The organism is Clostridioides sp. ES-S-0049-02, from assembly GCF_020658465.1.
GTDB lineage: Bacteria > Bacillota > Clostridia > Peptostreptococcales > Peptostreptococcaceae > Clostridioides.
In genome coordinates this window covers 115,343-173,013 of sequence record NZ_JACVWG010000002.1, presented here as the reverse complement: position 1 = coordinate 173,013, position 57,671 = coordinate 115,343, and the positions used below count along the sequence as shown (strand labels likewise).

General features: G+C 28.1%; 54 protein-coding genes, 4 pseudogenes and 2 riboswitches (2 of these 60 running past the window's edge). Of the genes and pseudogenes, 3 read left to right on the top strand and 55 right to left on the bottom strand.

Annotation, left to right across the window (positions count from 1 at the left end):
• Nucleotides 1–356: the 5' portion of a MurR/RpiR family transcriptional regulator gene (locus IC213_RS07065; protein WP_227851227.1), read on the bottom strand. 397 nt of this gene lie to the left of the window's left edge; 356 of the gene's 753 nt are visible here — the first part of the coding sequence; it begins with the start codon at nucleotides 354–356; its stop codon lies off the left edge, out of view.
• Between the two features lie 335 nt (nucleotides 357–691).
• Nucleotides 692–1,840, bottom strand: a complete 1,149-nt coding sequence (locus IC213_RS07060; RefSeq protein ID WP_227862912.1) for a glycerate kinase — start codon at nucleotides 1,838–1,840, stop codon at nucleotides 692–694.
• A 179-nt stretch (nucleotides 1,841–2,019) separates the two neighbouring features.
• Here IC213_RS07060 and IC213_RS07055 point away from each other — a divergent pair, with 179 nt between their 5' ends.
• Nucleotides 2,020–2,655, top strand: coding sequence for a class I SAM-dependent methyltransferase (locus IC213_RS07055; RefSeq protein WP_227862911.1), 636 nt, complete (start codon nucleotides 2,020–2,022; stop codon nucleotides 2,653–2,655).
• A gap of 337 nt (nucleotides 2,656–2,992) precedes the next feature.
• Here the strand turns inward: IC213_RS07055 and IC213_RS07050 are convergent, their stop codons facing one another.
• The 22 genes from IC213_RS07050 to IC213_RS06950 form a co-directional block, all read right to left on the bottom strand.
• On the bottom strand, nucleotides 2,993–4,312 hold the full coding sequence (locus tag IC213_RS07050) for an APC family permease (RefSeq protein WP_227835160.1): 1,320 nt from the start codon (nucleotides 4,310–4,312) through the stop codon (nucleotides 2,993–2,995).
• A 38-nt stretch (nucleotides 4,313–4,350) separates the two neighbouring features.
• On the bottom strand, nucleotides 4,351–5,103 hold the full coding sequence (locus IC213_RS07045) for a gamma-glutamyl-gamma-aminobutyrate hydrolase family protein (RefSeq protein WP_255606356.1): 753 nt from the start codon (nucleotides 5,101–5,103) through the stop codon (nucleotides 4,351–4,353).
• A 245-nt stretch (nucleotides 5,104–5,348) separates the two neighbouring features.
• Complete coding sequence (locus IC213_RS07040; protein ID WP_227862910.1) at nucleotides 5,349–7,358, bottom strand: sigma 54-interacting transcriptional regulator; 2,010 nt, start codon at nucleotides 7,356–7,358, stop codon at nucleotides 5,349–5,351.
• A gap of 276 nt (nucleotides 7,359–7,634) precedes the next feature.
• Nucleotides 7,635–8,822: a M20 family metallopeptidase gene (locus IC213_RS07035; RefSeq protein WP_227481955.1), complete on the bottom strand. Its 1,188-nt coding sequence runs from the start codon at nucleotides 8,820–8,822 to the stop codon at nucleotides 7,635–7,637.
• A gap of 13 nt (nucleotides 8,823–8,835) precedes the next feature.
• The gene (locus tag IC213_RS07030) at nucleotides 8,836–10,227 is read right to left on the bottom strand and encodes a YfcC family protein (protein WP_227433860.1); all 1,392 of its coding nucleotides are present in this window, start codon (nucleotides 10,225–10,227) and stop codon (nucleotides 8,836–8,838) included.
• A gap of 148 nt (nucleotides 10,228–10,375) precedes the next feature.
• A riboswitch (Lysine riboswitch) is annotated at nucleotides 10,376–10,555 on the bottom strand.
• A 119-nt stretch (nucleotides 10,556–10,674) separates the two neighbouring features.
• Nucleotides 10,675–11,496, bottom strand: coding sequence for a class I SAM-dependent methyltransferase (locus tag IC213_RS07025; protein WP_227862909.1), 822 nt, complete (start codon nucleotides 11,494–11,496; stop codon nucleotides 10,675–10,677).
• A 107-nt stretch (nucleotides 11,497–11,603) separates the two neighbouring features.
• A complete protein-coding gene (locus IC213_RS07020; protein ID WP_227433858.1) occupies nucleotides 11,604–12,368 on the bottom strand; it encodes an ATP-binding cassette domain-containing protein in 765 nt (254 codons plus the stop codon).
• Complete coding sequence (locus IC213_RS07015; protein ID WP_227862908.1) at nucleotides 12,352–13,302, bottom strand: ABC transporter ATP-binding protein; 951 nt, start codon at nucleotides 13,300–13,302, stop codon at nucleotides 12,352–12,354. The genes IC213_RS07020 and IC213_RS07015 overlap by 17 nt, the downstream gene beginning before the upstream one ends.
• A gap of 14 nt (nucleotides 13,303–13,316) precedes the next feature.
• Entirely contained in the window at nucleotides 13,317–14,153 is an 837-nt protein-coding gene (locus tag IC213_RS07010; RefSeq protein WP_227862907.1) for an ABC transporter permease, read from the bottom strand.
• A gap of 1 nt (nucleotide 14,154) precedes the next feature.
• On the bottom strand, nucleotides 14,155–15,102 hold the full coding sequence (locus IC213_RS21280; RefSeq protein ID WP_227824403.1) for an ABC transporter permease: 948 nt from the start codon (nucleotides 15,100–15,102) through the stop codon (nucleotides 14,155–14,157).
• On the bottom strand, nucleotides 15,102–16,682 hold the full coding sequence (locus IC213_RS07000) for an ABC transporter substrate-binding protein (protein ID WP_227862906.1): 1,581 nt from the start codon (nucleotides 16,680–16,682) through the stop codon (nucleotides 15,102–15,104). The genes IC213_RS21280 and IC213_RS07000 overlap by 1 nt, the downstream gene beginning before the upstream one ends.
• A 161-nt stretch (nucleotides 16,683–16,843) precedes the next feature.
• Nucleotides 16,844–16,981: riboswitch (cobalamin riboswitch) on the bottom strand.
• Between the two features lie 88 nt (nucleotides 16,982–17,069).
• A complete protein-coding gene (locus IC213_RS06995) occupies nucleotides 17,070–17,768 on the bottom strand; it encodes a methyltransferase (protein ID WP_227433853.1) in 699 nt (232 codons plus the stop codon).
• A 2-nt stretch (nucleotides 17,769–17,770) separates the two neighbouring features.
• Nucleotides 17,771–18,544 (bottom strand): Rossmann-like domain-containing protein, encoded by a 774-nt coding sequence (locus tag IC213_RS06990; protein ID WP_227481948.1) that lies wholly within the window; start codon nucleotides 18,542–18,544, stop codon nucleotides 17,771–17,773.
• The gene (locus tag IC213_RS06985) at nucleotides 18,522–19,577 is read right to left on the bottom strand and encodes an ATP-binding cassette domain-containing protein (protein WP_227481947.1); all 1,056 of its coding nucleotides are present in this window, start codon (nucleotides 19,575–19,577) and stop codon (nucleotides 18,522–18,524) included. The genes IC213_RS06990 and IC213_RS06985 overlap by 23 nt, the downstream gene beginning before the upstream one ends.
• Nucleotides 19,567–20,262: a GTP-binding protein gene (locus IC213_RS06980; RefSeq protein ID WP_227433850.1), complete on the bottom strand. Its 696-nt coding sequence runs from the start codon at nucleotides 20,260–20,262 to the stop codon at nucleotides 19,567–19,569. The genes IC213_RS06985 and IC213_RS06980 overlap by 11 nt, the downstream gene beginning before the upstream one ends.
• A gap of 118 nt (nucleotides 20,263–20,380) precedes the next feature.
• Nucleotides 20,381–21,469, bottom strand: coding sequence for an ABC transporter substrate-binding protein (locus IC213_RS06975; RefSeq protein ID WP_227481946.1), 1,089 nt, complete (start codon nucleotides 21,467–21,469; stop codon nucleotides 20,381–20,383).
• 19 nt (nucleotides 21,470–21,488) lie between these two features.
• On the bottom strand, nucleotides 21,489–22,268 hold the full coding sequence (locus IC213_RS06970; protein WP_227433848.1) for an ABC transporter ATP-binding protein: 780 nt from the start codon (nucleotides 22,266–22,268) through the stop codon (nucleotides 21,489–21,491).
• Nucleotide 22,269: 1 nt separating this feature from the next.
• The gene (locus IC213_RS06965) at nucleotides 22,270–23,280 is read right to left on the bottom strand and encodes a FecCD family ABC transporter permease (RefSeq protein WP_413926936.1); all 1,011 of its coding nucleotides are present in this window, start codon (nucleotides 23,278–23,280) and stop codon (nucleotides 22,270–22,272) included.
• Nucleotides 23,281–23,284: 4 nt separating this feature from the next.
• Nucleotides 23,285–24,019 carry an enolase N-terminal-like fold-containing protein gene (locus tag IC213_RS06960; RefSeq protein WP_227481945.1) on the bottom strand — a complete coding sequence of 245 codons (735 nt, stop codon included), beginning with the start codon at nucleotides 24,017–24,019 and terminating at the stop codon, nucleotides 23,285–23,287.
• Between the two features lie 280 nt (nucleotides 24,020–24,299).
• Nucleotides 24,300–24,524, bottom strand: coding sequence for a PTS transporter subunit EIIB (locus IC213_RS06955; RefSeq protein WP_227863005.1), 225 nt, complete (start codon nucleotides 24,522–24,524; stop codon nucleotides 24,300–24,302).
• 90 nt (nucleotides 24,525–24,614) lie between these two features.
• Nucleotides 24,615–24,746, bottom strand: coding sequence for a hypothetical protein (locus tag IC213_RS20945; protein ID WP_255613126.1), 132 nt, complete (start codon nucleotides 24,744–24,746; stop codon nucleotides 24,615–24,617).
• A 62-nt stretch (nucleotides 24,747–24,808) separates the two neighbouring features.
• On the bottom strand, nucleotides 24,809–24,946 hold the full coding sequence (locus tag IC213_RS06950; RefSeq protein WP_227481944.1) for a hypothetical protein: 138 nt from the start codon (nucleotides 24,944–24,946) through the stop codon (nucleotides 24,809–24,811).
• Between the two features lie 144 nt (nucleotides 24,947–25,090).
• On the opposite strand from IC213_RS06950, the gene IC213_RS06945 reads away from it, so the two are divergent.
• Complete coding sequence (locus IC213_RS06945) at nucleotides 25,091–26,416, top strand: hypothetical protein (protein ID WP_227862905.1); 1,326 nt, start codon at nucleotides 25,091–25,093, stop codon at nucleotides 26,414–26,416.
• A gap of 261 nt (nucleotides 26,417–26,677) precedes the next feature.
• Here the strand turns inward: IC213_RS06945 and IC213_RS06940 are convergent, their stop codons facing one another.
• From IC213_RS06940 to IC213_RS06810, 31 genes and pseudogenes are all read right to left on the bottom strand, one after another.
• Nucleotides 26,678–28,057 (bottom strand): M20 family metallopeptidase, encoded by a 1,380-nt coding sequence (locus IC213_RS06940; RefSeq protein ID WP_227862904.1) that lies wholly within the window; start codon nucleotides 28,055–28,057, stop codon nucleotides 26,678–26,680.
• Between the two features lie 30 nt (nucleotides 28,058–28,087).
• Nucleotides 28,088–29,296: a hypothetical protein gene (locus IC213_RS06935; RefSeq protein WP_227862903.1), complete on the bottom strand. Its 1,209-nt coding sequence runs from the start codon at nucleotides 29,294–29,296 to the stop codon at nucleotides 28,088–28,090.
• A gap of 684 nt (nucleotides 29,297–29,980) precedes the next feature.
• Nucleotides 29,981–30,385 (bottom strand): DUF3139 domain-containing protein, encoded by a 405-nt coding sequence (locus IC213_RS06930; protein WP_227433831.1) that lies wholly within the window; start codon nucleotides 30,383–30,385, stop codon nucleotides 29,981–29,983.
• Between the two features lie 210 nt (nucleotides 30,386–30,595).
• Nucleotides 30,596–31,783, bottom strand: coding sequence for a macrolide family glycosyltransferase (locus tag IC213_RS06925; RefSeq protein ID WP_227862902.1), 1,188 nt, complete (start codon nucleotides 31,781–31,783; stop codon nucleotides 30,596–30,598).
• Between the two features lie 31 nt (nucleotides 31,784–31,814).
• Nucleotides 31,815–32,030: an AbrB/MazE/SpoVT family DNA-binding domain-containing protein gene (locus IC213_RS21275; RefSeq protein ID WP_413926638.1), complete on the bottom strand. Its 216-nt coding sequence runs from the start codon at nucleotides 32,028–32,030 to the stop codon at nucleotides 31,815–31,817.
• Between the two features lie 27 nt (nucleotides 32,031–32,057).
• Nucleotides 32,058–32,240 (bottom strand): annotated as a pseudogene (locus tag IC213_RS21270) (helix-turn-helix transcriptional regulator); the annotation flags it as partial.
• Between the two features lie 160 nt (nucleotides 32,241–32,400).
• Entirely contained in the window at nucleotides 32,401–32,766 is a 366-nt protein-coding gene (locus IC213_RS06915; RefSeq protein ID WP_227433828.1) for an ArsR/SmtB family transcription factor, read from the bottom strand.
• Nucleotides 32,767–32,781: 15 nt separating this feature from the next.
• On the bottom strand, nucleotides 32,782–33,558 hold the full coding sequence (locus IC213_RS06910; RefSeq protein ID WP_227433827.1) for a nitroreductase family protein: 777 nt from the start codon (nucleotides 33,556–33,558) through the stop codon (nucleotides 32,782–32,784).
• 393 nt (nucleotides 33,559–33,951) lie between these two features.
• Nucleotides 33,952–34,401: a PTS sugar transporter subunit IIA gene (locus IC213_RS06905; RefSeq protein WP_227862901.1), complete on the bottom strand. Its 450-nt coding sequence runs from the start codon at nucleotides 34,399–34,401 to the stop codon at nucleotides 33,952–33,954.
• On the bottom strand, nucleotides 34,391–36,298 hold the full coding sequence (locus tag IC213_RS06900; RefSeq protein WP_227835141.1) for a BglG family transcription antiterminator: 1,908 nt from the start codon (nucleotides 36,296–36,298) through the stop codon (nucleotides 34,391–34,393). Before IC213_RS06900 ends, IC213_RS06905 begins: the two co-directional genes overlap by 11 nt.
• Nucleotides 36,299–36,518: 220 nt before the next feature.
• Nucleotides 36,519–38,414: a fructose-specific PTS transporter subunit EIIC gene (locus IC213_RS06895; protein ID WP_227862900.1), complete on the bottom strand. Its 1,896-nt coding sequence runs from the start codon at nucleotides 38,412–38,414 to the stop codon at nucleotides 36,519–36,521.
• 24 nt (nucleotides 38,415–38,438) lie between these two features.
• Nucleotides 38,439–39,329 carry a ketose-bisphosphate aldolase gene (locus IC213_RS06890; RefSeq protein ID WP_227862899.1) on the bottom strand — a complete coding sequence of 297 codons (891 nt, stop codon included), beginning with the start codon at nucleotides 39,327–39,329 and terminating at the stop codon, nucleotides 38,439–38,441.
• Nucleotides 39,330–39,987: 658 nt separating this feature from the next.
• Complete coding sequence (locus tag IC213_RS06885) at nucleotides 39,988–41,682, bottom strand: ABC transporter permease (protein ID WP_227862898.1); 1,695 nt, start codon at nucleotides 41,680–41,682, stop codon at nucleotides 39,988–39,990.
• Nucleotide 41,683: 1 nt separating this feature from the next.
• Nucleotides 41,684–42,676, bottom strand: a complete 993-nt coding sequence (locus tag IC213_RS06880; protein ID WP_227862897.1) for an ABC transporter ATP-binding protein — start codon at nucleotides 42,674–42,676, stop codon at nucleotides 41,684–41,686.
• A gap of 239 nt (nucleotides 42,677–42,915) precedes the next feature.
• Complete coding sequence (locus IC213_RS06875) at nucleotides 42,916–43,959, bottom strand: extracellular solute-binding protein (protein ID WP_227862896.1); 1,044 nt, start codon at nucleotides 43,957–43,959, stop codon at nucleotides 42,916–42,918.
• 462 nt (nucleotides 43,960–44,421) lie between these two features.
• Nucleotides 44,422–44,634 (bottom strand): helix-turn-helix transcriptional regulator, encoded by a 213-nt coding sequence (locus tag IC213_RS06870; protein WP_227862895.1) that lies wholly within the window; start codon nucleotides 44,632–44,634, stop codon nucleotides 44,422–44,424.
• Entirely contained in the window at nucleotides 44,635–45,051 is a 417-nt protein-coding gene (locus IC213_RS06865) for a hypothetical protein (protein ID WP_227862894.1), read from the bottom strand.
• A gap of 60 nt (nucleotides 45,052–45,111) precedes the next feature.
• Nucleotides 45,112–45,525, bottom strand: a complete 414-nt coding sequence (locus tag IC213_RS06860; protein ID WP_227862893.1) for a hypothetical protein — start codon at nucleotides 45,523–45,525, stop codon at nucleotides 45,112–45,114.
• Nucleotides 45,526–46,024: 499 nt separating this feature from the next.
• Nucleotides 46,025–46,654 carry a type 1 glutamine amidotransferase family protein gene (locus IC213_RS06855; protein WP_227862892.1) on the bottom strand — a complete coding sequence of 210 codons (630 nt, stop codon included), beginning with the start codon at nucleotides 46,652–46,654 and terminating at the stop codon, nucleotides 46,025–46,027.
• Nucleotides 46,655–46,731: 77 nt separating this feature from the next.
• Nucleotides 46,732–47,694, bottom strand: a complete 963-nt coding sequence (locus tag IC213_RS06850) for a helix-turn-helix transcriptional regulator (protein WP_227862891.1) — start codon at nucleotides 47,692–47,694, stop codon at nucleotides 46,732–46,734.
• A gap of 278 nt (nucleotides 47,695–47,972) precedes the next feature.
• Nucleotides 47,973–49,436, bottom strand: coding sequence for an Eco57I restriction-modification methylase domain-containing protein (locus IC213_RS06845; RefSeq protein ID WP_227862890.1), 1,464 nt, complete (start codon nucleotides 49,434–49,436; stop codon nucleotides 47,973–47,975).
• Between the two features lie 56 nt (nucleotides 49,437–49,492).
• A complete protein-coding gene (locus IC213_RS06840) occupies nucleotides 49,493–50,056 on the bottom strand; it encodes a hypothetical protein (RefSeq protein WP_227862889.1) in 564 nt (187 codons plus the stop codon).
• Nucleotides 50,031–51,164 carry a DUF262 domain-containing protein gene (locus tag IC213_RS06835; RefSeq protein ID WP_227862888.1) on the bottom strand — a complete coding sequence of 378 codons (1,134 nt, stop codon included), beginning with the start codon at nucleotides 51,162–51,164 and terminating at the stop codon, nucleotides 50,031–50,033. Before IC213_RS06835 ends, IC213_RS06840 begins: the two co-directional genes overlap by 26 nt.
• A gap of 539 nt (nucleotides 51,165–51,703) precedes the next feature.
• Nucleotides 51,704–51,946, bottom strand: a pseudogene (locus IC213_RS20940) (tyrosine-type recombinase/integrase); the annotation flags it as partial.
• Between the two features lie 17 nt (nucleotides 51,947–51,963).
• The gene (locus tag IC213_RS20935) at nucleotides 51,964–52,146 is read right to left on the bottom strand and encodes a hypothetical protein (RefSeq protein WP_413927299.1); all 183 of its coding nucleotides are present in this window, start codon (nucleotides 52,144–52,146) and stop codon (nucleotides 51,964–51,966) included.
• A 97-nt stretch (nucleotides 52,147–52,243) separates the two neighbouring features.
• Nucleotides 52,244–52,573: a hypothetical protein gene (locus tag IC213_RS06825; RefSeq protein WP_227862887.1), complete on the bottom strand. Its 330-nt coding sequence runs from the start codon at nucleotides 52,571–52,573 to the stop codon at nucleotides 52,244–52,246.
• Between the two features lie 56 nt (nucleotides 52,574–52,629).
• Entirely contained in the window at nucleotides 52,630–52,755 is a 126-nt protein-coding gene (locus IC213_RS20930; protein ID WP_255619061.1) for a hypothetical protein, read from the bottom strand.
• Nucleotides 52,756–53,058: 303 nt separating this feature from the next.
• A complete protein-coding gene (locus IC213_RS20925) occupies nucleotides 53,059–53,193 on the bottom strand; it encodes a hypothetical protein (RefSeq protein ID WP_255619060.1) in 135 nt (44 codons plus the stop codon).
• Between the two features lie 209 nt (nucleotides 53,194–53,402).
• Nucleotides 53,403–53,651: pseudogene (locus IC213_RS06820) on the bottom strand (JAB domain-containing protein).
• Nucleotides 53,652–53,701: 50 nt separating this feature from the next.
• Complete coding sequence (locus IC213_RS06815; RefSeq protein WP_227862886.1) at nucleotides 53,702–53,839, bottom strand: hypothetical protein; 138 nt, start codon at nucleotides 53,837–53,839, stop codon at nucleotides 53,702–53,704.
• 323 nt (nucleotides 53,840–54,162) lie between these two features.
• Nucleotides 54,163–55,701 (bottom strand): annotated as a pseudogene (locus IC213_RS06810) (IS1182 family transposase).
• Between the two features lie 1,077 nt (nucleotides 55,702–56,778).
• Here IC213_RS06810 and dndC point away from each other — a divergent pair.
• Nucleotides 56,779–57,671: the 5' portion of a DNA phosphorothioation system sulfurtransferase DndC gene (dndC, locus tag IC213_RS06805; RefSeq protein WP_227835596.1), read on the top strand. The gene runs 574 nt beyond the window's last position; 893 of the gene's 1,467 nt are visible here — the first part of the coding sequence; its start codon is at nucleotides 56,779–56,781; the stop codon falls past the right edge of the window.

Below are 57,671 nucleotides of genomic sequence, written 5' to 3'. Positions count from 1 at the left end.
ACGTATATCTTACTAGATTCATTTATAGTTTTTATTATATTAATTAGTGTAGTTAAGGATATTTGTTCTATAACTCGTTGTGCTTCTATAAAAGACTTGTTTATTATATCCCCCATATTGTGTATATCATTATTTTCATCTTTTACTGTCAACCTGTATCTAAGTTCATTAAATCCATTTAGGCCACATTTTCTAATTGCTCTTGAAACAGTTGCTGGAGACGAATATGTTTCATGAGCAATCTCTACTATGGACAATTCTGATAATATTGACTCATTTTGATTTATAAATTTAATTATTTCCATTTCCGTTTTCGTTAGATTTTCAGAATTTCTTTTGTTTAACTCAATTATCATATTTTCGCTCTCCTTGTATATACTTTTATTTGTCTAAATTTATCACATATTATAATATATTACCTCTTAACTACTTATTTTTATACACAATTATGATTTAGTCAATGTCTATAAATATAAATTTAGAATATTATAGTTCTGTACTTTAATTTATTCTGTTATTACTAGGTTATTTTGCAATAAAAAAGTAATTAATCAATCACTAAGATTGAGTGATTACAAATTTTTTAGCCTGCAAGTAGCTTATTATGAATATTTAAAATTATTTTCAATATGGATTAATATATCCTCTAAAGGACTTATTTCAATATCAAACCCTAGCTATGTCAGTCTTTTTATTTAGTACTTTTTAATACCTTTATAAGATTAAATATTTGTACTGTTGTGGCAGTCATATTATTACTTGCCGTTTCCTTATCCATTGCTTCTTCTATGGTCATAGCCCTATTTACTATAGAAAAATAAGCATCTATCCCTTCTTCATTACACTTAACTGCATCTTCTGTCGTTGCTCCAGCCAAACCTATTACTTTTGCCCCATATTTTTTAGCCATCTTTGCAACTCCTATTGGTGCTTTGCCCATAGCTGTTTGATTATCCAATTTACCTTCTCCAGTTATTACAAAGTCTGCACATTTTAACTCGTTCTCTATTTTAATTTCTTCTAATATTATTTTTACTCCAGATTCTAATTTTGAATTTAAAAACGCTAAAAATGCAAAACCTAATCCACCTGCTGCTCCAGTACCTTCTATATTGGCTATGTCTTTATCTAAATCACTTTTAACTATCTTAGCAAAATTTCTAAGGCCATTATCTAACTCTTCAATTATTTTTGGTGTTGCACCTTTTTGAGGTCCATATATGTACGCTGCTCCATTTTTACCAAACAGTGGATTATTCACATCACAAGCTATTTTAAAGCTACATTTATCTAATTCTTTTAACCTATTATCTATTTTTATATGTCTTATTTCATTTAAAACTTTTCCACCTAACCCTACTAAGTTGTTGTTTTCATCATAAAACTCAAATCCTAAAGCTTGAAGCATACCTACCCCAGCATCATTAGTAGCACTTCCACCTATTCCAACTATAAAGTTTCTATAGCCTTTATTTATTGCTTCTTTTATTATTTCTCCAACACCGTAAGTTGTGGTGCTTAAAGGATTTCTAAGTTCAGTTGGAACTAATGTTAATCCTGATGCTTGAGCCATTTCTATTATTGCTGTATTTGTACTTTTTAATAATCCATATGTCGCATTTACTTTCGTAATTATTGGTCCAGTGACTTCTATAGTTTCTTTTTCACCATTCATACCTTGTACTAAAGCGTCTACTGTTCCTTCCCCACCATCTGCAAGTGGCAATATCTTTACTTTTGCATCTTTTTCAACTTTTAATATCCCCTTTTTTATTGCATTTGCTGCCTCAATTGAAGATAAACTGCCTTTCAAAGAATCTATAGAAATTAATATTTTCATATTTATCTACTCCTTATTTTAAAAATAAAAATTTATAAGTTTTAATTTACATTCTATTTTATACTCTACTCCTTTCTTTGTACATACAGTTTCTTGTTTACATCCAGCTCTTACTAGAAATATGCTATACTTTATCATAATTAGCAAGTTGTCAAATCGTAATTTAGGAGGATAAAACTATGGAATCTAAATATACAGAAATAAACTCAAAGACCTTTGATAAATGGAATAAAGAAGGCTGGGAATGGGGACAACCTATCAGTCATGAAGTTTTTGAACGAGCCAAAGCTGGAGATTGGTCCGTTGTACTGACACCCACTAAACCCGTTCCGAAAAATTGGTTTTGTGATATGAAAAATACAAAAATACTAGGATTAGCGTCTGGAGGCGGACAACAAATGCCAATTTTCACTGCATTGGGAGCTCAATGTACAGTTTTAGATTATTCAACTTCACAATTATTAAGTGAAAAAAAGGTTGCAGAAAGGGAAAAGTATTCTATTGAACTTGTACAAGCTGACATGGCAAAGCCACTACCTTTTAAAGATGAAAGTTTTGACTTAATATTTCATCCAGTTTCTAATTGTTATGTAGAAGATGTATTACCAATTTGGAAAGAGTGTTATCGTATACTAAAAAAGGTGGTATACTTTTATCTGGACTTGATAATGGCATCAATTTTGTATTTAATGAAGAAGGAACAGAATTCCAATATAGGCTTCCATTTAATCCTTAAAAAAATAAAAATATATATGATGAATCAATCCAAAATGATTGGAGAATTCAATTTTCTCATACAATTGAAGAACAAATAGGTGGACAACTACAAGCAGGATTTATTTTAACAGATATTTATCAAGATACAAATGGTTCTGGTAATCTTCATGAATTTAATATTCCATCATTTTACGCAACTAGAGCAGTAAAAAAATAAAACTATTTATACAAAAAGCAGTATAACACCAAAATGCTATACCGCTTATCATAAATTCAAAAGAATCCTTATAAAATATCTATAAATATAGCCCTTTGTGAATTTCAATACTAGAGATAAAATTCCAAAAACTACACACGATTATATTTATACATCCAATTTATAGATAGAAAATTTATTACAATCTTTATAATTTTATTCTCTAATAATTATAAGAATTACTTGACTTCAATATCATTATATTTTTTTGAATATACATTAGTCATATAGAAATATATAGGAACTACAATTACCATACCACCTAGTCCCCAAACTATCTTCATTGGTTCATCAATACCTGCTTTTATCAATAATACTATACTTATAGCTACTGCAAATATTGGTATAATCACTCCTCCAGGTATCCTAAAGTTTATGTCTTTACCAGCATACTTCTTCCTTAATATTAATACAGCTAGACAGGTAGGAATATATTGAATAAATCTAGATACAACACTTATTTGAGATAGTGTTGTAAATGACCCTGACCATGCTATTAATAAAGTTCCTATAACAGAAACTATAATTGCTATATATGGAGCTCCATTTTTATTAGTTTTTCTTATAGACTTAGGCATTAATCCTTGCTCGACCAAAGCAGCCGCAGACCTTGGTGTAAATATAGATGATGCAATATTTATTCCTCCAACAGATACTATAGTCCCTATTGTAATTATATATCCACCTATAGGACCTAACATTTTAATAGCAGCATCTGCAACAGGAGTCGCTGACCCTCTTAATCCATCTCCCAATACACCTATACTTATCCCCAATATAAGCATATATATTACTGATACTACAAACATTACCATTACTAATGCCTTAGGTACATTTTTCTTAGGATTTTCCATATCTTTTGCTGCAACAGCTAAAGATTCAAACCCCGTAAAAGCATAAAATAAAGTTATTGATACTGCTACAAAAGCTGATGATGTACTTTGACCTTTTTGTATTATTATAAATGGCGTAAAATTAGAGCCTTTTATAAAAAATAAACCTACAGCTATAAATAAAACTATTGGTAATAATTTTCCTATAGTCATTATATTGTTTAAATGCTTAGATTGCTTCATTCCCATAAAATTTATAAGCCCAAGCCCTCCAACTAATATACCAATTATTATATTTTTAATAAGTGGCTCTGCTGCTTGAGGCCATATAGATGATAGTGTGACTGCAAAAAAGTTTGCCATAGTTGCCCAAGCAATCATACTAACTATCCACTTCATAAATCCAACTTCAAACCCAATAAAATCTCCAAAGGCCTCTTTTGCATAAAGATACGGCCCTCCATCAGTATCAAACCAACTCCCTGCTTCAGCAAAACATAAAGCAATAGAGACAGCTAAAAACATACAAAAAACTAATACTAAGATACTCGCTGGACCTATACTTGTATATGCATCTCCAGGTAAGCCAAATATACCTGACCCTATTATTGCATTAATCCCTAATAATACAATACTCCAGAAACCTAACTTAACACTTTTTTTCATTGTTATTCCTCCAAACTCAACTTAAAATATAGTTATAATTATTTTTCTTTAGATGCTTCTTTAACTATCGCCATAAATATTTTTTTCATATTATCACAATCCTTAGTCATCATTTCTGGATGCCATTGTATGCCTATTACAAACTCATTCCCATCCTTTTCTATAGCTTCAATTAAACCATCTTTAGCAGTAGCTGAAACAATATATCCTGGAGCTACCTTATTGACAACTAAATGATGGAAACTATTAACTAGGATTTCTTGTTCTCCTAATATTTCATACAACTTTGTACCCTCTTTTATCTGTGCTGTATGTGTAGGTATATTAGATAAATGTTGCTGATTATGTTTTATGTAAGCTCCTTCAATTAAAGATAAATCTTGATATAAACTCCCTCCCTCAGCTACATTTATAATTTGTTCACCTCTACATATACCTAACACTGGTTTTTTCATATCTAAAGCATACTTTAATAACTTCATATCAAAAACATCTCTTTTAGGTGATATTGCACCTAGCTTATTATGAGGTTCCTCCTTCCATATAAGAGGATTTACATCTTGTCCTCCTGATAGTATAAGTCCATCTATATTTGATACTTGTTCCTTTATAATCTCATCATCATATACAATTGGTACAATATATGGTATAGCTTTACACATAGCTACTGACTGTATATAGTCATTATTTACATAAGCCCTTTCATAACCAGGAAACATCCCCCCTTCATCAATTAATAAGTTTCCTGATATTCCTATTACTGGATATTTCTTTTTAATCACTTTCTTCACCCCTTAAATTATTTATGAACAATAAAAAATGCTACTTCTCTCTTAAAGAGCAAGTAGCATACCAATATTTTAATTGTTTAAAAATTCTAATTTATTTTTAAAATACTTTTTCTAAGGAATCAGTTATATAAATCACTCTATTGATTTATATTTTATTTTAATCCTATTTAATTCGACTTTTTGAATAGTGTTAATTCTAATTAATAGGCAAAATAGGCATTCATACTTTCCTTTTTATTAACCTATTAAATACTATTTAATATATTTTTTCCTCTTCTATTTAACTCACTTCCCTTTCTACCTGATTCACATATTATCAAATCTAGTTCTTTAAGTATATTAAGTATTCCCCTTACCTCACCTTCTGTTATACTATAACCTAATTCATTTATTGAATTAACAATACCATTTCTACCTATGTTTTTATTAAGGTTATTGGCATTTTTTAAGCATTCCATTACTAATCTTACTTTTTCTATAGATGTTCTATCTTTTAATGTACTTATTTCTTTACTATAGTCTTCAGTTATATTTAGTAAATTATGAGGTAAGTCATTAATTAAAATAACATGTTCAGAACTCATAATGTTAATATACATAGCTGTATTTTTTAATTCTCTTATATTCCCTGGCCATTCATATGAATTAATAATGTCTTTAACATCTTGACTAATTTCCCTCTTACTTTTCATAAAATGCTTTAGCATAACTTCTATATCTTCTTTTCTCTCTCTTAAAGGTGGTATGTTTATAGGCAATACATTTATCCTATAATATAAATCAGCTCTGAACCTATCTTTTTTTATCATTTCTAATAAATTTTTATTTGTAGCTGCAATTACTCTTACATCAGTGTCTATTACATTTTCCCCCCCAACTCTCATGACTTGATTTTCTTGTAATACTCTAAGTAATTTGCTTTGTAAATATATGGGCATGTCTCCTATTTCATCTAAAAATATAGTTCCATTATTAGCTTGCTCAAATAAACCTTTTTTCCCTCCTCTTAAAGCACCTGTAAAAGCACCTTCTTCATATCCAAAAAGTTCACTTTCAAGTAGGTTTTCTGGCATAGCTGCACAGTTTATCGCTATAAATGGCTGACTATGCCTTGGTGATGCATTATGAATAGACTGAGCCATAAGTTCTTTTCCTGTTCCACTTTCTCCAGTTATAAGAACTGTATAATCAGATTCCGCTATTTTCATACCTAGCTCTTTAGTTCTTTCCATTTTTACTGATACTGTTTTTATGTCATCAAAGGTATACCTAGCAACTTGTCCCTTTTCTCTAAGCTTCTTTGATAGGTTTTGTTCCAATTTCCTTATGTAAGTTATTTCTTGAATACAAAAATAATATCCAGTCACCCTTCCAAAACTTTCTATATTATACTTATTTACATTTAAATATTTATTATTAAACTTTATAACTTCATCATGTGCCTTACTTAATCTAAAAATCTTTTTAATATTTTCATTCTCTAATTCATCTATATTTTTTCCTATAATATCATTTTTAATATCTAGTATATCACTCAAGCTATTATTACAAATAATTACATTTTCCTTCTCTGATATCATTGCCATACCTAGGTTTGATAAGTTTATTATAGAATTCAATTCATCTGCTTTTATAGTAAGTTCTTTATATTTAGTATTTATTCCTGAATATAAACTAATCACTTCATCTATATACTTAATTAGCCTCTCAGTAATTTCCTTATCATCCAGTTTGAGTTTTGCTATTATTTGAATAAATGTTGAACTATCAATATACCTATGCCCTAAATCAATAACTTCTTCAATATATTTTGGAACTAAATCTGCTTCTCCTGGTGTTACAGCTATCTTAATATTTCTATATTCTTCATTAGGATTATATGGTATGAAATTTAAGTGATTTATTCCTATATTGTATAAATTAGATATTGTTTCTAATACAGTGTGCTTATTATCATTTACTACTAATACATCTATTCCTTCTGGTAATGAAAATAACTTGTATATATCCTTTTGCTTTATAGTTCTATTTATAATTATTATCTTTGAGACATCTTTTACATATTTTTTTATTTTCAATACTCTATCATCTATCATTACTAATATTATGTCATCTTTTATCGATTCTTCTTCTGTTATTCTATTTAAATAATAGTTTTTTATTATTACTTTATCTTTAAATATCAGCTTTAGGTTTTTATTTAAAAAACACTCTAATTTAGATAATCCATCAGTTACTACTGCTATTGTTTTCATTATAAATCTATCCTTTCTTTTGTTTATATTATATAAAATTTTAATAGTTCTAATATAGTTCAAAATCTTTTAACTTATATAAAGCAAAAGTTATGCCAAATTGATAGATTTCTTATTTTTTATTTAACCTTAAGCTAGAAATATTATTATATGATTAAGATTAGATAAATAATATAACTTTAGCTATAGAATCTACAAAAACATGACTCCTATCAAAAAATAAAAAGGTATTACCAACTTTCTGGTAATACCTTTTTATCTTATTTTTAATTTAAATTAATTCAAATGATTTTTCTTAATCTCATCAAGTAGCCCATCTTCTAGGTAAATTTCTAATGCACATCCTACCATTGCCTTTACTGCTTTGTGAAGTTTATCATAAGCTTCCTCAGAATTTGCATAATTTAGAAACTCTTTTTCATGAACATATACCATTGGATTTATGTCTAGAGCTATTTCCGTATACATAGTAGGACAAACTTGGCTTACGTTTCCTATGTCTGTAGAACCTACTGGACCTTCTTTTCCTTCTAATATATCTGTTATACCTGCCTCAATTAGATTATTCTTTGTTATATTCTGAAGCACCTTATTATTTATTATATTGTCAAAAGAATTTTCAAAGTATCTATAAGAAAGTTTAGCACCTGTCATTAACTCTGCACCTTTTGCACAGTTTATAACCTTTTTAGTTACTTCATCTAAATAACTTCTTTCAGCAGCTCTTACAAAAAATTCACAGGCAGCTTTTTCTGGAACTATGTTTGGAGCTTCTCCTCCATTTGAAACTATCCCATGTATTCTAACATCTGATTTTACATGCTGTCTTAGTGCATTTATTCCTGCAAAAGTAAGTTGTACTGCATCTAATGCATTAACACCCATATGAGGATGGCTAGCTGCATGTGCTGATACCCCTTCAAAACTAAACTCTATTGAATCTATTGCCAAAGCCTTGCAGTTTATGTTATTAAAAGCTTCTATATGCATCTGATAACTTACATCAATATCATCAAAAGCTCCTGCCTTAACTAAATCACACTTTCCTCCTGTTGTTTCTTCAGCTGGTGTTCCTATTAGTACAATTTTTCCTTTAAAATTTTCTTTTAACTTACTTAGCACTATACAAGCTCCTAATGTAGATGCAGCAATCCAGTTATGTCCACAAGCATGACCTGGTTCTTTATTTTCTCCATATCCAGGCAATGCGTCATACTCAGCTAAAAATGCTATAGTTGGACCATCATTATCCCCTAGTTCTGCTCTAAAAGCAGTATCCATATTACAATATGGATAAGTTGTATCAAATCCATATTCCTTCATTTTATCTACCAAGTACTTTGATGATATATATTCTTCTTCTCCTAGTTCTGGATTGTTAAATATAAAATCACATACTTCTTCAATTTCTTTTCCCAGTTCATTCTCTATCTCATAAGCTCTTTTCTTTATACTTTCAATCATAATATACCTCCTATTAGAATCCAACAAATAATCCTATTGTTAAAAACACCATTACAGTAATTGTTAATACTACCATTAAAGGCATTACAAATCTAACCCACTTTGACCAAGGAATATTAGCTACTGCTAGTGCTCCCATTAAAACACCTGATGTAGGTGTTATTAAGTTAGTTACACCTATACCAAATTGATAAGCTGTAACTATCATTTGTCTAGATACATCTACTAAATCTCCAAGTGGAGCAAGTACAGGTATTGTAAGTGATGCAAGTCCTGATGCAGATGGTATAAAAAATGCTATTAAACCTTCTATTAAGAAAGTTAAATTTATAAATATAGTCTTTGGAAGTCCATTTAATAAATTTGCGGCAGAATTTAAAATTGTATCTATTATAAATCCATTTTCTGCTATTATTACTATTCCACGTGCAAATGCTATACATAGCCCTGCTGTCATTAAATCTCCTGCTCCACTTATAAATGAATTAACTATGTCATCTTGTTTAAGCCCTGATGCTATTCCTGATATTATACCTATAGCTGTAAATATCATTGCAATTTCAGTTATGTACCATCCTAGCTTTAAAACTCCATATATCATAATTGCCATACCTATTGTGAAAATTGCTATTACCATAGCTTCTCTTTTTGTAAATTCTTTTATGTTTGTATCAGTATTAGCCATTGATTCTTGATTCAATGATATACCATGTACTAAAGACTTCTTAGGGTCTTTTTTAACTTTATTGGCATACATCATAACAAATCCTATAGATATAGCCATATATATTATAAACATAACAACTCTCAACTCTATCCCAGAACCTGGTGTTATTTGTGACAATGCTTGTGCTATTCCTACAGAGAAAGGATTAGTAGTAGCTGCTCCAAATCCAGCTGTTGCTCCTATAAATACTGTAGCCACTGCTGTTAATGAATCATATCCCATACTGGTCATGAGTGGAATAAATATCATATAAAAAGGTAGTGTTTCTTCACTCATTCCAAATGTTGTTCCACCTAATCCAAATAGAATCATTGATATAGGTATTATTAAGAATTGGAATCTTTTCATTTTATTTACAGTATGAGCTATAACAGCTTCTATAGCTCCTGTTTTGTTAACTATTCCAAAAGCTCCTCCAACTATCAAAACAAATCCAACTACTTCAGCTGCATCTATAAATCCATTTATAGGTGCTGTAAATACATCAGTAATTCCTTGTGGATTTGATGCTGCTTTTTCATAAGTTCCAGCTACAACAACCGACCTTCCATCTATATCTACCCTTTCAAAATTTCCACTTGGTACTATCCAAGTAAGAACTGCCATTACTACTATTAGTAAAAATATTATAGTAAGTGTCTGTGGCATAGTAAACTTTTTCTTTTTTAAACTGCTCATTTTTAATCTCCCCCACTTTTAAAATTAAAATATTTTATTATTGCTTTCCTTTTCTATCCTATTTTATATAGATGTAAAAAAGCTCAACATGGATACATGTTGAGCTGAATGCGCTAAATACAATATACCTACATCTTCCCTTTATCTTAGTTAAGATAGCTCTCCATCAAAATTCGGGATAATTTTGATGACAGTACTGTACTTATTAAATACAGCCCCAGCACTAGATTTGGACACTAGCACTTCGGCACTTACTCCTTTTATATTGCTTCATTGGCTTCCGACCTCTTCAATATTAATCTTAGTAAATGCGACCTCTACCTCAATCTTTTTATTAGATGAGGTAATTCTTATTAAATTTTATTTATTCTAAATAATTGTAGCATAATATGTCGAGATTGTAAATATTTTCAGAAGAGTTTATATGCTTCCATAATATTAACAAATCTAGCTTATACTATTCCAGTATATAATTACAACTTTAGTTTTATGTTTAAAAATATATTTGTTTTCTCTTTTTTCTATTATCTTATCTATATACTTATCCAACATATCGCTAAAGTTAATCTTTTTATTTAATTCTGTTTCCATTTTAAAAAGTATATCCTCTACACTATCGAATTCAATTTCATTTTCTACATCAATAAACTTTATATCTGCACATATATTTAAAGAATGTAGTATATTTGGAATGTATATATAATCTGGACAAGTTCTATCTTTATCACCTAAATCCATATACAAATCATTAAATAATGGTTTTTGAATAGTTCTCACTATAATCACTTTTTCTTTAGCTAGCTTATCCATCTTACTCAAAGCATCTTTAATATCCCAAATTCGATAAAGAGAATTCACAGATAAAATATAATCACTATGCCCAACATTAATCTCTTCCCATTTTCCTTGTATTGTATCTATATTAGTTATATTATGTTCCCTAGCCTTTCCTTCAAGCACATTAAGCATATCTATTGAAAAATCATTAGCAATTATACCTTTACATTTCTTAGAAAGTGGAATAGTAAATTTTCCGGTACCTGCACCAATTTCTATAAGATTTTTTCCTTCATCTATTAACTTATCTACAAAATTAAATACTTCTTTTGAATAATCATAAAGCGTTGGCTTATCATCATATTTATGAGATAATTTTTTAAAAAACTTTCTTTCCGCTTCATCATCAAAAGCTCTTTCTCTTGCATATCCTTCTTTACTTTCAATATACTCATGCCATTTTTTCTCAAAATCTATATCTTTATAGTACATAATTACTCTTCCTTTCTAAAAATATTAGGGCGAGATTTGTAATTTTCTATACTCAAAAAACTACTCTTACTAATGTAATGATTGATTAAACAATTGATTACTATATTTTAAAAATTAGTGAAATTCTCAACAAGCTCTTTGGTATAAGCATGCTTTGCACTTTTATACAATTCCTTAGCATCTATAATTTCAACTATCTTGCCATTTAACATGACTGCAACCTCATCACTAACTTCTTTTACTAAGTCTATATCATGAGATATAAATAAATAGGTTATATTAAACTGTTTTTGAGCTTTCTTCAAAACCTGTATAACTTGAGCTTGCACAGATACATCTAGCATTGATGTAGGTTCATCCAATATCATAAATTTAGGATTTAATAAAAGCACTCTAGCTAAAGCAACTCTTTGTATTTGTCCTCCACTTACTTGATGTGGATATCTATTTAAAATTTCCTCACTAAGCCCAACAAAACTTAAATATTCCATTATGTATTCTCTTGCTTTATTCTTTTCGTAGAGTTTATGAATTTTTAATGGTTCCACAAGGCTGCCATATATAGTTTTTTTAGGGCTTAGGGCAGAATCTGGATGTTGAAATATTATCTGCATCTCTTTTCTTAAATCCCTCATTTGAGAAAAATCATAATTACTGATATCTCTACCATTAAAATAAATTTTACCTCTGTCACATTTAATAAGTCTTAAAATAAGCCTTGATAAAGTTGATTTTCCGCATCCACTTTCTCCTACAAGACCTAAGGTTTTTCCCTCTTTGATTTCAAAAGATACATCATCTACCGCCTTAACTATCTTTTTATTGATTATTCCGCTTTTAAACTCCTTATAAAGGTTATAAACTCTTATCATAAAGAAAACACCTCACTTTTGAACCATTAACATCAAATAGTCTTGGTTCATAATCAATACATGTTTTTTTTGCAACCTTGCATCTCGGAGAAAATCTACATCCTTTTGGTAAGTTTGTTAGACTTGGCGCTATCCCTTCAATGGGTATTAATTTTTTATTTGGCTGTGAATCAATTAAACCTCTCGTATAAGGATGTAGTGGATTATTAAAGATACTATTTTTTGTACCCTCTTCTATGATTTTACCTGCATACATAACTACAACTTCATCACAAAGCTTTTTAGCTAGCATTAAATCATGAGTTATAAGTATCATGCTAACACCCATATTACTTCTTAAATCATAAAATACTTCATATACTTGCTTTCTTATTATTGCATCCAACCCTTTAGTTGGTTCATCTGCAATTACCCAGTTAGGTTTTAGTGCTGTCCCTATAGCTGCTAATGCTCTCTGACTCATACCTCCACTTAACTGAAATCCATACGAATTATAAACCAACTCACTATTTGAGAAAAAAAATTTTTTTAATATCTCCAAACTTTTACTCTTACAAGAATTCTTTTTTTCTTTTCCATGATAATAAAAAAGTTCATTCATATGACTTCCTATTTTCAATATTGGATTAAAAGAACTTGATGGATTTTGGGGTATTAACGATATTTTTTTCCCTCTGATTTCTCTAATTTCATTTTCTTTAATTTTTAGCAAATCTTTTTCTTCATATAAGACACTGCCTGAAACAGTTGAGTTATTAGATACAAGGTTCAAAATCCCTAGTCCTAGTACCGATTTTCCACTTCCAGTTTCTCCAATAATTCCTGTAATTTTACTACTTTGAAAGGTTCTAGATACTCCATCTACAGCTCTTACTTTTCCTTCCTTAGTATTAAAATGAATTTTTAAATCTTTTATACTTATATCTCTATTCATAGTTTTTATTCCTTCTAAAGATATTGGCTTAAAGTGTTGCTTTTTTCATCAAACATATCCCTTAGTGCATCTCCAATTAAATTTATACTGCAACACAATAATAATATACTAAACCCAGGTGCTAATAATAGATTTGGATAGCTTCTAAAATGAGTCTTAGCATCATTTATCATAACACCCCAATCTGCTTGTGGTGGTTGTATTCCTAGACCTAAAAAACTTAACGATGCCATAGAAAGTACACTTTTTCCTACCCTTATTGCAAATAGTACTATAAAAGGAGCAAATATATTTGGAATTATATAGTGCAAAATTATATAAATATGACTAGCCCCTAGTGCTCTTGCACCTTCAACATATTTTTCTTCTTTTACCTTTAATACCTCTCCTCTAACTATTCTTGAAAAACCAGCCCAAGAAGTGAATACTATTGCAATTAATAAACTTTTTATACCTGGCCCAAGAACTCCAGCAAGAGCAATCATAAAGCTAAGACTTGGAAGACCTTGAAATATATTTACAATTGACTGTATTATCGTATCTACTATCCCACCACAATATCCTGCTATTATACCCACAAAACTACCAAATAGCATTGTTAATAATGTTGCTAAAAAAGCTAAAGATATTGATACTCTGGCTCCATATAATATCCTACTTAAAATATCTCTGCCTAGAGTATCTGTACCAAGTATATGTTCTCTAGAAATTCCCATTAATCTATCATCCATTTGTACTTTATTAGAGTCATATGGAGCCAACTCTGGTGCAAATATTGCAACAAGTATCATAATTATTAGCACTAAAAAAGCTAGTTTATGTATAAATAACATTTCTTTAAATTTATCCATCTCATTTACCTCCCACCCTCATTTTAGGATTAAGAAATAGGTAACATATGTCTACAATTAAATTAAACACTATAAATATAATCCCTGTAAATAGCACATATCCTTGTACCACTGGATAATCTCTACTCATTATTCCTTGTATTACATAACTTCCCATACCTGGAATACTAAAAATAACCTCAACCACTGTGGAGCCTCCTAAAATAGCACCAAAATAGTTTCCCAGAACTGTTACAATGGGCATTAATGAATTTAAAAAAGCATACTTAAAAATAACTATTTTATTTGACAGACCCTTAGCTTTTGCCACTGTTATATAGTTTTGTCCTATACTTTCTATTAAAGTTGCTCTATTTAACCTTGCTACAGTTCCTATAGTCCCAGCTGCTAAAACAAATCCAGGCATTATTAAATGTTTAATCGTACCATACCCACTCGTAGGTAGCCATCTAAGATTCTCACAAAATATACTTAACATAATAATAGCTAACCAAAACCCTGGAATAGATATCATAAGTAAAGATACAAAAGTGCCAATCTTATCTATCGCTGAATCCTTTTTTAAAGCCATGATTATAGCTAATGGTATAGATAACACTATAACAAAAAACATAGCCATTAAAGATAAAGAGAAGGTTATTGGTAACCTTCTTAATATCTCTTCTGTAATAGATGTCTTTTTGATATAGGAAAGTCCTAAATCTCCAGTCATAGCTTTTTTAGTCCAATTAATATACTGAACTATAATATTATCATTTAACCCTAACTCTTCTCTAACTCTTTCTATTTCTTCATCTGTAGGAGCAGAAATACCATCCATGCTTAAATATTCAACTGCTGGGTCACCAGGTGCTATAACTCCTAATATAAATCCTAGAAAAGTTATTCCTATCAAAATAGGGATAGTCATCAATATCCTTCTAATTAAATATTTAAATGGTGTTTTCACTACTTACTCCACTCCATATTTGCTAATGTAGTCCCATATAATGTAGGTTTGTATCCAGTTATTTTTTTATTATAGGCAATTAAGTTAACATCTTCAAATAATGGTATAGCTGATGGGTGTTCTGCTGATATATATTGAAGCTCATCATATATTTTACTTCTTTTATCTAAATCCATTGTTTTTTCTAATTGACCTATTAATTCATCTGCTCTTTCATTTTTATAGCCCAATGAATAAGCTATATTACTTGACCCTGTGCTTCTCATATAACTATCAAATATAGAAAATGGTTCTGCATTTGGAAGCCCTTGAGTGTGAAGTGCTATGTCATAATTTCCTGTTTTTTGTGCTTCCTTAAAAGCAGCACCATCAAGTATAGTTATTTTAGAGTTTAATCCAACTTCACTTAATACAGATTGTATATACTCTGCTACAGTTTTGTATGGATAACGGTCTACACCATAAGATGGTATTATAAACTCTAACTCTTTTGTTTCCCCTTTTAACTCATTCTTTATAATTTTTTTTGCTTTTTCTGCATCATAAACAGGTTTAATTTCCTTAGCAAAAGGTGAACCTTGGTTCAATATATTCATAGTCGGAGTTCCATATCCTCCATAAAATTTATTTACTATAGTTTCTCTATCCACCAACAAGCTTAGTGCTTCTTTTATCTTAACATTATTAAATGGTGCCCTAGTACCGTTTGTAGATACAAATTGAGTTATTGTTGATGGAGATGTTTTAATCTCAAAGTTTTCATCCTTTATTAGCTCACTAGCTAACTCTGGAGTAATAGCCCCTAAATCCATAACACCCATAATTTCCTCTGATTTAAGTGCTGTGTAACGAGTTTGTGCATCTTTAATTACATTTACTCTTACATTTTTAACTTTACTTTTATCTCCATAATAGTCTTGATTTCTCTCTAACAAAACAAATTGTTCTTTTTCTCGTTCTTTTATCTTAAATGGACCAGTTCCTTGTGCATACTTAGTAAAGTCTCCCGTTTTTACATCAAAACACTCTGGACTATACATAGCACTTCCAAATCTAGCCATGTTGTATATTAAAGTTGATATTGGTTTACTGAAAGTAAGTTTAACTTCATAGTCAGAAACTTTATCCACACTTTGTAAATTAGGATATGTCTTTTCTATATCAAACGAATAAAAAGGTGAAGATTTCGTTTTCATATTCATATAACGTTCAAAATTTTTTACTACTGAATCTGCATTCAAATCTACACCATCATGGAATTTTACACCCTTCTTTATTGTAAATGTCCATTCTTTATAATCACCTGAATTTGACCATTTTTCTGCAAGTTCTGCCTTTGGTTTTCCATCATCACCCAACCCTATTAACGGTTCCCAAACATAGAGTATAGAACTTGTGTAATAAGCATCTTGTTCACCTGGTGCCAAATCTCTAGCTGCTGCTAAAACTACTTCCTTTTCATTATTCATCTTACTAACATCATTATTTTCCTCTGGTTTACTACACCCTGTTATCAATGATAACATCAGCATAATTGCTAAAATTATACTACTCAGCTTCCCTTTTGAAATCTTCCTCATAATACATTTCCCCCTTATTTAGAAATATGAGCATAAAAAAAGTTATAGCAAATAATGCTATAACATCCCATTTTAATATGTATACTTTAAATTCTAAATTCCATATACAAGACAATAAATCTAGTTGCTCCCCCCTAAATTTATTTACTAATATTTAATGTAGGTATCTGACTTACATTTCATTTTCTCAGCCTTTCTAAATAACATCTGTTGGCTATGCAGAATTTATCCATGCTTACAGTGATGGGTTCGTGTTGGATTTTCACCAACTTCCCTACTCTTTAAATACGTTTATTCAATTCTTAGTTTAATTGTATGCAATCTTATATAAATTGTCAACTTAAATCAAAATATAGCACTATATGCAAAATTAAAATTTACAATTATCTATCTATTAAAGTCTATTATAAAAACAGATATATTTTTTTCATATGGAAGGTAATAAGCTACTTTATCTCCCTTAACTATATTTTTCATAATATGATTGTATATAGTTTCATACTCTCCGCCTTCATCATAAGACTTAGCATACCTAACTATGTCATCTTCACAAGTAAATGTCTGTCCAAATTCAAGACTTAATGGTATTAATTCATATCTAAGTTTCTTTTCATCTAATAATACTTTTAAATTTTTTGAACTATGTCTTTCCACCACATCCATTCTTTTCTTAGATACTGGAATATGAGTTTTGGACTTATCATTAACAATTGCAATTAATCTATCACAATGCCCAGTAAAAAATTCTATATTCTCATATGAAAAAAAAGAAATTAGTATAGTATCAAATTTTGTATTTATATCTTTAAAATCTTTTACCATACACCTAATATTGCTTATATTATTGTCTTTTATTGATTTTTCTAAATAATTTATAGCATTTTGGTTTATATCAATACAAGTTATATCTTTCAGTTCTTTGCTTAAATACATATCTATTAAACCTAATCCACAACCTACATCACAAAAAGTTTGGCTATCTTTGATGTACGGAATTATTTCTTTAGCTAATATCTTGTGAAAACCAGTATATTCACTTGCATCAACAAAAGATTTTATTGTAGTATCATTCCAATTCATTCTCATATTTAAATTTCCCCACTGTCTTTTAAATTTACTTTCTGACCTGTACTGTAAAACATACTATTTCTCTCATTTCCACTTATTATGCTCATTACTTTATCATGTTCTTTAATTACAAATCCTGATAAATCATTTACTCCATACTTAAATAATATAGGTGCCATTGGAGTTGCTGGACCCACCAATACCACATAAGCATTTTTGCTTAATTCTAAATACCAAGGAAAAGTTTTTGTACTTAATGTGTAACAAGATATAACTACAAAGTCCTGTTCAGGTAAGATATATGGTGCTGAAGTCTCTGGATAATCACCATATATATCTTCACTTTCTATTATGGATAAATCACAAACAGGTGCAAATAGTTGTTCTAAATAGTGAAAATGACCTATAACCGCTACCTTTTTTCCCCTTATCATATTCTGGTATGAAATAAAAGGGTCATTAGTTCTATCTTCTATAAAATTGTTTTCATTTAACTTTATATTATTTTCTTTTGAAACTTTTACAGAATTATAATAAGAATTTATTGCAGCCAAGCCAATTCCTGATTCTGTGATATTCCAAGACTTAATACATCCAGCTATTTCATATAAAGATTTTCCTTTAAAAGATTTTACAAACTCTGGAGGACGTCCATCTTCACTATATACAAAACCTATACCACTACCTACACTACTTCTTACTAAAATATTATGTTGCCCAACAGCTATATCTTCAACTATTATCTCTTTAGGAATTCCTTCTATTAAATCATCATAAAGTTCCCACAAAGTCATTTACCTCCTCCTGTACAATACTTTCTATTTCTTTTCTATTTAAGACTTCACCTTTTCTAACCTTGTGCCTAATATCTAGTAAAATATTATCTAAGCTTTCTATGTATTTAATACTTTCTATTTCTTCATCTGTTGTAGATATTACCTTTGAAATTCCACCATTTTTAATAACTATTCTTTTATTAGCGTTTAAAGCTAATATAGGGTCATGTGTTGAAATCAAAATTATTTTTTCCTTTTTAGATAATAGTCTTAGAGCTTCCTTTCTATCTATACCTGCATTTTCAATTTCATCAATTAAAACTATTGGTGAAGAACTCATATATGCAGTATCCGATATCATAAGAGCTCTTGATTGACCTCCTGATAATTGGGTTATCTTTGTGGTTAATTCAAATTTTTCTCCAGCTAGTTTATTAGCACAATAAAAGCATTTTTTTACTATGTCATCTTGATTTTTACAAAAACGACTTTTAGAGTGCATTTGTAAAAATTCTTCTACTGTTAAATCCATTACAAAATTCATATTTTGTGAAAGTTGAGCTACTAGCTTTCCATCCATAACAAAACGAGTTTCATCACTTGGAATACTTTCATTTATTAATATTTGTCTGTTAGTAGGAGTGTCTCTCTGGGCTAAACATTCAATATCCTCTAACAGTCTACTTTTTCCTGAACCTGTAGGTCCAACAATACTTATAATTTCTCCAGCCTTTATTTTCAATGAGATAGCTTCTTTTTCTTTTAGCTTATTGTACCCACCATTAATAGTAATGCTTTCTATATTTAAACTCTTTTCATCTTGGCCAAATTCTTTTAAAAACTCCACCAATTTAATGTATAATTCTTCTTTTTCTATCCCAAAAGTTATATAAAATTCCTCATCTAAAGATTCTATTAGATTATTAAAAGTAATTGAATCATCTACATTACTTAGATTGTAATTTAAGAAAAAATCAAAGGCCATAGAGTAGTTTTCTTTTATCTCTTTTATAGACATGTTTAGTAAATTTTCATAATTATCATATTTCATAGTCAAACTCCATTTTCTTTATCATTCCCATTTGATAAGATTCTCCAATTCTAGTCTCTCCAGTACAGTAAGAACACACTGATGCTGGTGTTGTAAAACGTAATTGTTTTTCCCTAAGCGTGGTTATTTCTTTTATATCACTTAAATATTTCTTAAGTAAAAATACTCCTTGTCCTGTGATTCCATTTATAAATATTATCTTAGCTTTTGAGTTTACTTGACGTACATTAAAGGAAAATACCTCCCTTTCTGCTTGTGATACTATGTCTCCTTTTGTAATTACAACAATATCAGCATATTTTAGCATTGGTCCTATTTTTCTAGGTGTATTTATCCCTGATAAATTATCTATTACACAAACTGCTGGTATAGTTTTTATATAGGGTGAGCAACGATTACAAAGCCCTGCACTTTCAGTAATTAAAATATCTAAGTTTAATTTTTTAGACCAATAAAGTGCATCTTCAATATTACTTATAAAAAAATGGTCTGGACAAATTTTACCAGATAGTCCAATTTGAACAGGTATATTATTCTCTTCATATCTAATCTGGTCAAAAGATGTAAGGCAGTCAAACTTTACTACTCCAACCTTATTTTCTTCTGCCTCCATAGCTTTAATTAGATGAAGAATAACAGATGTTTTTCCAGATGATGGTGGCCCTGCTACTGTAATTAGTTTCATATCAATTCCCCTTTTTACGAAAGAAAGTAGGTAAAATCCTACTTTCTTTTAATTTATGTCTATATATTATTTAATAACTTTATGTCTAAACATTATTTAGTAACTTTATATCTATATACTATTTAATAGCGTTTTTAGTTAATTTGCTATATTGTTCATCACTTAAATCAACATGATAAAATAACTTATAAAATTCTTTTGTTTTTTCTTTTAAATCATAATTAAAATTCTCTGGATAAAGTATTTCAGATAGCCAAATCATACCCATATATCTATTTACAGATGGAGGGAATCCCATCCAATTATATGGCGTACTTGGTGCTTCATAGTATTTACCACTAGATATAGCACTTATTTTTTGCCATTCAGTTTGACTTCCTACTTTACTATATATACTCTGTGGTGCAAACACTATTACATCTGGATTCCATAAATATAATTGTTCTAACGATACTTCATTTCCATTGCCTTTACTTGATGGGTCATTGAGCTTTGCAACATTATTTGCAAGTATATTAATAATCTCAGAGTGGAAAGACCCTTCTGCGATTACATTTGTTCCTGTGTCTCCTACGCAATAAGCAAGGTTTACTTTATTCTTATCACCTATTTTCTTCATCGTTTCTACAGTTGTATCATAAGTAGTTTTACAGTAATCAGCTAATACTTTTGCATTATCTTCTACATTTAAGATTTCTCCTAGCTTAGTGTAACATTCTGACATATTAGCAGTTGTAGCTTCTATAAATATAGTTGGTATACCTGTTTGTTCTTGTATAGAATCTAAATCTTCTTTCATGCTACCTTTCTTCTCACCTATATCGATAATTACTTGTGGTTCTGCTGCTGCAAGGGCTTCCATATTTAAATCTCCCTTACCATAAAATTGACCAAAAACAGGAAGACTAGTATACTTTTTATCCACATAGTCTTTTGAATCATCTGTCCAATCTCCTGATAGTCCAACTAGCTTATCTGGTGCTACTGAAAATAGTACGATTTGTGCTAAACTTCCTGAAGGTGCTATTTTTTCAATATTTGCTGGAATCTCAACTTTTCTACCTACTGAATCAGTAAACATTATTGTTTTAGATGCATTTTTATCCTCTTTTTTTTCTTTAGCATCACCATTTGACGATGTACATCCAACTAAAGATGTTATTGCTAAAGTTAATACCAATAACAATGATAATAATTTCTTTTTCATTTTATCCCCCTTAAGTAAATTATATAGTTACACTTTTTGGTATGCAGACTCTAATTTTATCATCATATAAGCTGTTTAATTCTACATCTATGTTATATAATTTTTTAATTAGACCAGAATTAATTATGTACTTAGGCACACCAAAAGCTAATATTTCATGATTGTATAAAGCTAAAACCTTGTCTGCATACAAAAAGGCTTGGTCTGGATTATGTGTTGACTGAATTATTATATATCCATCCCTTGTTAATTCTTTTACTGTATTTAATACTCTAATTTGATTACCATAATCTAAATCAGAGGTTGGCTCGTCCATAATAAGTATCTTTGCATTTTGAGCTAAAGCTCTTGCAATAAGTACTAATTGTCTTTCTCCTCCACTTAAATTTATAAAATTCCTATCTTTTAAATAAGAAATTCCTATTTTGTCTAAAGATTCTTCAACTATTTCCATTTGTTTTTTAGTAGGTTTAGACATAGGTGAAATTTGTGATGTTGTTCCCATCAATACCATTTCAACAACAGAATAACTAAATACGGGATTATGAGACTGAGGGATATAAGCTATTTTTCTTGCTAGATTCTTAATTTTGTAATCCTTCAAGTTTTTTCCATCCAATAATATTTCACCTTTATATCCTTTTAATAACTGAAGTATACACTTAAACATAGTACTTTTCCCTGCACCATTAGGTCCTAATATACATAGTAACTGACTACCTTCAACATTAAAGGATATTTGATTAAGTACATTTTGATTTTTATAAAAATAACTGAGATCTTTAACTTCTAAAATCATATTAATCCCCTCTTTTCGTAATCAGATATATGAAAAATGGTACACCAATAAACGATGTTAATATACCTATAGGTATCTCACTAGTCCATAAATTTCTAGATACATTATCAACTAACAACAAAAACGATGCTCCAAACATAGCTGATGTTGGCAATAAATAAACAAAATTATTTCCAACTAATCTTCTAGATAAATGTGGTATTACAAGACCAACCCAACCTATCATTCCACTTACAGCAACACTTGCAGAAGTTAAAAGTGTAGCACATATAATAGTAATAAATCTTATACGCTTTGTATTTATCCCCATCGTTCTTGCCTCATCTTCTCCTACAGTCAATATGTTTATTTGCCAGCTAATAAGTATTAGAGGTACTATACCTATTAACATAGGAATAATTGCAAATTTTATGTCAGATATTTTAGCTCCTGATAAACTTCCCATTAACCAATATGTAATTGCAGGTAACTGGTCATTAGGGTCTGCTACAAGTTTTATAAAAGATGTACCTGAAGAAAATAATGAACTTACCATAATACCAGATAAAATTAAGCCTAACACTTTACTTCCCTTTGTTCTTTCACTTATCAAATAGACTAAAATTACAGTAATTAAACTAAAGATGAATGCACTAACTGTAACCTCTCTACCACTTTTATAAAGAAATAATGCTAAAGCAGCTCCAAATGCTGCTCCTGATGATGCCCCTAGTATATCTGGTGATGCCATAGGATTTAAAAAAATATATTGATATGATGCTCCTGCAGCTGCCAATGCCCCACCTACTAAACATGCAAGTACTATTCTTGGTAATCTAACATTTAAAAATATAGTTTCCATGCTATCTGTCCAAAACTTATCTATATTACATATTTTCGAAACTAAAATTCCAAATACTTGATGTGGTTCTACTGGATATTTTCCAAGTGCTAATGATACTAATATCAATGTAATCAATATTATAACTAAACAAAACATAATTAACTTATTACTTTTTGCACTCTTATTCACTTATTTAATCCCCTTTTGTCTCCACTATTTTCATTATGTTACCTGTCTTTTCGATATCCTCATAAGGTGCACTTATTTTTACTAAATTAAAACATTTATCTATATCATCTACAACAAATCCACCTATATTTTTTATACCTAATTTTTTGAAATCTGAAGATATAGGTGTCGATATATCACAAATTATGCTTTCTTTATTAAGTGAATCATTTGCTATTTTTATTAAATGTTTATTAATAATTAAGTCTCCTCCTAAATATGTACTATCATAGTTTTCTACTAAATATCCATATGCTGATATGTTGTAATCCTCTTCTACTATTTTTCTATTGAAAAAATCCACATCATATCTAAATTTAATTTTATTTTTATTTTGAAGATTTCCCTCTACTACTGCTATTTTTTTTGATGAATCATCAATCATGGAAATGAAATGATGATTAATTTTCTCTAGGCTTAATGTTTTATTGCAAATATTCTGATTATAATAAGAATTTATTGCTGCTAATCCTAAACTAGCTTCTATAAAATTCCAAGATTTAATTGACTTGCATAAATCTTTTAAAGACATATTTATTTTTATATCGTTTTCAAAAGGAAATCTTTTATCAGATAATAAATGACTAATACCTGCTCCATAATCTGTTATTACCATAGCAAACTCTGAGCCTATAATAAAATCTTTTACTCTTATGTTTTCTGGTATTTTATCTATTAAATTATTATAAAACTCCCACATTTTGTCACCCCCTTCAAAGTAATTATATTATGTTTTATTATATTTAGCTATATTTTTTTATATTTTTCTGTATTTTTAGTTATGTTTCATTATGTTTTACTATGTTTAATTATATTACACTTCATTATTTTTTAATTTAACCGTTCTATTTTGAAATCATAAGTTTATTTAGTAGATGTGGCTATTATGCACAAGTTTTCCATAGATTCAAAATAACTATAATACTCTTGCAACTAAAAAAGCCATGCAAACTAATCTAATTTACATGGCTTTATACTCATCAATCTACACCTAACACAACTTTAATTTTAGATTCTATTGTAATAACTCTTGGCCCAAATATAACTTGAACTGAATTTTTCTTCCTAACAACTCCACTTGCACCTAGCTCATTTACCCAAAAACCATCCTCATAGAATCCATCTATTGGGTTTAGCTCTACTCTAGACCTAGTTGCACAGTTCGTAATACTTTTTATATTGTCACTTCCTGCTAAACCTTCTATTATAGAATGTACAAGTTCTGTATCTTTGTCTTCTACTGTATCTTCTACTGCACAATTATTTACTGCTTTAAAATTATCTACATCTTGTCTTTATCTATACTCTTTCTTACTGTAAAGCTTAACTTCTTCTGAGCTTCTTCCTGGTGTCTTTATATCAAACTTCTTAATTGCACATGTGAATATTACATAAGTAACTATAAAGAATATTGGTAAGTATCTCATTACAATAAATCCTAAATCATTTATTACTTTAATGAATATATTTATAAATAAGTCTTCATGTATTAATCCACAAGCCTTAAATCAGAAACATTTTCCATATTTGCAAAAGCTAACCCTAATTCTATAAATATCCCTGCTAGAACAAGTAATATAATAGGAATCATCATTGATTCAGAAAGTACTTGTAATTTATCCTTCATCTTGTATAGATTATAATTAGTTAGACAATAAATATTTGAGCATGATATTATTATATATAATAGTACAAAGAAATATAGTTTTGCCATGAATAGAAAAAGTAAAAGTTATATAAATAACTATAATAATTGAAAAGGAAGTAATCTATGAAAATAGCAATCATAACAACTGAATTTTTAAAAGAATTTGTAGCGAATTCTATAAAAAAATTAAATATTAATGCAGAAATTGAAATATATATTTATAAAGATTTTTCTCATGTTGGAGATTTATATCTAGAAATTGAAGATAAGTTTGATGGATTCGCAGTCAGTGGACCTATACCTAAGGAAGCTATTACAAAAAAAGTTGGTACTATAAAAAAACCTTTAGTTGATTTTGGTACTGATTTACAAAGTTATTATGATATGTTTCTAAAACTTATTTTTAAATACAATACATTAGATTTTTCTAGAGCATACTTTGACCTAATGGACTGGGCAGATAATCCAAAAGACATATCATATTATTTATCAAATGGTACTTTTGGAGATTTAATGTATAGTATTAATGAAAATACATCCAAAATGAGTTTATCTGATATAGCAGAGCTTGAAAAAAATATTGAAAAAAAACATATTAAGTTATGGAATGAAGGGAAAATTGATTTTTCTACTACTCGTTTTAGTAGTATTGTCCCTATGTTACAAGATGCAGGAGTAAATTTTCACTTCATATATCCTGACATAAATTTATTGAAAAGTACTTTTAATGAATTAATAAAGGACATTCATCTGCATAGAATGAAGGTAAACCAACCTGGTGTAATATATATAACAGTTAAAGATATGAACCATTATGATTATACTATAGACCAAATTTATAAAATATTAAACAATCTAAAAAAAGATAAATTAACTGATTTTATAATTGAAAAGGATACTAGCTCTTTTAAGATTTTTACTAAATGTGAGACCATTAAATCATTAACTAAAAATTTCACTACATGTTATATAAAAGAATCTATTGAAAATAGTATAAACCTTAAAGTATGTGTTGGGTATGGAATTGGTAATAATATAAAACAAGCCATGTCTAATGCTATAAATGCTAATAAGGAATCTAAAATAAATCCTTTAAACTACAGTTTCTTAGTTAATGAAAGTTATGAGACAATAGGCCCTTTACTATGTGATAAATTACTTACTGTTTCAAATAAAGTAACTCCACACATAAATACAATTGCTAAAAATTCCAAATTGTCTACTCTTACTATTCAAAAGATTATATCCGTTATTGAAATTCTACAAAGAGATGAAGTTACTCCTAAGGAATTATCTTCTTGTTTAAATGTAACAGTAAGAACTGCCAATAGATTTTTAAGTAGTCTACTAAAGTCTGGAAATGCTACTATATTATACGAAAAACAAAACTCAACAAAAGGTAGACCTGAGAGGGTATACAAATTATTTATATCAGAAAACAAACATTAAAATCTAGAGTACATAAAAATATTTTATCATTGAATAGTAAATAAAGTTATATGATTTTCTAAAAGGTATATCCCATATTTGTTTTTTAAGATATACCTTTTGTGATATTTATTAATAATTTATGTTATTCCCTATTAAAATTATTTTCTAGCTATTTCACTTCGCAATGAGCAAATAAACAGTAAAATTTCGTGTTCTTTTGATAATGAAAAAATGCTGGCATAAAAATTGTAATCTTATATTTTAAACTTTATATCTCATTTAAGGAGTTGGAATATCATCTGGAATAGGACACTTATATGTTTTTCCATTCATAGATTTATCGAATTCTTCTTTTGCCTTTTTAGCTATATCTGGATTATTCAGTATCTTAGCTCCAAACATAGCCATAATTTTTGCCGCATATATCATACCTTTTTCTCCAATAGAACTTCCTGCACAAGATGTAAACTGCCAACTATGCCCAGGTGCCCCTAGGTTTGTACATCCTGTAAAAAAGTAGGCTGTAGGAACTATATGCATTACATCTCCAATATCAGTAGAACCATAGCTATTAAAGTTCGTAACATTTCCTCCACCATAATATAGATGAGTTCCTTCTGGTAAATTATATTTATTTATCATAGCCTTATATTGTTGTGGGCTTTGTCTATCTAATTCAGCTGCAAAATCCAATTCATCTTGAGTCCAAGGCTCTTGTTTAATATTATCCATACATTCTGACACAAGATTTGCTAAGACATGATTATTTAGAGTATTATAACATCCTCCTAAAAACTCTACTTCAACCTCAGTCTCAGTCATCATTGCAGCTCCTTTTGCTACTTTTATAAGTCTTTCATATGTATTTTCTACAGCTTCCCTACTTAAAGCTCTTGTATAATACCATACTGATGCTTTATCAGGAACTATGTTAGGTGCTACTCCTCCACCTGTAATGGTATAATGAATTCTTACATCAGAAGTAACATGTTCTCTCAAATAATTAGCTCCTACATTAGTAAGTTCTACAGCATCTAAAGCACTTCTTCCATTTTGCGGGTCTGAACCAGCATGTGCAGTTTTTCCTTTAAAATGAAATTTTACAGAGTTAACAGCTGTTGATATACCAATTGTAGCTTCACTAATCTTATTTGGATGAAAATTTATAGCTAAGTCTAATCCTTCAAATGCACCACCTCTAGCCATAAATCCTTTCCCTGTTAATTGTTCTTCTCCTGGACATGCATAAAATACTATAGTTCCACTTAAATGGTTTTCTATCATTTCTCTTTTAAGTCCTACTACTGCTCCTACATGTGCAGTACATAATAAGTTATGTCCACATCCATGACCATAACCTCCCAATTCAAATGCTTCTTGCTTTGTTGAAACTTTTTGGTTTAAACCAGGTAGCGCATCAAACTCTCCCATAAAACCTATAACTGGTTTTCCTGAGCCAAAACTAGCTTTAATAGCTGTAGCTAAGCCTCCTACTCCTATTTCTACATCAAATCCTTCACTTCTTAGAAAATTTGCTGTATTTTCACATGCTTTGAATTCTTTAAATGCTTTCTCTGGATTTTTCCATATTTTCTTACTTAAATCATCAAGTTTGAGTCTTTTTTCATCTATCTCATTTATAGAAATATTTCCTATCATTAACTTTACCTCCCATAAATCTATTTTACATTAACCAAATATAATTGGACCTATTATACTAGCAAATGCCACTGAAGCAATAGTTACAGTAACAAATCCCCCTATAATCATTTTTGGTAATAAATAATCTGTTGCCCTTTGCTTCTCTTCTACAGTTCCTTCCATAGCATCAATACCTTCATTAGAAATTATCTGTGTTGCTGGATAAGCAAGCATACAAGTTACACCAATTGCTGCTGACATTCTTGGAGAGTATCCTAATAACTTTCCTACAATTGCAGTAAATAGTATTATGAATACAGCTCCTACAACTAGAATTCCTATAGTTGGAACAATCATTGCAAATAATGCTGTTGGAGTTACCTTAGCAAGTCCTCCAGGTAACATTAACATACATCCAAACATTATAATTCCATTAGATTGAGATTTATCTAAAATTCCCTTTTCTAAAAATCCTATTCGTGTAAAAATTAAACCTACTAACAAGCATGCTATATTTGGATTTAAATAATAATTTGCTGGAGTAAATCCTGGTATTAGAGTAGCTAATCCTACAAAGTTTCCAATCATAGCAACAAATGAAAGTTTTGCAAGATATACTAGATTGGAGGATTTCTTATTTGATTCTTCTTTAAAAATTCTCATACTTGGAAGCTTAAAATTACTCTTTGATACATCCTTTAAGAAATCTCCCCTATCTCTTTTAAATTTTAATTCTTTATTTATGCAATATGTTGTTATAGGAATACCAAAGAATTTTTGAAATGACAATACTAAAATTACAAATGCTGCAAGTTCAGGTCTATTTGCTGCTTCTGCAACCGTTGTTACAATAATACCAGCAACAGTAGAACCTGCTATTGGAGGTGCTGCTATTAAAGCATACTCTCTACCAAATAACATACTACCAACTGTGAAACAACCAACCGCTATGCCTACAATACCTACTAATGCAATTACAACTGTTTTCCATTCATGGCATAAATCCTCAAGGTTTATAAGCGTTCCCAAGTTAGTTATTAACAATGCTATACCAAAGTTACTCATTGCAGCTAATATCCCTGATGCTCCTGTAACGTCTTTTGGAAGAATATTTGTCCAAAAGCCTAATAAAAATATAATACATACAAATAGCAATGTTGAAATTGCACCTTTTGTTTTCTTAGATAAAAACTCACTAAAAGCATAAATCATTACACATACAGTAAAGCAAGTAAGCGGATTCCAAAAATTTTCCATTGTTGTTTCCTCCTAAATATAATAATTTTTATCAATAAAACAATAATTATAAAGTGTGTATTCTGTAGTTATTCTCAACTACATATAGCACAATTTGATATTTTTTGATGATATTTTATACGTCTCAAATTATTCCTAAAATACCTAATATAAATTAATAACATATCCATTAATATTGTTAAGAGATACCTTATTTTAACTATTTCTTTTAAGTCTTCTTTAGGTGCAAACTTGTATTTGCTAATGCCTCCCCTCTTTAAGTTAGACTATATCTAGCGACTTTAGAAATCGTATTCCTAGCAATAACAATTATTTGTCATATTAAATAAATGATAAACTATATGCCTATAGTAGTCCTAAATTATTCTTAAATTAGTAAAAAAAAATAAATTTACTAAAATAAGGTCACTAGTTTTTATTTTGTCAAACTATTCTTGATATAAATTATAATTTCAAACTTTACTTTTGTCAATATATTCTGACAATAAATTACAAGTTTATAGTTTTAGAATTATTCTTAATCTTCTTATGTCACCATGTACTTTATACTTAAATGATTATCATTCAGAAGTTATTCTAGAAGATTCCTACTATATATTACTTTTTATACAATATACTTTTTTAAGATTGAATATAATGTTATGTATCTATTTTTCAATAAAAATACTCCTATTTTATCATGAGCTATTTATCCAACATGCCTTTAAGATAAATTGGTGGATGCTTTACACCTTTTAATTCTTCATTGCTTTTTAAAAGTTTATTATTATTTTCCATATCATAAATTTGTAACATTACTTTATTTACATATAGAGCATAATAATCATCACTATAAAAATATTGATATTCATATTGAGGGTCATCTTTGTAATATACTCTATATAGTATTCCTTTGTAGCTTGCTTTCTTTGCTTTTTCTCTTGTAATACTCTTTATATTATCTTTTGAAATATCTTGCTTTACCATATACTTGTTAATATATATTTCAGCCTCCTTCCATGGTTTAATGTAGTTTTTATACACAACAAACCCTGTTACACTTATAATACTTATAATTAATACTCCTAAAATAACTTTATACTTTTTCATATTAATCCTCCCTACTTCAATCTAAATTTTTTTCAGTTCTAATGTTAAAAACTTGATATAATATACTAAAAAAGAGATGTTATATTTTTTTATTAAAATATAACATCTCTCATATTTAGTATCAATATATATGCCCCAACTGGTAGGTTAAGTGACCCCACTGTCAGTATTTTGATTAAGTGGTATGTATTGTCCATTTTAACCAATTTACTATATTTTAATTGCTCTACTATCACATATAAACTGTAATATCACATCTGCTGCTTTTTTTGAACCTCCTGCATTATAAAAACTTTTTGATAGTTTAGTTGCATTTTCTTTGTATTCATTATCATTCATAACTTGAAATACTGCATCTTTAATATCTTTTGATTTATTTTCTTTTAACATGAGCCCTGCGCCCAAATAAGTAACTCTATTAGCTACCATTCTCTGCTCCGAATGTTGTGGAAATAATACCATAGGTACTCCATAATATAAACTTTCATTAACACTATTCATCCCACAATGAGTAATAAACACATCAGTTTCTTGAAGTACAGTAGTCTGTTTGACACTATTTTTAACTTCAAAATTATTTGGTATATGTCCTAAACTTTTAATATCAGTATCACTACCAACAGACATAATTACATCAACCTCATAATCTTCAAATGCATTTATACAGTTTTTATAAAAGTTAATATTTTTATTATTAATTGTACCAAGTGAAATATATATTAGCTTTTTCTTTCTCTCTTTGGGTCCAATAATTACCTTTGATACTGATGGCCCTACAAATGAATATTTACTAGAAAAAGTTTCTACCATTGGTTGAAATTCTTTTGATGTATATACAATAGTATTCGTATCATCATCATTAGAAACTATAGAAATAAAGTTTTTTACCTCATATCCTTTTCTTCGTAAAAGCTTTATTTTTTTATTAATACGTCTCATACCAAAAACCATACATATAATTTCTATAAAGCTTTGTTTCATCATCTTCGCTGTATGTTTATTAATCGCGAAAGTTGTTGTAGAACATATATATGGAATATTAAGTTTTTGTGCAAATAATTTTCCCCAAAAACTTAGTGAATCTGATACAATACAATCTGGATTAAATTCTTTAAGTTCTCTACAAACTTTTTCATCTAAAGATATGGTAGTATCTACTATCATCTCAATTAACCCAGAAAAATCTTTACCAATTTTTTTCTCATCTCCAGGACGTAATTCTGGAAGATATTTATCACAACAAATAAATTTTGCTCCAGCACCTTCAATTTTATCTTTAAATTCATTAAAAGAATAGTACAATACCTCATTCCTTCTATCTATCAATTCACGAACTACTTCAACGGTAGGATTGGTGTGACCATATGCAGGAATACTGAAAAATACTATTTTGCCCATATTTTATCCATCCTTTTATAATTTTTTTAAATTACTCTTCTTTACTTATTACCCCCATATGACCTATAAAATTTATCAAATCACGTTGATGAACAATTCCTAATCCTCTTTCTTCATCTCCTAGTATCAATAATTTGTCCCCTGAGTTTATATTAAATACATCCCTTGCTTCTTTTGGAATAACAATCTGACCACGTTCACCAACTACGACAGCTCCAAAGAAAAATTTTCCTGTAGGTGGTACTATAATCCCTGATTTTTCTTCCGAATGATTAACTAAATCATCTAATCTGACATTATACAATTTTGCAAGTTTAATACAACTATCTATATCAGGAGTAGATTCTCCATTTTCCCATTTTGCTACTGATTGTCTAGAAACATTAAGTTTTTCAGCTAATTCTTCTTGTGTGTACTGGTGAATTTTTCTTAGTCTTTTCAAATTCGTATTAATCATATTTTTCATACCTCCTATGTTTATAGTATTAGATTTATTACTTAAATTCTATCAACTAATCTTAACATTCATGTATATATTTTTATACATAAAAAAGAGCTATCACAGAACAAATTTAATTTATTCATGCGACAACCCCTTTTTGCTAAATCACTTTACTTTACTCACCTTTTCTTACATCATCTTCACCAATATGTTGTATTCCAACAAATATAAGATTTATTAGCTCTGTTAGTGATTTCCATTGTGATTTTTTTGAATCAAGATAATAATAATTTCTAGTTCCTTCTCTACGTACATTAACAATTTCTGCTTCTTTCAATATTTTAAGATGATGAGATACAGCAGGACGAGAAAGATGTGTTTTTTCTGTAATTTCTCCTACTCGTATACCATTGAAGTCACTTTCTAAGAGTGTTATTAAAATTAACTGTCTAGTTTCATCTCCCATAGCAGAAATAGCTTTACGACATTCTTTAAATTTAGATGTTATTTCTTGTATTCTTTGCTGACATTCTTTTTCCATAAACTCCTCCATACCTTATAAGTATCTAACACTTGCTGGTTCTTTTTGTGCAGTACGTCTATATTTAACATCTGGATATCCAATCACTAGTGTCATAAGTACATGATTCCTGTGTTTTAGACCTAAAAGTTTTTTTAACTTTGGTGAATTATTTGCTACATCTGAAAAATATCCACTAAATAAAACCCCCAGACCATAAGATTCTGCCATTAGTGCCATATTAGATGCTGCAAGTGAACCACTAATCTTATCTTTTGTTACTATCATTATTGCAATAGGAGCATGCTTGAAGAAAAAGTTATCATCAACCTCAACTTCCTTTGAATATTTAACAGCAATATTTGCAATAGGTTTTATTTTTCTAAAAAATCTCACTGCTTCCTTTTCATATATTGCTTTTTTATTGTCTAAAACAATATATGATACATCTTGTGAATTTTTAGCACTAGGTGTGTATCTACCTGCTTCAATAATTTGCTTTACAATTTCTGAAGAAACTTCTTTATCTTTAAATTTCCGGATACTTCTTCTAGATTTAATTGCCATTAGTAATTCATCTGAGTCTAAGTTTGGCTTATTTGTAAGTTCTATTGGTGGTTCATCAAACCCTGTAAGTGTAATAGCTTCTTTGGGACAGATTGCTGCACAGTGTCCACACATTAGACAATCTTGCTTTTTAATTACTGATTTTTTATTTTCTATAATTATATTATTTACTGGACAATCATTTTTACAAAGTCCACATCCAATACAAAGGTCTTTATTAACTTCAATTATATGTTGATATTTCATATACATTCATCTACCTTTCGTTCATTAGTTTAAACTATTATAACACGAAGATGTTTTTTATATTCATTGGTAAAGAATTTGATTACCATTAAATTTTTAATACCTCTATTACACAAGTTTTTCATAGATTTTAAAGTATTATAGGTTTTGTATAATAAAAAAGACAAGCTTGAAATTTAAGCTCGTCTTTTTTATCTCTTACTATAAAATAAACTCTCTCTTCCTTTTTAGCAAATCTCTCCATGAATCCTGCTACATTATTATCAACTAATAACTTTCCTTTGTTTAATCCTAATAACTCATATCAATAATTTGGCACATGTTTAGAATCGGTAAAGATGATAACACATTTTTCATTCCAAAATAAATTCAAATTTATAGTTTATACAATATCTATGCTTCATAAAATACACCTACTATTTCTTTTTTGGTATGTGCACTTAAAAGCCTTTCACTTATATCTTTACCACCTAAAATATAAGCTATTTTAGATATTAACATTATATCTTCTTTACCTTCAGATTGTGGCATAGCAAACATAATTACTAATTTTACAGGCAAGCCATCTATACCTGGCCAATCTACACCTTCTCTAGATTTACCTATTACCACAGATGCTTTCTTTACATACTTTGTTTTTCCATGTGGCATAGCCATTTGATAACCTATACTTGTAGAGCCCATTTTCTCTCTATGATTTAGTGCCTTTATAAACTTACTTTTTGAAGTTATACTTCCTTTATCATATAATTTATCTACTAATTCTTGTATTATACCTTCTTTTGTAGTTGATTTTAAGTCTAAAATAACACTTTCCTCGCTTAATATTTCTCTAATTTCCATTTATTTTCTCCAGTACATTGTTATCAAATAATATTTTAATATCCTCTTCTCTTTCGCAATCTATTATATAATTTATATAGTTCTTTTGCCTATATAGATTTGATACTTCAATCAGAATATGTTTTAAAAAACTATGATTACTAGTTTCTAAGTAAAGGTCAATCGTTCTATTAATATTATTGACATTCATTATTCCCTTATTTACTTTACTTTGATTGCATATATATATATTTAAATCTTTTCCTAATGCAATAGATTCATACTTACTGCTTAAATTCATACCTATTAAACTTCTCATCTGGCTTACATCAAAATTAAAATATATATTATCTTTTAAATATACTCCTAATAAGTTTGTATCTAAGTCCATACTTTTTCTAGGTTTATTAAGTAAAGCATTTTTTATATTATTAATATCACTTTCCATTAATAGTACTGATACAACTATATGTGATTTCTCTTTCAAATCTAAATTTACAGTAGATATTACAAAATCTACATCATCCAAATTTCGCTTATTCAACTGATGCATGGGAATTATATCAACTATAGTCCATTCAGGAAATTCTCTTTTTAATCTAGCAGCAAGAAGCTGAGATGTTCCATATCCTGTATTACAAACTACTATTACTCTTTTACTACTCATATTTCTTTCTATAGCTGCTTGAAAATATGTAGCAATATACGAAACTTCATCTATACTAATATTCTTCAGATTATAATGCTCTGTCATAATATTTATAGTCATCATGCATAACCCCAATACCTCAGAAAATCGCTCTTGTATCTCTTCTAATAATGGATTTTTTATTTGGATATCATATCTTAATCTGTTTAACATGTGTCTTACATGAGATGTCAGACTTTTTTGCAGTAGTTCATCATCTTTAAGATTTATATTTAAAAACTGTGACATATTCTCTATCATTATAGATGATATTTTTTCACTATCACTTAATATATCTGATTCATCATTGCAACGCTTATTGCTTTCGCTACTAAATCCAGATGATACTAAATATATATATATATATTTAATTTCATCTTTAGTTATTTTTACTCTGTATCTATTTTCTATTTTACCTATAAGTGTAGTGACCTTTTGATATACTAACTCATCCAAATTACATATAGAGACTTCCTTTTCTTCCTGAAAATCTATTTGATTACCTTCTTCAACTCTCTTTAAGCATATAAGTATATGTGTAATTAAATTTATATAGTAGGGCTGACTTATAACATATCCTAAATTATCTTCTAATTCTGTAATTATAGTTTCTACAAATATGATAGAATCAATATCAAATAAATTTATCAATGCACTAAATGTAGCAGAATCTAATCTGGTTAACTCAGATATATCGTGCTGTTCATAATTTTCATCTAATAAATCATCTACCATCTTAGCAATCGATTTCCTTATATCTACTTCTTTACCTATAATTTTAGTTCCCTCTAAGGTTTTATTAAGTTTTAAATTATATTCTTTTATCCATTCCTCTATATATTTAAAATCATTTACTATAGAAGTTTTACTTACATAATATTTATCCGATAACTGATTTATTGAAGTTATATTATTTGAATTTAATAATAGATATTTTAAAATTTCCATTCTTCTTTGCTCTACTGATAAAGACTTATTTCCCTTTGGTTGTATATTTAAACTATTAATTAGGTCTATATCTTTCTTTGCTGACGCTTCTATTAATATTCCGCAACCCCTTTTTATATCAATTTTTATATCGAAAGTTTCTAAATATATCTCAATCATCTTCAAATCTTTTTGTAATGTTTTATCTGATACATTTAATTTATCTTTAAAGTATTTTATAGGTCTATATTCACTTTCATTTAATATCAATTTAAGAAATTCAATTTGCCTTGATGCAAGCATACTTATGCCCCCTACCCATTTTTTGATATTTCTATTAATTACTATTTTAGCATATTTAATAACTATGTAAAAATACTAAAATACTTCTGTATCATAAAAGAATTTATGATACACTTTACAAAATCGATATAATATAGGATATAATTTTAAAATAAAAAATAAGGATATTGAGAGGTTGCTAACTACTTCCAATATCCTTATTTTAGCTCTTATTTATAATTTAAGCACCAAGTACTTCAACTTCACCACTTCCACTCTTTATAGTAGGCTTTGTTATTCCTATAATTAAAGTTGTTATTACTGTGCCAGCTAATATACAAGCTATATACGCAACTGGTGCACTACATGCAAATGGTATTACAAATATTCCTCCATGTGGTGCCATCAAGGTTATATCTAAACTCATACATATTGCCCCACCTATACAAGAACCAATTATGTTTGCCGGAATCATTCTTAACGGATCTGCAGCTGCAAAGGGTATTGCTCCTTCCGTTATAAAAGATGCTCCCATTATAGCAGTTGGTAGTGCTGACTTTCTTTCTTCTTTAGTAAACTTATTTTTAAATATTAACATGGCTAATGCTATTGCTAATGGAGGTACCATTCCACCCACCATTAATGCTGCTGATGGTTCAAATACATTACTAGAAAACATAGCTAATCCAAATGCAGAAGCTGTTTTATTAATAGGTCCTCCCATATCTGATGCCATCATTCCTGCTAATATTGCACCTAATAATACTTTATTAGTTCCAGACATACTTTGTAACCAGGACTGTAAAGCTTCATTTAACCATGATGCTGGTGTATTAACTACGAAGAACATTATAGCTCCACTTGTGAATGCAATCAGCAGTGGACATATCAGTACAGCATTTACCCCTTTTAATACATCTGGTAAGTTTTCTGTTATCTTCATTACTCCTAAAGCTATATATCCAGTTGCAAATCCTGCTACCATACCTCCTAGGAATCCTGAACCTCCAATAACTGCCATAAAACCAGCTATCATAGCAGGAGCAAAACCTTGTCTTCCTGCAATTGATTTAGCTATAAAACCAGCAAGTATTGGTATGAATAACTTAAATGCTGAATCGCCTCCAAGTTGTCCAAAGAATCCAGCTATAGGATTGTATGTTTCATGAGTTGGGTCTGATGCAAATATACCAAACATAAATGCTATAGCTATACCAATCCCACCTATTACTACAAATGGAATCATTTCAGATACACCATTCATTAAGTGCTTATAAATACCTTTTTTCTCTGACCCTTGAAGTATTTCTTTTGAATCTTCTAAAGTTTTTCCACCTGGCTTAATTTCTTTAGCCATTCCATTTTCAGCATTTATAATTAAATTTTTGGCTAATGAAACATTCTTAGCATCTGCTACTTTCTTTTGTAATACTTTCTTTCCTATAAATCTACTTGTTTGAACTTCTCTATCACAAGCTATTATTACGTATTCAGCTCTTTTTATATCTTCTTTAGTTAACTTATTTTCTACACCTATGGCTCCATGTGTTTCTATTTTAACTTCATATCCAAGTTCTTGACCTGCTTCTTCTAACGCTTTTTTTGCCATAAAAGTATGAGCTATACCTGTTGGACATCCTGTTATTCCAACTATAAGACCTTTATTTTGATTATTACTTGAATCTCCTGATTCTACAGCTTTATAATTAAATATATCTAATATTTCATATGGAGTTTCTGCACTTAGTAGGTTCTTAATAAGATTTTCATCCATTAAATATGTAGCTAGTCTAGATATAATCTTAAGATGCTCGTCTAAACCTGACTCTGGAACTGCTATCATAAAAAATGACCTAAGTTTTTGACCATCATTATCCGTGATATCCTTATCTGTTCTTAAATACATCATTACAGGTCGCTTTACTGTACTTGACTTAGCATGAGGGATAGCTATTAAATTTCCCATGTTAGTTGGTGATTCTTTTTCACGTTTATTAATATCAATTATAAACTTTTCTTTATCATTTATATAATTTCCATGATACAAATGATTTGCCATATAATCAATTACATCTTTTTTAGTTTGTAATTGTTTATCTAATACAATACAATCACTACGTAATATTTTGTCTACCATAAATTCGCCCCTCCCTTTAATTTGTTATCCAATCACTGATTCTTCTTTTGGTGAAAAGCATTTTAATTTATCTATGTCATTGAATAAATTCATTTTAAACTCTATAACTTCCCTTGCAGCTTCTATACATTGTGGATATATAGCATCTGGTTCATATAAACTTGGATTTTGTTCTAATACTTCTCTGCACTTCTTATAATACGCTGATTTAACATCACTTGAAATATTTACTTTACAAACTCCTAGTTTAACTGCTTGTGCTATTTCTTCATCTGGATTTGACGATCCGCCATGAAGAACTAAAGGTATATCTACTACTTCTTTTATTTCTTTTAATAAATCTAATTTAAGCTCTGGTTTAAACCCTTTTGGATATATACCATGTGCTGTACCAATTGCAATGGCTAATGTGTCTACACCTGTTTTTTCAACAAAATCCCTAGCTAATTGTGGATTTGTATATATTATTTCATCAGAACCACCTTCTCCTGATGTTCCAGTTGTTCCTATTGTTCCAAGTTCTCCTTCTACAGATATATTTAATCCTTTTGCAATTTCTACTACTGCCCTAGATATTGCTACATTTTCTTCATATGATAAATGTGAGCCATCAATCATTACTGATGTAAATCCACATTTTATCGCTCTTAATATTTGCTCTTTATTTGCCCCATGATCTAAATGTATTACCATAGGTACTTTACTCTTATTTGCTTCTTCTATACAACTAGCTACAAAGCTATCTTCTAGGAAACTTAACTCATTTGGGTGTATTGCAAGTATTACTGGTGCATTTTTTTCATTAGCACTCTGTACTACTGCTTTAAGTATTTGCCCACTCCCTATATTAAATGCTGGTACTGCAAATTGATTTTCTTGTGCCACTTGTAACATTTCCTTCATATTTATTAACATATTGTACCTCCTGATATTTTAATTTTGATTTATTTGTTATTGTTTATATTTAAATAATATCAGGGTAATAAAAGTCAGAAAATAACAATCGTTTTCCTTATTGAAAAGGAACTTTTATTATATATTCTTAGTTCCTTTTCAATAAGGAGCTTTTAGAAGTCTGTATCACAGTTAATTATATTTCTTAAACTTATTTATTATCAATACTCAATAAGCTCAAAAGCTGACTCTAATAATTGTGATTACTTTGTAAATCTTCATTTAAATTCTATCCTCTAGATATATCATCAATTTATCAAAAGATACAAACATATCAAATACCCTACTTTCATTTACTTGAAAATTAACATTCAATAATAGCATATCTTACATAGATGTTATATTTTACATACCTATAGCTATAAATTTTAAAACACTAGCACTATAGTTAATGCTATATTGATATCAAAAAATCAAAAAGATATTAGCCAGACAGCCAATATCTTTTTGTACATTTCAATGGTATAGATGATTTATAGGAATCATACTCACAATTATCTAATTTTTAGATGTCATAAGCTTGACATAACACACCAAAATTACACTTCTTGAGTTCATTTCTAAGAAATAAAGAAACTTGGTTTTCTAATCACTAATTTATAAATTAGTACCTACTATTTTATGTAAATCTTTTTCTATCTAATTTATAAATTATTCCTAATGCTATATAACATATCCCAATTACTAATACACCATAAGCCATAGATACTCCTATCTTAAATTCTTGCATATTAGTTACAATGGATATTGAAATAGGTCTATTGTAAACGCCATAAAGCAAGGCTGACATTGTATATTCTCCAATTGTACGAATAAATACTAATATAGCCCCTGAAATTATTCCTGGCATCATATTTGGGATTATTATATTATAAAAGGTTTGTATTCTTCCAGCACCTAAACTCCTTGATGATTCTTCTAGTCCTAAATTTATTGACTTCATAGCAACCTCATTGGATGAAAATAGTAATGGCAAGGCATAAATTGTATATGCTATAGGCAAAATATAAAAACCACCTATTAAGGATTCATTAAAAGCAAATATACTTTTTTGATTAAATGTATTAATTAGGTTAACTGCAATGGCACTTGCAGGCATACTCCAAGGTAACATTATAATAAATTTTGCTAGTCGATTATATGTATTATCCTTTTTAATTACTAAATATGATACTGGTACTGTAATTATTAATCCTAATGCTACTGCCATTAAAGACATTTTCAAACTGTTTAAAATAGGCTGTAATACACGTGATTTTTGGAAAATCATCTGATAGTTTTCCAGTGTAAAATCTCTAGGAAATATGGTCGTCATAATTGAATGTGTACTTACAAATGATAAGTATACAATAGTAATTATAGGGAGCATAATAATAATAATTTGTATTTCAATAATAATCTTACATACAAATGTAAATAAGTCTTTTTTTCTATTGTCAACTTTATAACTTTGAGATTTTAGGGATGATACTACTCCATATTTTTTGCCATAATACTGTAACAAAAGCATAAATGCAATCCCCATTAGTAACAAAGTAATCACTTGAACTGAAGCTATATCCATATGGTTATTAGCCTTAGACCTAACAATCTGAGTACTCAAAACTTTAAAACCACCACCTATAAGATTTGGTGCTGAGAAAGAACTAATCCCTGATGCAAAAGTTATAATAGTAGAAGTTATAACAGCTGGTGTAATAACAGGCCATATTACATCGAAAAATACTCTTAGCTTTGATGCTCCCATTCCTTTTGCAGCTTCAACTGTTGAGTAATCCACATATTTTAAGGCAACATATACATTTAAATAAAAATACACATACTGAGTATAGGCAACCACAAATAAAATTCCCTTTAATCCACTAAAATCATAGGGTTTGTTGATAAATGAGAGTAAAATTTCTATAGATTTTGTAACTATCCCACTTTCTCCATAAAGCTGAATACATGCAATTACCATAATTACTCCAGGAATCATCATTGGACTTAGTAAAAGAATATGTATGATTTTTTTGTGTTTATCACAAACAAATGTCATATACAAGGCAAGTGATATACCCATAATTCCACACACAACTACAGAACCCAATCCCAAAATTATAGTATTGCTTACTACCCTTAAATTATTAGTATTTGAAAAATATTCTTTGAATACTTCAAAAGAATATCCAGCTTCACCTTGAAATGCTTGTGCAAAGGTGTTAGCTATTGGAACGATAATATATCCAATCAGAATCCAAAATAATATACTGTATAAAATAATAGAAATAATATTTTTAGATGTGAATTTACTATGGTTTCTTTTTTTAATCATATTATTCACCTTGTAGCACACCTAAATATGCCCTATCCCCTACATTTAATTTATTACTATTATTCAGCCTATTAAGTTCAGTCACTTGATATTTTTTCCCATTATTTGATACTGTATATTCTAAAATTGGTCCTAAGAAACGCTTAGATTCTACTTTTACTTTTACAAACCCACTTTGGTTAGTATTTTGCAACAATACCATTTCTTCAGGTCTTTTATAAATATAAGGCTTTGTCTCTTTTTCAATATTAAAATTAACATAATCCTCTTTTTCAATACAGTTTGAAGTGCCTACAAAATTTGCCACAAAATCATTCAATGGTCTTTTGTAGACTTCCATTGGCATACCAATTTGAAGAACTTTACCCTTATCCATTACAGCTATTCTATCAGAAATAGCCAACGCCTCTTGTTGATCATGAGTAATAAATAAAGTAGTAATACCAATTTTTTGCTGTATCTCTCTTATTTCTTCTCTCATTTTAACTCTTAAAGCTACATCTAGATTAGACATTGGTTCATCTAATAAAAGCATAGTAGGCTCAGTAGCTAATGCTCTTGCTACTGCCACTCTTTGTTGCTGTCCACCAGATAATTCATCAATCTTTTTTTTCCTAAAATCTTTCATTCCTGCCAGTTCTAAATAAGTATCACATTTTTCTACTATAATTTTTTTAGATAATTTTTTTATTTTTAATCCATAAGATACATTTTCTTCTACAGTCATATTTGGAAACAATGCATAGTTTTGAAAAACAGTTCCCATATTTCTATTTTCTGGTTCTAGGTTGGTAATATTCTTATCACCAACATAAATACTCCCAGAAGAAGGTTTTATAAATCCACCAATTATTCTTAAAATGGTTGTTTTACCACATCCAGAAGGGCCTAATAAAGTAAAAAATTCGCCTTCTTTGATGGATATATTAATATCATGTAATACTTTTTCTTTTCCATAATAATGATTAATTTCCTTTAATTCTATATTCTCCATATCGACCCCACAAAATATCTAATATTTATAAATTTTTAAATATACACATGATGAATCACTTCACATCATCGGCTACTTCATTAATTACTCAAAAGCTATTTTATTTAATATCAGAGTATTAGCATCATTAGGTAGCGTGAATTACACAAAAACCATGATATACTATAGTTCCCTTATACGTAAAATAGCGAGGAAAGTCCTCACTATTTTTGTATATAATATTAAATTATCTAACTAGACTATTTTATAGTTTTATTATTATCTATTATATCTGTTTCCCACTTTTCAATCCAGTTAGATTGATTTTTTCCAATTACAGACCAATCTACATCCATAGCTTTATATTCTTTCGACATCCACTTTGGTGAATCTTTAAGTGCAGAATCTAATGTTGGTATACGGTTAAAATCATTTGCAACCATAGATTGGACTTTAGCACTTCCAACAAAATCTACAAATTTAGCTGCTGCATTTGGATGTGGTGCATTTTTTAAAGCTGCTACACAGTCTGTAATTACTACAGAACCACTCTCTGCATCCACAACTTCTAATGGCATATTATTTTTTTCTTTATTATCTATTATATCACTTAACACTGCAACAGATATAGCAGCTTCACCTTTACCTATTGCTGAATACATAACACTTCCACTATTGTAGTAGTTCTTTATATTTTTATTTAAATCTTCAAGATACTTCCAAGCTTCAGCTTCACTCTTAGTAGTTGAATAGTAATTGATTAAGTTACTAACAGTAGAACGCATAGATGATGATAATGAGTCTCTAGTAACTATTAAATCTTTATATTCTTCTTTTGTTAAATCGCTCCAATCTTTTGGTGCTTTATCGGCTGATAATAATTTTGTGTTATAAAACATCATTACTGGTGTTTTTATAGTTCCATACCAATATCCTTCTGAATCTTTATAAGACTTGTCCAATTCATTATTCCAACTTGGTTCAATCTTTTCATATAATCCTTCTTCTTTTAATTGCATATATGTAGACGTATCCCCACCAAACATTATGTCTGCTTGTGGATTATCTTTTTCACTTCTAACACGATCTGCTAGTTCACCCTTTAAGTTTATAAATTCAACATTAACTCCTGTGTCCTTTGTAAATTCTTCAGAAATCGCTCCTAGCATATCCTCACTATGAGTAGTATATACTACTAATGTATCCTCTAATTTATCACTTTTTGCTGCATCATCATTGCTACAAGCTACAAGTGATAATGACATCACTACAGTTGATAAAATAGCTGCTATTTTTCTCTTCATATTGACTCCTCCCCCCATATTCTCCATGTTCATTTTAAATGTTATTATTCTTATAGTCAACGATTCGACAATAATCTATATAATTGTATTTTTCTATAATTACTTATTTTGTTATTGTTTTTTTCTATATTCATGTTTATTTTTATACATATAATTTTTGTATTCACATTAATCCTTTTTTAATATTAGTATTTTATTTCTTCAAGACATATTTTAAGTATTAGTATTATATACATAAAAAATGACCTATAAATAGGTCATCTGAACTAATGATTCTATGGTATATGAGATACTTTCTTAAATCACTTATTATTATTATCATTTACAATACTCTTTTTATCTTAAAATAATTATAATCTAACTTTAATCACAAATTAGATTACATACAAATATTTTTAGCGAACTTAATAATTAAATAGCTATATTTCATTAACCATCTTATAAATAATTATAATCTATCCACTATTCTTCCTCAATAAATTCAAATAAATTTTCCACTGTAGTATCGAATACTTTAGCAATATCCATAGCTAACTTTAGAGAAGGATTATATTTTCCATTTTCTAAGTGTACAATAGTCTCACGTCTTACTCCAACCGATTTAGCAAGTTCATTTTGTGTCATAAGGAGTTTTTCCCTATATTCTTTAATTTTTGTCTTCATCAATATTGACACTTAGTTACATATCCCCCTTTTATCAAAGTACACATACAAAATTAATTTAGATAATGATTGTATAAATAATACTGCAATAAGAATTATGCCAGTGTCCTGGTTTGATATATTTATATTCCTTGTATAAGGAGTTGCAAAGAAAATAGCAATTATAACTATAGAATATATCATTATTTTTATTGCAATATGATTGACCTTTGATAGTATAAATTTAGATGATTCATCAACTAAATCATTATATTTTTTATTATAAATTAGATAACAACCAAAAACTATTAACCAGCTCAGCCCTGGAAGAGAAGCAGTACTTGGACCTTTAAAAATATACTTAGTCGCTAATACCGCTATAAAAAAATAAGTTATTACAAGTAATTCTAAGATAAGCTTTGATTTTACTCCAGTTTCTGATTTAGACATATAAAAACCCTCCTTAAAAGTTATATACTCTTTAGTTTTTGTTTTCATTAATATAATTACTTAATTATATATACCTCTTTTATCAAAATATATATACAGAATTAATTTAGATAACGATTGTATAAATAAAACTGCTAATAGAATTATACCTATATCCAAATTTGATATATCCAAAGCTCTTGTATGATTAGCTGAAAAGAGAACAGCTATTACAAACATAGAGTACAGCATTATTTTTGATGCAATTTGATCAACCTTTAATAACATAAGTTTTGATGCCTCATCAACTAAATCATTATATTTTTTATTATACATTGAGTCAAATACCCAAAAAACTAATAAGATTATAAAAGTAATCCAAATACCTTCGCCTTTAAAAATAAACTTTTCTAATAATAAGTCTATAAAGAAATAGGATAACATCAGGAATTCTGAAACAAGATTTGCTTTAACACCAAGCTCTGATCTAGACATATAAAATCACCCCTTAAAAGTTATATATTTATAACACTTCATGTTATAAATATATAACTTTTCCAAATAAATTACAAGAAAATATTGTAAATACTTAATAATATTTTTACAAGTATAGTTCATAAAAGATTTCATAATAGATATCTAATGCTTACAAATAATATTATAAAATTACTTTTTTATTCACTCCTATATAACCAGCTCTCTAAAAAATTCTTATACCATAAAAATTTATTCTTTAGTAAGCATTACAGTACAGTACTAGATTAGTTTATTATATCTATTTTCTCAATCATATCATTTAATAACTATTATCCTAATTAATATGAAATATTGAAATGTATAATTATACAACCTAAGTTCACTTCAATATCCTTCAAAAATACCTTTTCTTGCGACTGGAGTATGGTTTTGGATTTCATAATCAAAATTCTAAACCACTTATCTATTGCCATAGAGAAAGTGGTTTAGAATTTGAATTTAAAAATAAATCTTAAATTTATTTATTACAATTCATTAATTCGAAAAAATATTTAGAGTCATGTGTCTTATAAAGATTTAGCCAAGAAATTAATGCTTCTTCTTTAAAAACATCTAAAACTTTTAAAACTTGTATCGTAAATTCTAATGGTGCAATTCCAGAAGCAGTAATTAAATTTTCATCACTAACTGCAGATTCCATTTTATAATATTTTTCTCCAGAATAACTTGGTATCACCATTTTTAGAAATTCTAAATCATTACTTGTATGATTTTTAAAATCTAGTAAACCTGTTTTAGCTAACCCTAAAGTAGCACCACAAATAGCTGCAACTATAGACCCTTGTTCCAAAGCCTCCTTAGATTTTTCTAATATTTTCTCATGACCCATAGACATCCAAGTATTTCCCCCTGGCAAAATTAATAAATCATTACTTTCAATATTAAGCTCATCAATTGTAATCTCAGGTAAAACTTTTAATCCACCCATTGTTATAATAGGATTTTTATCAACTCCTACTGTAATTACTTTTAGTGGCTTTAATCCTTTTTTAAAATATCTTCCTGTGTTTAATTCAGCAGTTAAATATCCAACTTCCCAATCTGACATAGTATCGAATACATACATGTATACTTTTCTATTTTTCATCTTTTACTCCTTATCTTATCAATTAATATACCTACATTGTAAAATAACTTAACTGACAGACTCTGTCAGTTAAGTTATTAAATTTGATAGTGATTAATTAATTCAATTAAATCTTCAACCATTTTATCCCTAAGGCTTAATGGTTCAATTATTTGTATAGATTTTCTATAAGGTATAAGTATATTTGGTACATATGTAAATATTATCTCTTCTTGAAGTTTAAATATTGCTTTATTTGAAGTCCTTTCTTTCAAATAATATCCTAGAAGCCAATGCTGACATAAGTTGTCCAATGCATTTCTCTTTCCTTCTATAACTAATTGTATAGTATTATCTTCATCTTTTGTTTCGTCCATAATCCCCTTTATAAAGAATTCACTTGCTGAAAATTCCTTTGGTCTATTAAAAGTATTTGATGTTTCTATAACACTACTAATTCTATCTAACCTAAAGCTACGAATCTCATTTCTCATTTGGCAAAATGCTACTATGTACCAATTATTATTCCAACGAACAATTCCATATGGATTTATAATCCTACATTTTGATTTTTCTTCACGAGCTGTGCGATAATTAATTTCTACAGATAATTCATTTGCTATACTATTCTTCAACTTTTTAAGTACAGATTCTATGGATATTTTTCCAGTTGGTTTTATTACTTCAAAACCTATTAAATGTTTTGTTAAAATTTCTTCTTGTTTTTGATTTGAATACATTTTTAACTTTGAAGTTGCTTTATCTAATGTTTCATCTAAGAAACACCCTTCTTCTTTAGCAAATATAGCTGCATGAAGTAGAGCAGTTTGCTCTTCTGGATCGAAATAAAGAGGTGCTTTGATGAAATTATTCAAAAGTGTATATCCACCATTATGACCTGTATCTGAAATTATAGGTATTCCACTAGCAGATAATGCATCAATGTGTCTGTAAACAGTTCTTATGTTTATTTCTAGTTTTTCAGATATTTGTTTTGCGGTAATTTTTTTATCTGAGTTTAACATCCATAATATGGACATCATATTATCAATTTTAGCCATATAGTTTTACCTCTTCATGTGTGTTTTATAAGTTAATTATATATGTTATGATTAGTTTTCACAAAAAAAATATTAGCAAATTGCTAATATTTTTCTTGGATTTCAATGGTGGAGGCTAGGAGAGACTAGTATACACATGTTACCTAATATTACTTATTTTTAAACCTTAGTATATACATCATCCCTACAGTCATTACCCATTCTATAATCTTATAGCTTGTTATTATTTTTTATGGATATCATGTGCTTATTGTGTGTATCTATCTAAATATATAACACTATAAATAAATATCAAATACTTTACTTGCTTCTTCAACGGATATTTGATTACCAACTACATTTTTGCCTATATCTCTAATTGTTTCTATATTTGGAAAATGCATATTCTCTAATTCATACACATTAATTGTATGACTACTATTTATCATACGATAATAACTATCAAACTGTTTAGACATTAATATGCACTGTAAACCTAATACCTCATCTTTACTTAAGGAATCATCTGCATTGGTCAAATATATTATTCCATTATCAATTGCTAACTTATTAGAATCTAAATTGCTAAAATAGCTCACTGCATGAACTAATTTATCATACTTTTTATCTATATTCTTTCTAATCAATACATAATTTTTATTTTTTATAAGTAGTGAATTATTTAAACCATCATCAATAAGTGTAACTGCATTATTTTTAGATTTATCATCTAATGTTCTATAGTTTATTTCACTACCACTAATATGCCTGTATACAATTAAAGGTATACCATTTTTTAAATCTTTATAATTTTTGTCACTTAAATTTGTCTCTCTTCCCTTAACTCTAAATTGAACTACTTTTCCAACCCTCATACTTAAATCTTTTCCTATAGTTCCAACAGGAAATTTTTTAAACATTTTTATTAATTTATAATCATCTGTATTTCTTGGTGTACAAATTATCTTACTTTTTTCACCTAACATTATTTTACTTTTTTCAACTATAAATTTAGATTCATCATTATATGATAAAATTACATTCTTTACTATTGATTTTGTTATATGGACAATGCAGACCTCTTGTGTGATACTATTGCTAAAATTTTTATTTCTATCGTTAAAAGTATGAATTTTTGTTATGCTAAAATTATCAACTATATATCGTCTTAATTTTTCAGTATATTTACCTGATAGATAATTTTTAGGTGAAATTATACACAATACTCCCTTATCACTTAACATATCTAGTGTTTTAGCTATAAATAAATGATATAAATTAGGTTGTCCATATAAAAAATGTTTTAATCCATCTGGTACATCTTTATTATTTATTTTTTTGTATGGAGGATTCATTATTATATAGTTATATTGTCTAATTTCTATACTATTAAGAAAATCTTCATTGAAATATCTTATAATAAATTTTATCCCTTCAATATTTATATTATCCATTATATATTTTACATTATTTAATAATCTAATATCTATATCATAAATATCAATAATAAATGTGTTTACTTTATTATTTTTTAAAATAATCTTTTCAATCAATTTAATTAATAATATTCCGTTACCACATGCGGGTTCTAATATACTTACAACTTCCTCTTTAATTATATTTATATCCTCTATTAACGTCTCAGCTTCTTCGATTGGTGTGAAGTACTGAGATTTATCCTTTATTTCTTCTTTTCCCTTCCCCTTAAAGTATTCTTTAGTAAGCTCTGAGTATATATTATATACTTCCTTAAAATTAATCATAAAACTCACCTATTTTTTCTATTATTTTACATATTACTTCATCTTTTATATTTCCATTATATAGCTAATGAAATATCTGGAAGGTTTTCTCTATTACTTATAAAACTATATCTTATTATTTTAAGAATAAAGCTATGTAGCTCTTGAAATTCTATAATATGCATTTTAAATGTATCAAAAAGAATGTCCTCACTAAAATTAAAATCACCATGAAGGTAGTTATTTCTGACATCTCTCTGTTCACTAATAATATTTAATAAATTATCAACTGAATCAATAATATTAAATTTACTTTGTATCTCTAGCTTGTTTAATTCAAAAGCCTCATCTAAATTTAAGCCAAATAATTCAACAAATTCTTTAACTTTTTTAGGAGCTTTGTATGTATTTATAATCTTATTCCTTTTATTGTTAGATAACGAATATACAGCTTTATATTCTTCTATCACCGATTTTATAAATTTTTCATGTATAGAATTTGACAATCCCAATCCCGCAGTTAAATATATCAATCTTTTATTTTTATTTAATAAGTCATACTGTTCTCTTCTATTGCTAAAGTCATAAAAAAGTCTATCATAACTTTCAATAGTATCAAGCGTTGAATATTCTATTTCCACCACTATACTCCGAAACTATTTTTTTTGCTAGTTCAAATCTAAGTTTTGCGTTAGGATTGTTTTTACCGTATTTTAACTTTACTATATCTGCATAATTCTCTGAAAAATTGATTTTATATATATCCTCTGAAATTATATTTTTATCCTTAAAATAAATGAAACTTAATACTTCAAAGAAAAATTTAATTGGATTTCCTTCTGTCTTATGTTTAATATTATTGTACTTTTTAAAATACAATCCTTCATTTAATAGTAAAAATTCCTTATAATCATTTATATCCTCAAGTAACTCATCTATATTTACTATCTTCGTATATGAAGTTAATAAAATATCAAAATGCTTATTTTTATTTTTTGATTTTGATTTTATTATATCCTTGATCTTTTCATCAATTGTTTTATTATATTGATCATATCTTTTTATAAGAGAAAATTCTAAGAAGTATTCTAAGTCTATTCGCTTTCCTATCTCAGAAGTACTAAAAATAGGTATACTTAATTCATTAATTATATTTGAAATTTCTATATATTTGTCTTTATCCTTAAATGCGATTATAGAGTTTCTTACCTCTTGTGGAGATAATTCTGTTGAAAGGGTATTTAATCTTTCAAACATTTCGTATTTTACATCTTCATTTTCTGTCATTAAATTTATAAATAACAATGTAGATGACTCAAATATAAAATCAAACTGCTCCTCTTGAAAATCATTCCAATCTTTCCCATTTAGTTCTGTGAATTCCGTAGCTCCCTGCAATTTTTTTAGACTTTCTACTTTATTTTCTATTGTTTGTCCATCTAAAGTTTTTGCACTAACAAATTCAAATATAGTAGATAGTCGCTGCACTCCATCAATTATCTCATAATTATAAAGACCATTTTCATTCTCCGTTTTAATAGTTATAATTGGAGGTATAGGATATTTCAATAGCAATGATTCTATAAACTTGGCTTTTTGTTCATTACTCCATCTGTAGTTCCTTTGATATGCAGGATTTATTTTTATTCTACCTCTCTCATAAAACTTTATTATTTCAGAAATAGTCATTAATACATTCTCTGTATTTGCTGTATTTCTAAGTTCTTTCCATTTTTTATTTAAACTCATGACAACACCCTACCTTTATATTCTATAGTACCATGCTATTTAATATATAAATAATTATAGCAGGCACAACTAATCTCATTATAATAATTATTAATAAAAAATTCTAGGAAAAATACAAAATAAATAAAATCTTGATTTATTTTGTATCATTACTTTAATGCTAATTATTAAATATTTGTATAATATAACAACTTAATTACTAATATTTAATATAATTTTATTAATATATAGGATATAATTATTTACTATACTCATTACTAGGCCTCACTATGGATAATCATGTAAATTAATAATATAAATTTCATGATAGCATTTTAGTTTTCATTACTATATCGACTATACAGACTACTACTCATAATTTATGTTTTATTAATAAAAACCTTACTTTATATCTATTGCTAGATATACCATTTATTATATATAACTTATATAATAAATATATCATTTACTTTCTCTACTGCTTCTATCTTAACATCTTCCATTACATGATTATATATATCTAAAGTAATACTTATATCATAATGTCCCATTAATACTTGTACTGTTTTAGGAGGAACTTTAGCTTCAAATAATCTTGTAGCATATGTATGTCTTAAGGCATGAAACTTAATTTGTTCTATATCTAAATTTCTTAGTATTACTTTTAAATTTCTGCCTGGTCTTTTATCATCAATAGGATTTCCTAATTCATCTACAAATACACAGTTATTATTATAAATTTCTCCTACATATAACTTATGTTTACTTTGTTCTTTCTTATATAGTTTAAGTTTTGATAATATATCTTTATGTATAGGAACTATTCTATTACTATTTTTATAGGCTCTTGCTCTATCAACTTAGATGCTCGTGTTCCATTTCTTGATATCTGAGTAACTCTTTGTATCTTTCTATTTACAGTTAGATTACAATCTTCAAAATTAATATCTGTCCATTTAAGTGCTAAAAGCTCCTCTAACCTAAGTCCAGTACCTAGTGCTATTAAAAATAATATTTCTAATTTATGACCTTGTATAGCTTCTATAAATTTTCTTTGTTCTAATGGACTTAATACCTTAATTTCCTTAGGCTTATTATCTTTAGGAGTAGTAATATTTTACAATATTTTGTATATATCCTTGTTTTTCAGCGTCACCAAGACATGGTTTTAATCTTGTATTTAATCCTTTTATTGTAGAAATTGGCTTTATCTCTTGAAGTTTATTGTAATATCTCTGTAAATGTGTTGCCCTTAGATCTTTTAATTTTAATACTCCTATGTCACTACCTTTCACATAATTTCTGTATATACCTTCATATTTTTCAAATGATTTAGGTTTTAAATCCTTTATTCTATATTCAAATAACCAAATATAATACCATTCTTCTAGTGTTATTTTGTCCTCCGTCGATAATATTCCTAAAAGCATTTCTTTCTTATATTGTTCTAATTTTTGTCTAACTTCTTGCTGTGTTTTCCTGTGAATTATTTACGTTTAACTTTTTCCTTATTATATCTATCTACAGTTATAGAAGCTCTCCATCCTTTTTGAATTCCATTTCTTATATTTTTAACTATAGTACCTTCTCCATTTGCTCTTTTTCTTGCCATATACTCTCCTATCCTTAAATACTATATAATACATAAAAATTAAAGTATTTAATCTAAAACATATTAGTTATTATTAATAAATTAATAGCATGTATTTATTAAAACGATTTACCTATCTGGGCCTCTAACCATTCATCTATTTTAGAACGTATTATCAATATCTTCCTACCACATCTTATCATTGGAAATCCACTAGAATTTACTATTTGATAAGCTATGGTGTTTATACCATATTAAAATTCCAGGAATAATTCCCATTATCATCGTTATATATTCCATCTAAACACATCTCCATCTATTTAGTTATTTTTGTTTATTCATTATACATTTTATCCATTTTGCTGAATATCCAATTTCTTTAGATAATTCTTTAGTACCTTTCGTATGCTTATTTTTATTTATGTAACTTTCAATATACTCTGTAGAATATAATCTCATAGGAAATGTTATCTGCTGTCCTTTATAATTTTCATGTATTTTTTTACAACCTCCTCTCCAAGAATCATTACCATTTCAGAATATACTCCCTTATATCTTTTGCTATATTCGCTCAAACACTCTACCTCCTACTTTATTTACTATTAAAAATATAATAACTTATTTGGAATAGAAGTTTCACTTCCTCTAATTCCTTTCAAAATTCTACTTTAAATCAATAAATTTTCTTTAAAGCTAAAATATTTTTTATTACCTCCAACTATAATGTGGTCTAGTAGTTTAATTCCAAGTATATTACAAGCTTCTAATAGTCTTTCAGTAATATTTTTATCTTAACTACTCGGTTCAATGTTCCCAGAAGAATGATTATGAGATATCATTATAGAATTGCTATTAGATAGAATTGCAGTCTTCAAAACTTCCCTAGGATGAACTAATGATGAATTAAGAGTGCCTATACTGACAACAGATATATTTATAGGTTCATTCTTTGTGTTAAAGCAGGCTACTATAAAATTCTATCTATATCAACTAAAAATTTATCAAATAATTTATACGCATCATATGGGTTGGATACTTTATTTTTACTATAATCCGCAGAATAATCTTTCACTATCTTTATGCTTACAACATCTACTATTTTCATAAAATTCTCCTTTGATTATTAATAAAATAACTTTATAAATTTTTTATTGATAGTAATAAAAACTTAAATACAATTACCTCCTTTCTAAATTTGATGTAATAAAATATGGGTTGTCTCAAAATTGATTTTTTCCCAATCAAATTTTAAGTTCAACTACCTTTTTAGATTTTTATATGCTATTTTTTATTATTTCTTTTTTAATTAATACTTTAAATTTTAATATCGAAGAAATTTGAGCACAGTAAATAAAACATATATATTTTCAAAAAATTTAATTATATAGCTATTTCAAATAAGTATTTTCCAAATCTGCATTTTTGTATTCAATTATGTAATTTATCAATATTAAAGGCTAATGCCAATAGATAATATTCAGTTTTGACATTTTTATGACCTCTCATAAGAAATCTCTTAAATTTATAGTCTTGTTTTGTAACACCGAAGGCTACTTCTACTTGAATAGAGCGATTTATTCTAAGTAAAATTCCTAATTCATTTTTTATATTATCTTGACTACGCTCTCTAAGTTTAGTTAAAACTTTGGAACATTCAATCCTTTTATTATTCTTTCCTTTAAAGCATTTGCTACGCAAAAAGCAATCATTACAGCTTTCACATTCATACACCTGTACTTCTGATATATATCCACTTTTATTTGTTCTCTTTTTTAGATATATAGGTTTAAGAAGTCTATTATTAGCACAAGTATATACATCTAGTTCAGAATCATATTTCATATTCTCTTTTCTTCCTATATAGGATTTAAAGCTATGCTTTTTAATTTGTTTGTAATTTATAGGTTTAATATATGAATTAAGATCGTGATCTTCTAAATACTTATAGTTTTCTTCACTTTCATATCCAGCATCACATACAATATTTTTAAATTGCTTTTCATAGTTATTTTCTATATTTTTCAAAATAGGTATAAGTCTCTGAGCGTCAGCTCTTTCACTACTAATATCTAGGGCTATTATATACTCACTTTCTACGGCCAATTGAACGTTATATGCTGGTTTTAATTGTCTATTTTTCATATGATCTTCTTTTAAATGCATAAATGTAGCGTCAATATCAGTTTTAGAAAAATTGTTTCTACCATTAAAAACACTGTTGTAATAATCATATTTTCCCTGTTTTTCAACAAAGTCTTTTAAAGTATCAATGTTTTTTTGAAGCACTGTTTTTCTTTTTCCTTTTCCATATACAAACTCAATTTTCATTTTTTTAGATTTCTCAAGAAGCAAATCTATCATTCCTTGCATTATATTAACTGAAATAAAATCTTGAGTTAGTCTATATCCAAGAGTGTTACTTATAAATTCCTTTATCTTAGTTTATAAATTTAATTCATTCTTATATGTAGATTTCTTCCATACAAATGTGTATTTATTAGCATTCACTTCAATTTTTGTTCCATCTATGAATACATTTTTAAACGGAATTTCATCATAACTAATTAAAATTTCAACTAATTGTGTAAATAAATTTTCTATAACTGGAGCTAATCGTTCTGATCTAAAACGTGAAATTGTATTATGGTCAGGTACTTTCTATCCATCTAGTAAAAATTTAAAGTTAATATCTCGCCGACAGGCTTTCTCTATTTTTCTAGAAGAATAAATACATTGTGTGCAACTATAAACTAAAATTTTAAATAGAATCTTCGGATCAACTACTGGATTTCTCCCTTTAGGATAGTATTCCTCATATAACTTACTATAGTTCAACTCCTCTAAAATTAGACTAAGTAGTCTTACTGAATCATCTTTGGGAATAATTGTTTCAATATCTAATGGAAATACCACTTGTTTACAACACTCGTATCTGCTATAATCAAAATGTGGTTTTTGGTTTTTCACAGAACAATTATCACATAGATTAGGGGTTCTTAGGAACCCCTTTTCTTTTTTTGTAAAAACAAGGAGATAACTCAAATTTTTATTTTGAGACATCCCCAACTTTATTATCAATCTGTATTCATTTCTAAAATTTTAATTACTATATTATTTTTATCAAAGTTATAATATATACTTATTTTTATATTTGATTAAATTAATAAATAATTATATAGTTCATATTTCTACCAATATAATTTATATAGTATATGTATTATTTAATTTTTTAACTACTTCTAGTTTAATATTTATTATTGCATGTATATACACATCCATAATTACCTGTTAATATCTGTATTATTTTTAGGTATATCTTTTAATTAAATAATCTTCTTATATACATAATTCCGAGATGATAAAATTTAATTTCATCAATCATTCTTTTAATTAATATAACTTTTAAATTTATAAGTTAGTATTTATACTAATACCTACACTTGTGTGCTAATTGTTTGTAAATAAAAAAAGTATTATAAATACTATGAAATAAAACATAGAGTTTCTAATACTTTTAATTAATAAAGCTATGTGATTGGTGGAGACGAGGGGAGTCTATAAGTGGTTATTTGATTGTTTTGTTGATTTTTGTAAGTGTAGGTATATAGCTATTTATATAAAATTAAATTCTATTTTTTCATAACTTTTTTACGTATATATTTTTGTAATTGGGGTATGATTGGGGTATAAGTTCTTAAGTTCTATAAATTGAGTCATTAATAAATGTCTATTGTTTAGTCAATTTATAATATAATAAATCTTAAATAATGTAACTATTCTAAGTGACTGTTATTTTTATTCATACATATATTTATATACATTTATGAGGTTCAAGTAAGAATATTTTTATACTCTAATTTTCAAATATATTTTCTTAAAATGATAACAGTTCTATATTTAATTAAATTTATATTTTATTGTACTTATGTAAATGTAAACTAATCTATTCTCTAAATATATATTGTGATATAATTATATATAAATTAAAATAGGAGTATTATGTAAAGATCTTCGCTATACTCTTATAGAAAGGATACTTAATATATGGCTGTTAATTACCTAGATAACAACAATTTAGAAGATTTATATGATGAAATGCAGGCCGTATATCTTAATGATGATAGACCTTGGATAATCGGATATAGTTCTGGAAAAGATAGTTCTTGTGTAGTTGAACTTACATTTAGAATGCTTAAAAGACTACCCAAAGAAAAAAGACATAAAGAGATTTATGTAATCTCATCTGATACACTTATAGAAAATCCAATAATACTTGATTATCTAAAAAATAATATAGACAAGATAAATGAAAGTGCTACTGAACATGATTTACCTATAAGTGCACAGATTGTATACCCAGAACTCAATGATAGTTTTTGGGCTAATATAATTGGTAGAGGTTACCCTACTCCAAAGTCTATTAAATATCGTTGGTGTACTGAAAGGCTTAAGATAAAACCATCAAATAAATTTATAAAAGAAAAACTTGAACAAAAAGATGTTATTGTACTGCTTGGCGTTCGTAAAGAAGAAAGTTCTGCTAGAAAATCGAGAATCGAAAAAAGAGAGATAGAGGGTTACCTTCTTACCCCACATGAAACCTTAAGAGGTAAAAATAAGTTAGCTTATGTGTATACCCCTATAGTCAATTTTAGTACAGCAGATGTTTGGGATGTACTCTATCATCAAAATGATAATTTCATAGATTTTGGTGGTGAATTTGGACCATCTCCATCTACCTCATGGGGAACTGATGCTATGGAATTATTTCAGATGTATATGAAAGGTTCTGGTGACTCAGATGAATGTCCATTTATAGCAGATGAAGCTAGTGCTAAAAGTAGCTGTGGAAATAGCAGATTTGGATGTTGGATTTGTACTGTTGTAAAAGAAGACAAATCATTAAATGGATTTATTGAATCTGGTCATGATGAATT

Excerpts from the sequence above, each read along its gene's own strand:
- IC213_RS07015 (WP_227862908.1), bottom strand. The coding sequence starts at position 13,302 with ATGAATAGAGATATAAGTATAAAAGATTTAAAAATTCATTTTAATACT.
- IC213_RS06825 (WP_227862887.1), bottom strand. The coding sequence starts at position 52,573 with ATGCTTTTAGGAATATTATCGACGGAGGACAAAATAACACTAGAAGAA.
- IC213_RS06930 (WP_227433831.1), bottom strand. The coding sequence starts at position 30,385 with ATGAAAAAGTATAAAGTTATTTTAGGAGTATTAATTATAAGTATTATA.
- IC213_RS06985 (WP_227481947.1), bottom strand. The coding sequence starts at position 19,577 with ATGAAATATGATAATTATGAAAATTTACTAAACATGTCTATAAAAGAG.
- IC213_RS07040 (WP_227862910.1), bottom strand. The coding sequence starts at position 7,358 with ATGAAAACAATAGCAGTAGTAACTGATGGATTATCTAAATTAGAGTGT.
- IC213_RS06815 (WP_227862886.1), bottom strand. The coding sequence starts at position 53,839 with ATGAAAATAGTAGATGTTGTAAGCATAAAGATAGTGAAAGATTATTCT.
- IC213_RS07035 (WP_227481955.1), bottom strand. The coding sequence starts at position 8,822 with ATGATTGAAAGTATAAAGAAAAGAGCTTATGAGATAGAGAATGAACTG.
- IC213_RS06960 (WP_227481945.1), bottom strand. The coding sequence starts at position 24,019 with ATGTGGGAGTTTTATAATAATTTAATAGATAAAATACCAGAAAACATA.
- IC213_RS07055 (WP_227862911.1), top strand. The coding sequence starts at position 2,020 with ATGGAATCTAAATATACAGAAATAAACTCAAAGACCTTTGATAAATGG.
- IC213_RS06910 (WP_227433827.1), bottom strand. The coding sequence starts at position 33,558 with ATGAAATATCAACATATAATTGAAGTTAATAAAGACCTTTGTATTGGA.
- IC213_RS20930 (WP_255619061.1), bottom strand. The coding sequence starts at position 52,755 with ATGGCAAGAAAAAGAGCAAATGGAGAAGGTACTATAGTTAAAAATATA.
- IC213_RS06860 (WP_227862893.1), bottom strand. The coding sequence starts at position 45,525 with ATGTCTAGATCAGAGCTTGGTGTTAAAGCAAATCTTGTTTCAGAATTC.
- IC213_RS06855 (WP_227862892.1), bottom strand. The coding sequence starts at position 46,654 with ATGAAAAATAGAAAAGTATACATGTATGTATTCGATACTATGTCAGAT.
- IC213_RS07020 (WP_227433858.1), bottom strand. The coding sequence starts at position 12,368 with ATGATAAGAGTTTATAACCTTTATAAGGAGTTTAAAAGCGGAATAATC.
- IC213_RS06875 (WP_227862896.1), bottom strand. The coding sequence starts at position 43,959 with ATGAAGAGAAAAATAGCAGCTATTTTATCAACTGTAGTGATGTCATTA.
- IC213_RS06925 (WP_227862902.1), bottom strand. The coding sequence starts at position 31,783 with ATGGGCAAAATAGTATTTTTCAGTATTCCTGCATATGGTCACACCAAT.
- IC213_RS07030 (WP_227433860.1), bottom strand. The coding sequence starts at position 10,227 with ATGAGCAGTTTAAAAAAGAAAAAGTTTACTATGCCACAGACACTTACT.
- IC213_RS06865 (WP_227862894.1), bottom strand. The coding sequence starts at position 45,051 with ATGTCTAAATCAGAAACTGGAGTAAAATCAAAGCTTATCTTAGAATTA.
- IC213_RS06980 (WP_227433850.1), bottom strand. The coding sequence starts at position 20,262 with ATGAAACTAATTACAGTAGCAGGGCCACCATCATCTGGAAAAACATCT.
- IC213_RS06945 (WP_227862905.1), top strand. The coding sequence starts at position 25,091 with ATGAAAATAGCAATCATAACAACTGAATTTTTAAAAGAATTTGTAGCG.
- IC213_RS07050 (WP_227835160.1), bottom strand. The coding sequence starts at position 4,312 with ATGAAAAAAAGTGTTAAGTTAGGTTTCTGGAGTATTGTATTATTAGGG.
- IC213_RS06950 (WP_227481944.1), bottom strand. The coding sequence starts at position 24,946 with ATGAAGGATAAATTACAAGTACTTTCTGAATCAATGATGATTCCTATT.
- IC213_RS07010 (WP_227862907.1), bottom strand. The coding sequence starts at position 14,153 with ATGGATAAATTTAAAGAAATGTTATTTATACATAAACTAGCTTTTTTA.
- IC213_RS06975 (WP_227481946.1), bottom strand. The coding sequence starts at position 21,469 with ATGAAAAAGAAATTATTATCATTGTTATTGGTATTAACTTTAGCAATA.
- IC213_RS06970 (WP_227433848.1), bottom strand. The coding sequence starts at position 22,268 with ATGATTTTAGAAGTTAAAGATCTCAGTTATTTTTATAAAAATCAAAAT.
- IC213_RS07025 (WP_227862909.1), bottom strand. The coding sequence starts at position 11,496 with ATGTACTATAAAGATATAGATTTTGAGAAAAAATGGCATGAGTATATT.
- IC213_RS06915 (WP_227433828.1), bottom strand. The coding sequence starts at position 32,766 with ATGGAAAAAGAATGTCAGCAAAGAATACAAGAAATAACATCTAAATTT.
- IC213_RS07000 (WP_227862906.1), bottom strand. The coding sequence starts at position 16,682 with ATGAGGAAGATTTCAAAAGGGAAGCTGAGTAGTATAATTTTAGCAATT.
- IC213_RS06845 (WP_227862890.1), bottom strand. The coding sequence starts at position 49,436 with ATGATTAATTTTAAGGAAGTATATAATATATACTCAGAGCTTACTAAA.
- IC213_RS06990 (WP_227481948.1), bottom strand. The coding sequence starts at position 18,544 with ATGACTTTGTGGGAACTTTATGATGATTTAATAGAAGGAATTCCTAAA.
- IC213_RS06900 (WP_227835141.1), bottom strand. The coding sequence starts at position 36,298 with ATGCTTGCATCAAGGCAAATTGAATTTCTTAAATTGATATTAAATGAA.
- IC213_RS06935 (WP_227862903.1), bottom strand. The coding sequence starts at position 29,296 with ATGGAAAATTTTTGGAATCCGCTTACTTGCTTTACTGTATGTGTAATG.
- IC213_RS20945 (WP_255613126.1), bottom strand. The coding sequence starts at position 24,746 with ATGAGATACTTACCAATATTCTTTATAGTTACTTATGTAATATTCACA.
- IC213_RS06885 (WP_227862898.1), bottom strand. The coding sequence starts at position 41,682 with ATGATTAAAAAAAGAAACCATAGTAAATTCACATCTAAAAATATTATT.
- IC213_RS06880 (WP_227862897.1), bottom strand. The coding sequence starts at position 42,676 with ATGGAGAATATAGAATTAAAGGAAATTAATCATTATTATGGAAAAGAA.
- IC213_RS06905 (WP_227862901.1), bottom strand. The coding sequence starts at position 34,401 with ATGGAAATTAGAGAAATATTAAGCGAGGAAAGTGTTATTTTAGACTTA.
- IC213_RS06895 (WP_227862900.1), bottom strand. The coding sequence starts at position 38,414 with ATGGTAGACAAAATATTACGTAGTGATTGTATTGTATTAGATAAACAA.
- IC213_RS20925 (WP_255619060.1), bottom strand. The coding sequence starts at position 53,193 with ATGAGATTATATTCTACAGAGTATATTGAAAGTTACATAAATAAAAAT.
- IC213_RS06890 (WP_227862899.1), bottom strand. The coding sequence starts at position 39,329 with ATGTTAATAAATATGAAGGAAATGTTACAAGTGGCACAAGAAAATCAA.
- IC213_RS06995 (WP_227433853.1), bottom strand. The coding sequence starts at position 17,768 with ATGAGAATGAATTGGAATGATACTACAATAAAATCTTTTGTTGATGCA.
- IC213_RS06850 (WP_227862891.1), bottom strand. The coding sequence starts at position 47,694 with ATGGCTAAAATTGATAATATGATGTCCATATTATGGATGTTAAACTCA.
- IC213_RS07060 (WP_227862912.1), bottom strand. The coding sequence starts at position 1,840 with ATGAAAATATTAATTTCTATAGATTCTTTGAAAGGCAGTTTATCTTCA.
- IC213_RS06835 (WP_227862888.1), bottom strand. The coding sequence starts at position 51,164 with ATGAGTTTAAATAAAAAATGGAAAGAACTTAGAAATACAGCAAATACA.
- IC213_RS06940 (WP_227862904.1), bottom strand. The coding sequence starts at position 28,057 with ATGATAGGAAATATTTCTATAAATGAGATAGATGAAAAAAGACTCAAA.